This is a genomic window from Streptomyces sp. NPDC001056 (genome assembly GCF_053598955.1).
On record NZ_JBSFLI010000006.1, the window covers coordinates 167503 to 223369 of the forward strand.

56 protein-coding genes and 1 pseudogene (2 of these 57 running past the window's edge) are annotated in these 55867 nt (G+C 72.2%); 30 read left to right on the top strand and 27 right to left on the bottom strand.

Annotated features, from left to right (window positions below):
• The 7 genes from ACWDD7_RS09995 to ACWDD7_RS10025 form a co-directional block, all read right to left on the bottom strand.
• On the bottom strand, positions 1-24 hold the 5' portion of the coding sequence (locus ACWDD7_RS09995; protein WP_351866167.1) for a VOC family protein. 387 nt of this gene lie to the left of the window's left edge; the window shows 24 of its 411 coding nt (coding positions 1-24); its start codon is at positions 22-24; its stop codon lies off the left edge, out of view.
• 54 nt (positions 25-78) lie between these two features.
• On the bottom strand, positions 79-606 hold the full coding sequence (locus ACWDD7_RS10000) for a hypothetical protein (RefSeq protein ID WP_351866164.1): 528 nt from the start codon (positions 604-606) through the stop codon (positions 79-81).
• A 96-nt stretch (positions 607-702) separates the two neighbouring features.
• Positions 703-1482 carry a succinate dehydrogenase iron-sulfur subunit gene (locus ACWDD7_RS10005; RefSeq protein WP_285562563.1) on the bottom strand — a complete coding sequence of 260 codons (780 nt, stop codon included), beginning with the start codon at positions 1480-1482 and terminating at the stop codon, positions 703-705.
• Positions 1482-3236, bottom strand: coding sequence for a succinate dehydrogenase flavoprotein subunit (sdhA, locus tag ACWDD7_RS10010; RefSeq protein ID WP_392215641.1), 1755 nt, complete (start codon positions 3234-3236; stop codon positions 1482-1484). The genes ACWDD7_RS10005 and sdhA overlap by 1 nt, the downstream gene beginning before the upstream one ends.
• A 19-nt stretch (positions 3237-3255) precedes the next feature.
• Complete coding sequence (locus ACWDD7_RS10015) at positions 3256-3738, bottom strand: succinate dehydrogenase hydrophobic membrane anchor subunit (protein ID WP_180329749.1); 483 nt, start codon at positions 3736-3738, stop codon at positions 3256-3258.
• 5 nt (positions 3739-3743) lie between these two features.
• Positions 3744-4124: a succinate dehydrogenase, cytochrome b556 subunit gene (gene sdhC, locus ACWDD7_RS10020; RefSeq protein WP_078967379.1), complete on the bottom strand. Its 381-nt coding sequence runs from the start codon at positions 4122-4124 to the stop codon at positions 3744-3746.
• Between the two features lie 183 nt (positions 4125-4307).
• Positions 4308-4880 (bottom strand): 2-oxo-4-hydroxy-4-carboxy-5-ureidoimidazoline decarboxylase, encoded by a 573-nt coding sequence (locus ACWDD7_RS10025; RefSeq protein WP_392215639.1) that lies wholly within the window; start codon positions 4878-4880, stop codon positions 4308-4310.
• A 76-nt stretch (positions 4881-4956) separates the two neighbouring features.
• Between ACWDD7_RS10025 and ACWDD7_RS10030 the strand changes: the two genes are divergently transcribed.
• From ACWDD7_RS10030 to ACWDD7_RS10065, 8 genes are all read left to right on the top strand, one after another.
• Complete coding sequence (locus ACWDD7_RS10030; protein ID WP_450456988.1) at positions 4957-6654, top strand: beta-N-acetylhexosaminidase; 1698 nt, start codon at positions 4957-4959, stop codon at positions 6652-6654.
• Between the two features lie 159 nt (positions 6655-6813).
• Complete coding sequence (locus tag ACWDD7_RS10035; protein ID WP_450456989.1) at positions 6814-7530, top strand: DUF4328 domain-containing protein; 717 nt, start codon at positions 6814-6816, stop codon at positions 7528-7530.
• Between the two features lie 91 nt (positions 7531-7621).
• Positions 7622-8161 carry a hypothetical protein gene (locus ACWDD7_RS10040; RefSeq protein ID WP_351866153.1) on the top strand — a complete coding sequence of 180 codons (540 nt, stop codon included), beginning with the start codon at positions 7622-7624 and terminating at the stop codon, positions 8159-8161.
• A gap of 282 nt (positions 8162-8443) precedes the next feature.
• A complete protein-coding gene (locus tag ACWDD7_RS10045) occupies positions 8444-8785 on the top strand; it encodes a hypothetical protein (protein WP_351866220.1) in 342 nt (113 codons plus the stop codon).
• A 160-nt stretch (positions 8786-8945) separates the two neighbouring features.
• The gene (locus ACWDD7_RS10050) at positions 8946-9566 is read left to right on the top strand and encodes an RNA polymerase sigma factor (protein ID WP_351866150.1); all 621 of its coding nucleotides are present in this window, start codon (positions 8946-8948) and stop codon (positions 9564-9566) included.
• A gap of 30 nt (positions 9567-9596) precedes the next feature.
• Entirely contained in the window at positions 9597-10244 is a 648-nt protein-coding gene (locus ACWDD7_RS10055) for a hypothetical protein (protein WP_450456990.1), read from the top strand.
• 362 nt (positions 10245-10606) lie between these two features.
• Positions 10607-11353 (top strand): RNA polymerase sigma factor, encoded by a 747-nt coding sequence (locus tag ACWDD7_RS10060; RefSeq protein ID WP_450456991.1) that lies wholly within the window; start codon positions 10607-10609, stop codon positions 11351-11353.
• Positions 11353-12570, top strand: a complete 1218-nt coding sequence (locus ACWDD7_RS10065) for a hypothetical protein (RefSeq protein WP_450456992.1) — start codon at positions 11353-11355, stop codon at positions 12568-12570. The genes ACWDD7_RS10060 and ACWDD7_RS10065 overlap by 1 nt, the downstream gene beginning before the upstream one ends.
• Positions 12571-12803: 233 nt before the next feature.
• Here the strand turns inward: ACWDD7_RS10065 and ACWDD7_RS10070 are convergent, their stop codons facing one another.
• On the bottom strand, positions 12804-13568 hold the full coding sequence (locus ACWDD7_RS10070; RefSeq protein ID WP_450456993.1) for a L,D-transpeptidase family protein: 765 nt from the start codon (positions 13566-13568) through the stop codon (positions 12804-12806).
• A 79-nt stretch (positions 13569-13647) separates the two neighbouring features.
• On the opposite strand from ACWDD7_RS10070, the gene ACWDD7_RS10075 reads away from it, so the two are divergent.
• Both ACWDD7_RS10075 and leuE read left to right on the top strand, forming a co-directional pair.
• Positions 13648-15228: an acyl-CoA mutase large subunit family protein gene (locus tag ACWDD7_RS10075; protein WP_450456994.1), complete on the top strand. Its 1581-nt coding sequence runs from the start codon at positions 13648-13650 to the stop codon at positions 15226-15228.
• A 72-nt stretch (positions 15229-15300) separates the two neighbouring features.
• Complete coding sequence (gene leuE, locus ACWDD7_RS10080; protein WP_351866135.1) at positions 15301-15951, top strand: leucine efflux protein LeuE; 651 nt, start codon at positions 15301-15303, stop codon at positions 15949-15951.
• Between the two features lie 342 nt (positions 15952-16293).
• Here the strand turns inward: leuE and ACWDD7_RS10085 are convergent.
• The 4 genes and pseudogenes from ACWDD7_RS10085 to ACWDD7_RS10100 all read right to left on the bottom strand — a co-directional run bounded on the left by ACWDD7_RS10085 (position 16294) and on the right by ACWDD7_RS10100 (position 20744).
• Positions 16294-17167: pseudogene (locus tag ACWDD7_RS10085) on the bottom strand (class I SAM-dependent methyltransferase).
• A 102-nt stretch (positions 17168-17269) separates the two neighbouring features.
• Positions 17270-18430: an acyltransferase family protein gene (locus ACWDD7_RS10090; protein WP_450456995.1), complete on the bottom strand. Its 1161-nt coding sequence runs from the start codon at positions 18428-18430 to the stop codon at positions 17270-17272.
• Between the two features lie 5 nt (positions 18431-18435).
• Complete coding sequence (locus ACWDD7_RS10095; RefSeq protein ID WP_351866127.1) at positions 18436-19770, bottom strand: polysialyltransferase family glycosyltransferase; 1335 nt, start codon at positions 19768-19770, stop codon at positions 18436-18438.
• Positions 19767-20744: a glycosyltransferase family 2 protein gene (locus tag ACWDD7_RS10100; RefSeq protein ID WP_351866124.1), complete on the bottom strand. Its 978-nt coding sequence runs from the start codon at positions 20742-20744 to the stop codon at positions 19767-19769. Before ACWDD7_RS10100 ends, ACWDD7_RS10095 begins: the two co-directional genes overlap by 4 nt.
• Positions 20745-20943: 199 nt before the next feature.
• Here ACWDD7_RS10100 and ACWDD7_RS10105 point away from each other — a divergent pair, with 199 nt between their 5' ends.
• From ACWDD7_RS10105 to ACWDD7_RS10120, 4 genes are read left to right on the top strand one after another with little or no spacing between them, the layout of a single operon-like run.
• Positions 20944-22254 (top strand): DUF6716 putative glycosyltransferase, encoded by a 1311-nt coding sequence (locus tag ACWDD7_RS10105; protein ID WP_450456996.1) that lies wholly within the window; start codon positions 20944-20946, stop codon positions 22252-22254.
• Positions 22255-22277: 23 nt separating this feature from the next.
• Entirely contained in the window at positions 22278-23507 is a 1230-nt protein-coding gene (locus ACWDD7_RS10110) for an N-acylneuraminate cytidylyltransferase (RefSeq protein WP_351866120.1), read from the top strand.
• A gap of 12 nt (positions 23508-23519) precedes the next feature.
• On the top strand, positions 23520-24458 hold the full coding sequence (locus tag ACWDD7_RS10115) for an N-acetylneuraminate synthase family protein (protein ID WP_450456997.1): 939 nt from the start codon (positions 23520-23522) through the stop codon (positions 24456-24458).
• Between the two features lie 35 nt (positions 24459-24493).
• Complete coding sequence (locus ACWDD7_RS10120; protein ID WP_450456998.1) at positions 24494-25756, top strand: hypothetical protein; 1263 nt, start codon at positions 24494-24496, stop codon at positions 25754-25756.
• A gap of 36 nt (positions 25757-25792) precedes the next feature.
• Here the strand turns inward: ACWDD7_RS10120 and ACWDD7_RS10125 are convergent, their stop codons facing one another.
• Positions 25793-26794, bottom strand: a complete 1002-nt coding sequence (locus tag ACWDD7_RS10125; RefSeq protein ID WP_351866112.1) for a helix-turn-helix transcriptional regulator — start codon at positions 26792-26794, stop codon at positions 25793-25795.
• A gap of 92 nt (positions 26795-26886) precedes the next feature.
• Here ACWDD7_RS10125 and ACWDD7_RS10130 point away from each other — a divergent pair, with 92 nt between their 5' ends.
• The gene (locus tag ACWDD7_RS10130) at positions 26887-27267 is read left to right on the top strand and encodes a VOC family protein (protein ID WP_450456999.1); all 381 of its coding nucleotides are present in this window, start codon (positions 26887-26889) and stop codon (positions 27265-27267) included.
• Here ACWDD7_RS10130 and ACWDD7_RS10135 read toward each other — a convergent pair.
• On the bottom strand, positions 27242-27919 hold the full coding sequence (locus ACWDD7_RS10135) for a class I SAM-dependent methyltransferase (protein WP_450457000.1): 678 nt from the start codon (positions 27917-27919) through the stop codon (positions 27242-27244). The two genes, ACWDD7_RS10130 and ACWDD7_RS10135, sit on opposite strands and share 26 nt — an antisense overlap.
• A 233-nt stretch (positions 27920-28152) precedes the next feature.
• Here ACWDD7_RS10135 and ACWDD7_RS10140 point away from each other — a divergent pair, with 233 nt between their 5' ends.
• From ACWDD7_RS10140 to ACWDD7_RS10175, 8 genes are all read left to right on the top strand, one after another.
• On the top strand, positions 28153-29382 hold the full coding sequence (locus ACWDD7_RS10140) for an amidohydrolase (RefSeq protein WP_450457001.1): 1230 nt from the start codon (positions 28153-28155) through the stop codon (positions 29380-29382).
• A gap of 308 nt (positions 29383-29690) precedes the next feature.
• Entirely contained in the window at positions 29691-30749 is a 1059-nt protein-coding gene (locus tag ACWDD7_RS10145) for a BMP family lipoprotein (protein WP_450457002.1), read from the top strand.
• Between the two features lie 224 nt (positions 30750-30973).
• Positions 30974-32500, top strand: coding sequence for an ABC transporter ATP-binding protein (locus ACWDD7_RS10150; RefSeq protein WP_351866217.1), 1527 nt, complete (start codon positions 30974-30976; stop codon positions 32498-32500).
• Positions 32497-33624, top strand: a complete 1128-nt coding sequence (locus tag ACWDD7_RS10155) for an ABC transporter permease (RefSeq protein ID WP_450457003.1) — start codon at positions 32497-32499, stop codon at positions 33622-33624. Before ACWDD7_RS10150 ends, ACWDD7_RS10155 begins: the two co-directional genes overlap by 4 nt.
• Entirely contained in the window at positions 33624-34913 is a 1290-nt protein-coding gene (locus ACWDD7_RS10160; protein ID WP_351866096.1) for an ABC transporter permease, read from the top strand. Before ACWDD7_RS10155 ends, ACWDD7_RS10160 begins: the two co-directional genes overlap by 1 nt.
• A complete protein-coding gene (locus ACWDD7_RS10165) occupies positions 34910-35314 on the top strand; it encodes a cytidine deaminase (RefSeq protein WP_351866093.1) in 405 nt (134 codons plus the stop codon). The genes ACWDD7_RS10160 and ACWDD7_RS10165 overlap by 4 nt, the downstream gene beginning before the upstream one ends.
• 78 nt (positions 35315-35392) lie before the next feature.
• Positions 35393-36676, top strand: coding sequence for a thymidine phosphorylase (locus ACWDD7_RS10170; RefSeq protein WP_351866091.1), 1284 nt, complete (start codon positions 35393-35395; stop codon positions 36674-36676).
• A gap of 97 nt (positions 36677-36773) precedes the next feature.
• A complete protein-coding gene (locus ACWDD7_RS10175) occupies positions 36774-37358 on the top strand; it encodes a Uma2 family endonuclease (protein ID WP_351866089.1) in 585 nt (194 codons plus the stop codon).
• A gap of 3 nt (positions 37359-37361) precedes the next feature.
• Here ACWDD7_RS10175 and ACWDD7_RS10180 read toward each other — a convergent pair whose 3' ends face one another.
• The gene (locus ACWDD7_RS10180) at positions 37362-38282 is read right to left on the bottom strand and encodes an AEC family transporter (protein WP_450457004.1); all 921 of its coding nucleotides are present in this window, start codon (positions 38280-38282) and stop codon (positions 37362-37364) included.
• 139 nt (positions 38283-38421) lie between these two features.
• On the opposite strand from ACWDD7_RS10180, the gene ACWDD7_RS10185 reads away from it, so the two are divergent.
• Complete coding sequence (locus ACWDD7_RS10185) at positions 38422-38754, top strand: STAS domain-containing protein (protein WP_450457005.1); 333 nt, start codon at positions 38422-38424, stop codon at positions 38752-38754.
• On the opposite strand, the gene ACWDD7_RS10190 is transcribed toward ACWDD7_RS10185, so the two are convergent.
• The 3 genes from ACWDD7_RS10190 to ACWDD7_RS10200 form a co-directional block, all read right to left on the bottom strand.
• Entirely contained in the window at positions 38638-39651 is a 1014-nt protein-coding gene (locus tag ACWDD7_RS10190) for a sigma-70 family RNA polymerase sigma factor (protein WP_450457006.1), read from the bottom strand. The two genes, ACWDD7_RS10185 and ACWDD7_RS10190, sit on opposite strands and share 117 nt — an antisense overlap.
• A 102-nt stretch (positions 39652-39753) precedes the next feature.
• Positions 39754-40890 carry a DNA polymerase III subunit beta gene (gene dnaN / locus ACWDD7_RS10195; RefSeq protein WP_450457007.1) on the bottom strand — a complete coding sequence of 379 codons (1137 nt, stop codon included), beginning with the start codon at positions 40888-40890 and terminating at the stop codon, positions 39754-39756.
• A 104-nt stretch (positions 40891-40994) separates the two neighbouring features.
• Positions 40995-42290 (bottom strand): MFS transporter, encoded by a 1296-nt coding sequence (locus ACWDD7_RS10200; RefSeq protein ID WP_450457008.1) that lies wholly within the window; start codon positions 42288-42290, stop codon positions 40995-40997.
• A 62-nt stretch (positions 42291-42352) separates the two neighbouring features.
• On the opposite strand from ACWDD7_RS10200, the gene ACWDD7_RS10205 reads away from it, so the two are divergent.
• On the top strand, positions 42353-43303 hold the full coding sequence (locus ACWDD7_RS10205; protein ID WP_450457009.1) for a LysR family transcriptional regulator: 951 nt from the start codon (positions 42353-42355) through the stop codon (positions 43301-43303).
• A gap of 21 nt (positions 43304-43324) precedes the next feature.
• Here the strand turns inward: ACWDD7_RS10205 and ACWDD7_RS10210 are convergent, their stop codons facing one another.
• Positions 43325-44089, bottom strand: a complete 765-nt coding sequence (locus ACWDD7_RS10210; RefSeq protein ID WP_351866069.1) for an alpha/beta hydrolase — start codon at positions 44087-44089, stop codon at positions 43325-43327.
• 145 nt (positions 44090-44234) lie between these two features.
• Here ACWDD7_RS10210 and ACWDD7_RS10215 point away from each other — a divergent pair, with 145 nt between their 5' ends.
• Positions 44235-45422 carry an adenosine deaminase gene (locus tag ACWDD7_RS10215; protein ID WP_450457010.1) on the top strand — a complete coding sequence of 396 codons (1188 nt, stop codon included), beginning with the start codon at positions 44235-44237 and terminating at the stop codon, positions 45420-45422.
• A 141-nt stretch (positions 45423-45563) separates the two neighbouring features.
• On the top strand, positions 45564-45872 hold the full coding sequence (locus ACWDD7_RS10220; protein ID WP_450457011.1) for an ATP-binding protein: 309 nt from the start codon (positions 45564-45566) through the stop codon (positions 45870-45872).
• Positions 45873-45938: 66 nt separating this feature from the next.
• Here the strand turns inward: ACWDD7_RS10220 and ACWDD7_RS10225 are convergent, their stop codons facing one another.
• The 5 genes from ACWDD7_RS10225 to afsQ1 form a co-directional block, all read right to left on the bottom strand.
• Positions 45939-46142 (bottom strand): PspC domain-containing protein, encoded by a 204-nt coding sequence (locus tag ACWDD7_RS10225; RefSeq protein ID WP_351866062.1) that lies wholly within the window; start codon positions 46140-46142, stop codon positions 45939-45941.
• Positions 46143-46220: 78 nt separating this feature from the next.
• Entirely contained in the window at positions 46221-46784 is a 564-nt protein-coding gene (locus ACWDD7_RS10230; protein WP_450457012.1) for a VanZ family protein, read from the bottom strand.
• A 373-nt stretch (positions 46785-47157) separates the two neighbouring features.
• Positions 47158-47781 carry a hypothetical protein gene (locus ACWDD7_RS10235; protein ID WP_450457013.1) on the bottom strand — a complete coding sequence of 208 codons (624 nt, stop codon included), beginning with the start codon at positions 47779-47781 and terminating at the stop codon, positions 47158-47160.
• Positions 47778-49394, bottom strand: a complete 1617-nt coding sequence (locus ACWDD7_RS10240) for an ATP-binding protein (RefSeq protein WP_450457014.1) — start codon at positions 49392-49394, stop codon at positions 47778-47780. The genes ACWDD7_RS10235 and ACWDD7_RS10240 overlap by 4 nt, the downstream gene beginning before the upstream one ends.
• Positions 49391-50068: a two-component system response regulator AfsQ1 gene (gene afsQ1, locus ACWDD7_RS10245; RefSeq protein ID WP_067041772.1), complete on the bottom strand. Its 678-nt coding sequence runs from the start codon at positions 50066-50068 to the stop codon at positions 49391-49393. Before afsQ1 ends, ACWDD7_RS10240 begins: the two co-directional genes overlap by 4 nt.
• Positions 50069-50378: 310 nt before the next feature.
• Between afsQ1 and ACWDD7_RS10250 the strand changes: the two genes are divergently transcribed.
• A complete protein-coding gene (locus tag ACWDD7_RS10250) occupies positions 50379-51167 on the top strand; it encodes a SigE family RNA polymerase sigma factor (RefSeq protein WP_450457015.1) in 789 nt (262 codons plus the stop codon).
• Between the two features lie 212 nt (positions 51168-51379).
• Here ACWDD7_RS10250 and ACWDD7_RS10255 read toward each other — a convergent pair whose 3' ends face one another.
• A complete protein-coding gene (locus ACWDD7_RS10255) occupies positions 51380-52018 on the bottom strand; it encodes a uridine kinase family protein (protein WP_450457016.1) in 639 nt (212 codons plus the stop codon).
• Positions 52019-52145: 127 nt separating this feature from the next.
• On the opposite strand from ACWDD7_RS10255, the gene ACWDD7_RS10260 reads away from it, so the two are divergent.
• Both ACWDD7_RS10260 and ACWDD7_RS10265 read left to right on the top strand, forming a co-directional pair.
• Positions 52146-52559, top strand: a complete 414-nt coding sequence (locus ACWDD7_RS10260) for a hypothetical protein (RefSeq protein ID WP_351877110.1) — start codon at positions 52146-52148, stop codon at positions 52557-52559.
• Positions 52556-53533, top strand: a complete 978-nt coding sequence (locus ACWDD7_RS10265) for a WD40 repeat domain-containing protein (RefSeq protein ID WP_450457017.1) — start codon at positions 52556-52558, stop codon at positions 53531-53533. Before ACWDD7_RS10260 ends, ACWDD7_RS10265 begins: the two co-directional genes overlap by 4 nt.
• A 120-nt stretch (positions 53534-53653) precedes the next feature.
• Here ACWDD7_RS10265 and ACWDD7_RS10270 read toward each other — a convergent pair whose 3' ends face one another.
• Positions 53654-54556, bottom strand: coding sequence for an aldehyde dehydrogenase family protein (locus ACWDD7_RS10270; RefSeq protein WP_450457018.1), 903 nt, complete (start codon positions 54554-54556; stop codon positions 53654-53656).
• Positions 54549-55867, bottom strand: partial view of an aldehyde dehydrogenase family protein gene (locus ACWDD7_RS10275; protein ID WP_450457061.1) — the 3' portion only. 118 nt of this gene lie beyond the right edge of the window; only the last 1319 of its 1437 coding nucleotides appear in the window; its start codon lies beyond the right edge, outside the window; it ends in the stop codon at positions 54549-54551. Before ACWDD7_RS10275 ends, ACWDD7_RS10270 begins: the two co-directional genes overlap by 8 nt.

Here is a 55867-nt window from a genome sequence, read left to right on the forward strand (position 1 = left end):
TTCGTACGACCCTTCGTCTGACATGTCGTCAGATTAGAGCGCCGTCCCCCGGGATTCCGTGATGACCGGGCCGTCGGGTCACATGCTGCTCAGCGAGCGGGCGTAGTTGACCTGCCCCATGATCGCCGGGAACGTCTCCGGACCGTGCGCCGGGATCATCGTCTGGTGGTGCCGGCCCGCGCTGGTCACGGTGACCTGGATGTAGCCCGTGGTCTTCCTCTCCTTCATCAGCAGGAAGAGCAGTCCGAGCAGGCAGAACAGGAAGAACACGATCGCGAGCACGATCGCGTGCGTCGGTATCTTCTCCTCGGTGTGCGACATGTCCGTCGCGTTCCATATCGCCCCGCGCAGCGGCAACTGCCCGGCCGGGGTGATGATCTGATCGCCCATCACCGTGATGTCGCCGATGGCGAGCACGGGTGCGCCGCCCACCGGCACCGGCGCGCCCGCCCCGGGCGCCGCCGGCTGCTGCGGGAAGCCGTATCCCTGGGCGGGCGCGCCCGGGGCGGGGTATCCGTACCCGGGCGGCGGCGTGTCGGACGGCCCGGGCGGATGACCGGGGCCCCAGTCGCCGGCGCCGCTCTGGTACGGGTTCTGCTCGGTCACGCTGGTGCCCCCGGTGTGTGCTGAAAGGCTCGGATAGAGACGAAGGGCCGTTCCCCCGAACGGAGGAACGGCCCTCGTATTGTGCCAGGCGACGCGTCAGTAGCGGCGGGTGATCAGCGCCCGCTTGACTTCCTGGATCGCCTTCGTGACCTCGATGCCACGCGGGCATGCGTCGGTGCAGTTGAAGGTCGTACGGCAGCGCCACACGCCGTCGCGGTCGTTCAGCACCTCCAGACGCTGCTCCCCGGCCTCGTCACGCGAGTCGAAGATGAAGCGGTGGGCGTTGACGATCGCGGCCGGGCCGAAGTACTGGCCGTCGTTCCAGAACACCGGGCAGGACGACGTGCACGCGGCGCACAGGATGCACTTGGTGGTGTCGTCGAAGCGGGCCCGGTCCTCCACGGACTGGAGGCGCTCACGCGTGGGCTCGTTCGTCTCCTTGGTGATCAGGAACGGCATCACGTCCCGGTACGCCTGGAAGAACGGCTCCATGTCCACGACCAGGTCCTTGAGGACCGTCAGGCCCTTGATGGCCTCGATCGTGATCGGCTTCTCGGGGTTGATGTCCTTGATCAGCGTCTTGCAGGCAAGGCGGTTCTTGCCGTTGATCCGCATCGCGTCCGAGCCGCAGATGCCGTGCGCGCACGAGCGGCGGAAGGTGAGGGTGCCGTCGATGTCCCACTTGATCTTGTGGAGGCCGTCGAGGACACGCTCCTTCGGGTCGATCTCCAGCTGGAAGTCTTCCCAGACGGCCTCCGCCGAGACCTCCGGGTTGAACCGGCGGATCCGGAAGGTGACCGTGATGTAGGGGGAGTCGGCGAAGCCGGGCTCGGGCCGGCCCGCCGCGTCCGCCTTGTCCAGAACAGGGGTAGCCATCAGTACTTACGCTCCATCGGCTGGTAGCGGGTCTGGACGACCGGCTTGTAGTCGAGACGGATGGACTCGGTGCCGTCGTCGCCCACCTCGCGGTACGCCATGGTGTGGCGCATGAAGTTGACGTCGTCGCGGTTCGGGTAGTCCTCGCGGTAGTGACCGCCGCGGGACTCCTTGCGGGCCAGCGCCGACGTGGCCATGACCTCGGCGAGGTCGAGCAGGTTGCCCAGCTCGATGGCCTCCAGCAGGTCCGTGTTGAACCGCTTGCCCTTGTCCTGGATCGACACGTTCTTGTAGCGCTCGCGCAGCTCGGCGATCTTCTCGACCGCCGTCTTGATCGTCTGCTCGGTGCGGAACACCATGACGTTGGCGTCCATGGTCTCCTGCAGCTCGCGGCGCAGCGTGGCCACCCGCTCGTTGCCGGTGGAGTTGCGCAGCCGCTCGATCTGCTCGACGACGAAGGACTCCGGGTTCTCCGGCAGCTCGACGAAGTCGGCCTTGTGGGAGTACTCGGCGGCGGCGATGCCCGCGCGACGGCCGAAGACGTTGATGTCCAGCAGCGAGTTGGTGCCCAGGCGGTTGGCGCCGTGCACCGACACGCAGGCGACCTCGCCGGCCGCGTACAGACCCGGCACGACGGTGGTGTTGTCCGCCAGGACCTCACCCTCGACGTTGGTCGGGATGCCGCCCATCGCGTAGTGCGCGGTCGGCTGGATCGGGATCGGGTCCGTGTACGGCTCGATACCGAGGTAGGTGCGCGCGAACTCGGTGATGTCCGGGAGCTTGGCGTCCAGCTGCTCCGGCGGCAGGTGGGTGAGGTCCAGGTACACGTGGTCGCCCTCGGGACCGCAGCCGCGGCCCTCGCGGATCTCCGTGTAGATGGAGCGGGACACGACGTCACGGGACGCCAGGTCCTTCATGACGGGAGCGTACTTCTCCATGAAGCGCTCGCCGTCCTTGTTGCGCAGGATGCCGCCCTCACCGCGGGCGCCCTCGGTGAGCAGGATGCCCATGCGCCAGATGCCGGTCGGGTGGAACTGGAAGAACTCCATGTCCTCCAGCGGCAGACCGCGGCGGTAGCACGCGGCCTGGCCGTCACCGGTCAGGGTGTGCGCGTTGGAGGTCACCCGGAAGAACTTGCCGGTGCCGCCGGACGCGTAGATGACCGACTTCGCCTGGAAGATGTGGATCTCGCCGGTCGCCAGCTCGTAGGCGACGACACCGGCCGACTTCTTGACGCCGTCGACCTCGGTGATCAGCTGGTCCAGGACGTAGAACTCGTTGAAGAACTCCACGCCCTCCTTGACGCAGTTCTGGTACAGCGTCTGGAGGATCATGTGGCCGGTGCGGTCGGCCGCGTAGCAGGCACGGCGGACCGGGGCCTCGCCGTGGTTGCGGGAGTGACCGCCGAAGCGGCGCTGGTCGATCTCACCCTTGGGCGTCCGGTTGAACGGCAGGCCCATCTTCTCCAGGTCGAGGACCGCGTCGATGGCCTCCTTCGCCAGGATCTCGGCGGCGTCCTGGTCGACCAGGTAGTCGCCGCCCTTGATCGTGTCGAAGGTGTGCCACTCCCAGTTGTCCTCCTCCACGTTGGCGAGCGCGGCGGCCATACCGCCCTGCGCGGCGCCCGTGTGGGAGCGGGTGGGGTAGAGCTTGGTCAGCACCGCGGTGCGGCTGCGCTTCGTCGCCTCGATGGCGGCACGCATGCCCGCGCCCCCGGCGCCGACGATGACGGTGTCGTACTTGTGGATCTTCATGATTCTCGCAGCCCCGTGCCTAGCGGATGTTCGGGTCGAAGGTGAAGATCACCAGCGTGCCCAGCAGGATGGTCCACACCGTGGCGGTGTACAGCAGGGCCTTCAGCCACATGCGGGACGCAGGCCGCTCGGCGTAGTCGTTGATGACCGTACGCAGGCCGTTGGCGCCGTGCAGCATGGCGAGCCACAGCATGGCCAGGTCCCAGACCTGCCACCAGGGGGACGCCCAGCGGCCGGCGACGAAGGCGAAGCCGACCTTGGAGACGCCGCCGTCCAGCACCAGCTGGATGACCAGGTGGCCGATGACGAGGACGACCAGCACGATGCCGGACAGGCGCATGAACAGCCACGCCGCCAGCTCGAAGTTGCCGCGGGTGGACTTCGGGGTCTTCTTGGTCCGCTTGCGCGGCGCCTCGATCAGCGGGGCCGGGTTGTCCACGTTGTAGACGGCGGCACCCTCGACGGGGCCGACCCCGGAGGCGGTGGTCTCAGTGGTAGACATCGGCGTCAGCTCCCGAACAGAACACGAGCGGCGTGGCCGAGCACGGGGTAGATCGCGCCGAGCATGAGCACGACCCAGACACCCATCACGGTCCAGAACATCTGCTTCTGATAGCGCGGGCCCTTCGACCAGAAGTCGACAGCGATGACGCGCAGACCGTTGAGCGCGTGGAAGAGGATTGCGGCGACGAGGCCGTACTCCAGCAGCGCGACGATCGGCGTCTTGTACGTGGCCACGACCTTGTCGTAGGCCTCGGGGGACACACGCACGAGAGCGGTGTCCAGCACGTGAACGAACAGGAAGAAGAAGATGAGGACGCCGGTGACTCGGTGAGCCACCCAGGACCACATTCCTTCCCGGCCGCGGTACAGCGTTCCAGCCGGCACGGAAGAACCCTCCGGGAGCGGGGACTAGGGCCGCGCCGGCTTCACTGTCGGTCGGGCCCGGCCGGGTACGGTCCACCGGCCCCCAGCATGGTATCCGTGTGACGCCGTGAGGCTTACAGGGGGCCTACCTGTGTGATCAAACTGGCACGCGGTTGGGCTAGCCGGTACGGGTGGCCCGTCCTGTCATCTGCCGGGTGCGGACGCGTTCGCGCCGGCCGCGCCCCGCGGCGGAGCCGCAGACAGACAGGGCCCCGCGCCCCTGAGGCAGGTGCTCAGTCGCCCCTTGGCGAGGTGCCGGAGTTCCTCCGCCGCTATGAGCCGCTCTTCCTCCGGATCGTTTGTCAATCGTGACCGGATGCGCTCAAGAGTGCGGTCGAGTGCCTCCGCCGGTGGGATGTCGCCCAGATAGATGACGAACACATGCCCGAATCGCGCCTCGTACGCCGCGTGCGCGGCGTCCAGGGCCATATGGGCGGCGGAGTACGTGTCCTCGGGCAGCTCCGGCAGGGACTCGTGGGACAGGGCCTCCGAGATGTCCGCCGGGGACAGGTCGTACGCCGCCTCGTCCGCCGCGGCCAGGAGGGCGTCCAGATCGGGGTAGGGGCGGTGGGCCGCGAGGCGGTGGGACCAGCGCGGGCTGTGCAGGCAGCGCAGCAGAAGGGCCCGGACCTCGGTGGCACGGGCCACGTTGAAGGCGTCGAGGGGCCGGGGCAGATGCGGCAGGCGGTGGGCGGGCAGCGTGGGTCCTCGCGTCACAGGTGGTGTGTGGCAGGGGAATGCTGTGAAAGGTGTGTCGTCAGGTTATCGAGAGTGGTAACTCTGTGTCCGCGCGATGCCTGAAATTCACCCGGACGGGAGAGTTTGTGAATGCTCGGGTGATCGTTCGAGTGGCGAGGGGCCTTACGTTGGCCGAGTGAGCCAGCACAGGCGCCGGGCGACGGCGCAACAGGTGAAGCGGAAGCGGACGGCGGTGGCGGCCGCGGTGGTCGGGACGGTCGCGCTCGGTACGGGTGTGGGGGTGTGGGCCGCGTCCGGCGGTGGCGGACAGGGCTCCTCCGGGCAGGCGACCGTCGCGGAGACGAGCCCGTCGCCCACCCGGTGGTACCCGATGTCCCGGGCGCCGCAGACGATCCCGGCGGTGCGCTCGCACACCCCGGCGCGCGGGCCCGGCTGGCGGCCGCGGCACGGCGACCGCGTGGTGATCGCCGACCCGGCGCTCGCCGACGAGGGCCGGCTGATCGCCGGTGAGCTGGGGATGAGCTACGCCGGCCGGAAGAACGACACCAGGGCGGGCGACGTACGGCTGTCCCTGGGCGGCGGGAGCGGCAACCCGGAGTCGTACACCATGACCGTCCAGGGCGGCCGGGTCGACATCAGCGGGCCGGGCCGGGCGGGCGTCTTCTACGGCACCCGCACCCTGAAGCAGGAGGTCCACGGCGGCGGCACGGCGCCGGAGGGCGTCGTGCGCGACGAGCCGGCCAAGCCGGTGCGCGGCTTCATGCTGGACATCGCGCGCAAGCCGTACTCCGAGTCCTGGATAGAGGACCGGATACGGGAGCTGGGGGACCTGAAGTACAACGAACTGGGGCTGCACTTCTCCGACGACCAGGCCTTCCGCATCGAGTCCAGCACCCACCCGGAGATCGTCTCCCCGGATCATCTCACCAAGGCGCAGGTCAGGCGGATCGTGGAGCTGGCCGACAGCCGGCACATCACCGTCGTGCCGGAACTCGACTCGCCGGGGCACCTGGGCGCGGTCCTCGCCGCCCACCCCGATCTCCGGCTGCGCAACGCGAACGGCGTGGTGACCAGGGGCGCGATCGACATCTCCAAGCCCGCCGCCGCCCAGCTCGTCGACGACCTGCTGAACGAGTACGCGGGCCTGTTCACCGGCGGCCAGTGGCACCTGGGCGGCGACGAGTACCAGGCGCTGATGGCGAGGAACCCCGAGACCGCCTATCCGCAGCTGGCCGCGGCCGCCCGGCAGAGGTTCGGCGCGAGCGGCAACGTCGCCGACCTCGCCACCGGCTGGCTCAACGACCGCGCCGCCACCGTCCGTGCCCACGACAGGACGCTGCGGGCCTGGAACGACGGCTTCTACCGCAGCGCCTCCGCCGTGCGGCCGGCCGGCGACCTCCAGGTCGCCTACTGGACCGGCAAGGAGATCGGCGCCCGGCCGCCGGAGGACTATCTCGCCGCCGGCCGCAAGCTGGTCAACTACAACGACGAGTTCCTCTACTACGTCCTCGGCCAGCCGCAGACCTTCGTCTATCCGACGGGACGGCGGATCTACGAGCAGTGGACCCCGCGGGTGGTGCGCGGCACCACCGCCGTCCCGGCGCGGTACGACAGCCAGATCCTCGGCGGCACCTTCGCGGTGTGGGGCGACTTCCCCGACGCCCAGACACCGGACCAGATCGCGGCCGGCATCCGGATGCCGCTGCGGGCCACCGTCCAGAAACTGTGGGACCCGGGCACACCGGCGCTCTCCTGGGCGGACTTCACGTCCCTGGCGAACCGGCTGGGCTGAGGGGCCGGTGCCGCGGGGGACCCGGGGAAACCGTGGGTATTCCGTGGACACGGAGTGATCTCCGGTCGTATCTTCCTGTGTTCGCATTTCCGGCGGGCCGCCGTACGCCGTACACCACCGCCCGCCGGTCACCGTCTTCACCTCGGGGGAATCCCACTCATGGCCACGCCCATGCCCGTCCCGCCCCAGTCCGCTCCGTCCCCGCCGCTTCCGCTCGGCGCCCGGCTGCGCTCGCCCGCCGGGCTCGGCCTGGCCACGGTCGTCCTGCTCGGACTGGTCGTCGCCGCCGACCTGTTCGCCTGCTTCGCGGACCAGATGGAGGCGAACGTCGCCCAGGATCTCCTCGGCGGCGTCGACGAGCGCCTGATCCGCCGGGCCGGCCGCACCGACACGCTCTACAACGCGGCCGGCGTCACGCAGGGCGTCACCCTGGTGGCCACGATGGTCGTCTATCTGTGCTGGCTGTGGCGGGCACGGCTGAACGCCGAGGTGTTCGAGCCGTACGGGCACCGTATGAAGCGCGGCTGGGTCATCGCCGGCTGGTTCGTGCCGATCGTGAACCTGTGGTTCCCGCGCCGGGTCGTCCTGGACGTCTGGACGGCCAGCGTCCCCCCGGGCGCGCGCGTGCGGACCACCGCGGTCAACGCCTGGTGGACCCTGTGGGTCATCGGCCTCCTCGTCGGCCGGGCCGCGTCCCGGCAGTACGACGCCGCCCACACCCCCGACGAGATCGGTGACGCCGCCCGGCTGATGCTGTCCTCCGACGCGCTCGACGCCGCGGCGGCGATGCTCGCCATCGTGGTCGTCCTGCACCTGACCCGGATGCAGCGGCACCGGCTCGGCGCGTTCCCCGGCGCCGCGCCCGTCTTTGGCTGAAACTCGATGGCTGTGACACTTCCGCCCGGTTGCACGCAGTAAGGGGAAGTGCGGGCTCCGTACCGGTCGGCGCCCAGACCAGGGAGGCTTCATGAGCCTTGAGGAACGGATCGCGCGGGCCGACGAGCGGGGACTGGCCGCCAGTGGGTTGGCCTGTTTGGATCGGTGCCTGCCGCTGCTCGACGGCGACGACGAGGTGCTGCGCCCGCTGTGGGGGAGCCTCGCCGACGGGTCGGACTGGGGCGGCCGTCTGAAGGAGGCGCGGGGCGCGCTCGGGGCCGGCGACGGCGAGCACGAGGAGGCGGCGCGGCTCGTCCGCCACATGCTGGACACGGTCCCGGCCGAGCGCACCGCCGAGGCCGTACGCCCCTGGGCGGAATCCTGTTCAGCCGCCTCCCTGCGCGTCCACCGCCTGCTCGACCCCGCAGCCGAGGGCGAGCCGGAGGACGCCGGGGCGCCCTCCCCGCTCGTCGCCGCCGAGCTGCGCCGCCAGCTCACCGTCCTGGAGCTCCTCGAAGGCCACGGCAAGCAGGGCCTGCGCCGAGCCCTCGACGTGTCGGGCGAGGGACGCCGGGTGCTGCGCGCGGTGGTCTCGCGCAGGGCTCGGGGGGTGCCGGAGACCGGGGCGTGAGGGCCGCACCGGGGAGTTGTGCCCGGGTGTGCCGGTCGTGCGGTGGCGGTGGGGCGGTCCTGCGACGGTTGGCGAAACACTTCCGCGACGGGTGACGAAATGCCCGCCCCGCTCGCTCTTCCCTATGTGAACGCCCATGTGACAGCCGCCGTGCCGGCCGAAGCGACCGACCGACCGCCCCACCGCGTGACCGACCGCGCGGCAGACCCCGAGCCGTTCCGGCGGCCCGCCGACGAGCGGACGGCCCCGCAGGAGACCAGGCCCCACGCCGCCGCGAAGCCGGTGCGCTGGGCGGCGGACGCGGTCGCGACCATGCGCGAGGGCGCCCGGGTGCGGCTCGACTACTCGGCACAGAGCCTGTGGCGCGTGGACCGGGTGATCGAGGAGATACGACGCGAAGGCGCGCCGATCGAGGCGGTCGACAGCGTGCTGCGCGGCTTCGGTGCCTACGCCGGCGAGGTGGTCGTGCGCCGCACCGGCGGCGAGTGGTGGGCGACCGGCGGCGAGCACTGGGTGCGCACGCCCGACGGCCGGCTCTGGGACCCCATCGAGGAGGCCCGGCGCTGCTTCACCGGCCATGGCTCGCTGCGCCTGCTGTGCCGGGACGCGACCGCCGACGCCTGACGGACCGTCCGTCGCGATCCCGGTGCCTGTCCTTCCGCTGTGACACTTCCGTGCGGGCGGACGCTGATGACCGTGGAGGGCGAAAGACACGGCCGGAGCGTGTCGCACCGTGCGGGACGCGCCATGCGGTGGCCATGAACTCGGCACGACGAGGACGGTCTTGGGCCAGGGAGGGGAACCCCGCAGCCGGTGGCCGCGGGACGGGGAGCTGGGCGCGGCCGTCGCGCGGGCCCAGGACGGCGACGAGGCCGCCTTCGCGGTGGCCTACCGGATCGTGCAGCCCGGCCTCCTCGGCTATCTGCGCGGACTGGTCGGCGAGGACGCGGAGGACGTGGCCGCCGACGCGTGGCTGGAGATCGCCCGGGACCTCGGCCGGTTCACCGGCGACGGCGCGGGCTTTCGCGGCTGGACCGCGACCATCGCCCGCCACCGCGCCCTGGACCATCTGCGCCGCCGCCGCGCCCGGCCCCGTACGACCGCGCTCGACCAGGACGTGCTGGACCGGGCGGCCCCGAACAGCACCCACGACCAGGCGCTTGAGTCCCTGTCCACCGCGCGCGCCCTGGAGCTGGTGCGCGCGCTGCCCCGGGACCAGGCGGAGGCGGTGCTGCTGCGGGTGGTCGTCGGCCTCGACGGCCCCGCCGCCGCCCGCGTCCTCGGCAAACGCCCCGGCGCGGTCCGCACCGCCGCCCACCGCGGCCTGAAACGCCTCGGCCGCACCCTGGCCCCGGAGCCGGGTGTGACGGATGCGGGCCCCGGCACGCTGGGGGAGTCGAAGTGAACGGCGCGGGGGACGAGGACGGAATCGCACATGGCTGAACGCAACGGCGGCGACGGACCGCCCGGCCACCGGCACGGCACCCTCGACGTCGAGGCACGCCTCGGCGCGGCCCTGCGCGCGTACGACCCCGACCCCGAGGCCGAGCACCGCGCCGTCGCCGCCTTCCGCACCGCCCGCACCCCAGGCGCCCGCCCGCCGCGGACCCGCCTCCGCGACGACTGGCGCACCCCGGCGTCCCCCCGCCGCTCCCTGCGCACCGCCCTGTCCCTGGCCCTCGCCTCCCTCGCCCTGGGCGGCGTCGCCACGGCAGCGATCGGGGTCTCCGGAAACCACCGGGACGAGCAGGGGGCGCGTCGGCCCCACCCCTCCGCGACGGCGACGCCCCCGGTGTCCGTCGCCCCGCCGTCCACCGCCCCGCCGTCCACCGCGACACCACCCCCGCCCGCCGAATCCGAACCCCCCTCCGCTCACCCGGCCACCGCCCAGGACACCCGGGCCCACTGCCAGGCCTTCGAGAAGGCCGCCCGGCGGGGCCACGCCCTGGACGCCACGGCCTGGCGACAGCTCGTCGCGGCGGCGGGCGGCCAGGAGAAGGTCGCGGCCTACTGCGCGGCCCGGAACGCGGATAGATCGGGCGCGGGTGAGGCGAGTTCGACGCGGGGCAGTCGCAAGAAGTGAGGTAAGGAGCCCCCTCCGGCGAGAGGGTGCCGCTTGGCGCGGGGTGACGCTTTCCGGGGCCATGGCGCCCCGGCCGGCCGGTCCCCGGCCCGCGCTAAGGGCAACGGCCGGGGCCGCCACCCCCCACAGGAGAGGCCCCGACCGTCGCTCTGAGGGCCGCTCGGCGACCCGTACTCTCTACAGCGCCGCGGGTGCGTTTTCTGTCACACCCCGGCCGCGCTCAGTCCTCTCCGGTGCTCACCCTGCGCACACCCGCACCCGGTCACGAGTTAGTTGCATCTTCTACGGACATGGACGGGGCAAGGTTTCACGCCGTAACGTGCCATTCGCGCCGACCAGGAGACAGGCGTAAAGGGAGTGCGGTGCTGGGGGACGACGCGGAGCTGACCGCCGCGGTGCGTGCGGCACAGGGCGGAGACGAGAGCGCGTTCCGTTCGGTGTACCGCGCGGTGCATCCACGGCTGCTCGGGTACGTGCGCACGCTCGTCGGCGATCCCGACGCCGAGGACGTGGCCTCCGAGGCATGGCTGCAGATCGCCCGCGACCTCGACCGGTTCAGCGGCGACGCCGACCGTTTCCGCGGCTGGGCCGCGCGGATCGCCCGCAACCGGGCCCTGGACCACATACGCATGCGCGGCCGCCGCCCCGCGATCGGCGGCGACGAGACCGAACTGACCGGCCGCGCCGCCGAGTCCGACACCGCCGGTGAGGCCATCGAGGCGCTCACCACCGGCAGCACCCTCTCCCTCATCGCCCGGCTCCCGCAGGACCAGGCCGAGGCGGTCGTGCTGCGCGTGGTCGTCGGACTGGACGCCAGGACCGCGGCCGAGACCCTCGGCAAACGCGCCGGCGCCGTCCGCACCGCCGCGCACCGCGGCCTGAAACGGCTCGCCGAAATGCTCGGCGACGACCCCGAGACGGCGGGCGTGCTCGACGCGCTGCCGCCCCAGCGGGACCCCGAGCAGCCACCCCGGCGGGCCTCCCGGCGAGAAGCCCAGCGGCAGCGCGAGCGAGCACCCCAGCAGGACCCCGAACGAGAACCGCGCCGAGGCGCGGTGACGTCCGCCACTGTGACGCATACGCGCACGCGGACGCAGAAGGACATGTGATGGCCGACGAGCAGGACAAGTGGCTCAACCGGGAGACGGCGGAACGCCTGCTGCGCGGTGAGCCTCTGGAAGCCGTCGACCCCTCCGCCCGTGACCAGGCGGAACGCCTTTCCCGGATGCTCGGCGCACTGTCCGCCGAGGCCGCCCCGGCCCCCCACGAACTCCCTGGCGAACAGGCCGCCCTGGCCGCGTTCCGCAAGGCCCGCCAGGCCGCGGCGGACGAGCGCACGGCCGCCCTCGCCGCGGGCGGCACCGGCCGGCGCGCGGGCGCGCGGGGACACGACGCGGGTGCGATCCGCGGCGGCGCCCCGACCCGCGCCGGAGTCAGCCGCCCCCGCTGGGGCCGCCCGGTGCGGCTCGCGCTCGCCGCGGTGGTGGCCGCCGGCACGCTCGGCGGGGTCGCCGTGGCCGCCGGCACCGGGGTGCTGCCCACGCCGTTCGACCGGGAGCGGCCCGGTCCCGCGGCCACCGCCACCACGGACACCGCGGACCGCCCGCCGGCCACGGCCGCCCCGCAGGCGTCCGGCGGCCCCGGTGCCCCCGGTGCCCCCGGCGGCGCGGACTCCGGTCGCCCCGACGGCGGCGACCGGGCCGACGGCGGCGGAACGGACGGCCGTCCGGGCACGAGCGCCCACCCCCGCACCGGCACCGCCACGCCCGGCGGCCGCTGGGAGGGCGCCGTCAGCGCCTGCCGCGATCTGCGCTCCGGCGCCGGACTGAACGCCGACCGAAGACGCGCCCTGGAGCACCTCGCGGGCGGCTCCGCCCGGCTGAGCCAGTACTGCAAGCTCGTCCTGTCCACCGGCGACCACGCCATCGGCAGCCCGGCCCAGGGCACGAGGCGCGACAGCGGCGGCCGGCGCCAGGAAGCGGGTCAGGGCTCCGGTAACGGCGGCAACGGCGCGGGCGGCGACGACGAGAGCCACCCCGGCGACGGCGGCGGTACGGGAAACGGTGGCGGCACCGGCATCGGCAAGGAGCGCATCCGGCACCGCGGCCCCGCCGTACCGGCACCCGCCCCGCGCGGCCCCGCACCCGCCCCGCGCGGCCCCGCACCCGCCCCGCGCGGCCCCGCACCCGGTTCGGGCGATGGCCCCGGGGGTGGCCCGGGAGGCGGCTCCCGCGGCGGTTCCGGCCGCGGCCACGGCAGGTCCGCGTCCCCCGCCTCCCCTTCGCCGACCCCCGCGCCCCCTCCGGCTCCCGCCCCCGCTCCCTGAGCAATCTTGATCGCCACCACCCCTCTGACCTGCCCTTTTAGGAAGTCGCGAAAGTTTTTCCGCGCAGGGTGTGACACTTTTGAACCCCGGGGCGCAGTACTGAGTGAGCCGACTGGTCATCGGCCGTAGCACTGAGCCGGGGTTCCCCCCGTACCCGCGGCTCGTGCCCTGGCGCGGGCGGGACATGTTCCCCCGGTCCCGCCCGCGCCCCAAAGCCCGTCCGCTGACCGGGCTCACCGGTACACGACGACCTTGTCGCCCACCCGGACCTCCGCGAACATCTCGGCGATCGCCGTCTCGTCCCGTACGTTCACGCACCCGTGCGAACCCCCGGCATAGCCGCGCGCCGCGAAGTCGTACGAGTAGTGCACCGCCTCGCCACCGCTGAAGAACATCGCGTACGGCATCGGCGAGTCGTACAGGGTCGACACATGGTGCCGTGACTTCCAGTAGACGTGGAAGGTGCCCTCGCGGGTCGGGCTGTACCGCGTGCCGAAGCGCACGGCCACGGTGGACACGGTCCGCCCGTCGATCATCCAGCGCAGCGTCCGGCTGGTCTTGCTGATGCACAGCACCCGCCCGGTCAGACAGCGCGGATCGGGCGCGGCGGCGGGCTGGCCGCCCATCAGGTACAGCTCCCACCTGCCCGGCGCATGCGTCATCGCCACCAGCCGCCGCCAGGTCACGGCGTCCGTCTCGCCGGTCACCGGCAGCCCGCGCTTGCCCTGGAAGCCCCGTACGGCCCGCTCGGTGAGAGCGTCGTACGACCCCGTGGGCCCGTCGAACAGCCAGTCCAGCTGCCGCAGCCGCGCCTGGAGTCCCCGTACCCCCACCCCGCTGTCCCCGGGCCTCCACAGCACTCCCGAGCCCCCGGCGGACACCGGGCCCCGGCCCAGCGGCCGGCCGTCGGCATCCAGTGGTTGCACGGTGCACCCGCAGAGCGCGGCGAGCGCGGCAAGCACTCCGAGCGCGGCGGCGGTCCTGCCCCTCGTCCTCATCCCCGAATGCTTCCCCGCGTGACCCCGGCGGAACTACGAGGCATGGTGAGGAGGTACGGAACGTACCGCGGAGGCGCTCATGGCACGTGAGTCGGAGTCCGGTCTGCCGATCGAGCCGGTCTACGGGCCGCAGGACCTGGCCGGCTGGGACCCGGCCGAGAAGCTCGGGGAACCGGGGGCGTACCCGTTCACCCGCGGGGTCTACCCGAGCATGTACACCGGCCGCCCCTGGACGATGCGCCAGTACGCCGGCTTCGGTACGGCGGCGGAGTCCAACGCGCGCTACCGGCAGCTGATCGCCCACGGCACGACCGGTCTGTCCGTCGCCTTCGACCTGCCCACCCAGATGGGCCACGACTCCGACGCGCCCCTCGCGCACGGCGAGGTCGGCAAGGTCGGCGTGGCGATCGACTCGATCGAGGACATGCGGGTGCTGTTCGAGGGCATCCCGCTGGACCAGGTGTCCACGTCCATGACGATCAACGCCCCGGCCGCCCTCCTGCTGCTGCTGTACCAGCTGGTGGCGGAGGAACAGGGCATCCCGGCGGACAGGCTGACCGGCACCATCCAGAACGACGTGCTCAAGGAGTACATCGCCCGCGGCACCTACATCTTCCCGCCCAGACCCTCGCTGCGGCTGACGGCGGACATCTTCCGGTACTGCACCGCCGAGATCCCGAAGTGGAACACCATCTCGATCTCCGGCTACCACATGGCCGAGGCGGGCGCGTCCCCCGTGCAGGAGATCGCCTTCACCCTCGCCGACGGCATCGAGTACGTGCGTACCGCGGTCGCGGCCGGCATGGACGTGGACGACTTCGCGCCGCGCCTGTCCTTCTTCTTCGTGGCCCGTACGACGCTCCTGGAGGAGGTCGCCAAGTTCCGTGCCGCGCGCCGGATCTGGGCCCGGGTGATGCGGGAGGAGTTCGGGGCGCGGAACCCCAAGTCGCTGATGCTGCGCTTCCACACCCAGACCGCCGGGGTCCAGCTCACCGCGCAGCAGCCGCAGGTGAACCTGGTCCGGGTCGCCGTGCAGGCCCTCGGCGCGGTCCTCGGCGGTACCCAGTCCCTGCACACCAACTCCTTCGACGAGGCGATCGCCCTGCCCACCGCCACGTCCGCGCGGCTCGCCCTGCGCACCCAGCAGGTGCTGGCGCACGAGACGGACGTGACCGCGACCGTCGACCCCTTCGCCGGTTCCTACGCGGTGGAGCGGATGACCGACGAGGTGGAGGCGGCGGCCGTCGAGCTGATGGACAGGGTGCGGGAGCTGGGCGGCGCGGAGGCCGCGATCGAGCAGGGCTTCCAGAAGGCCGAGATCGAGCGCAACGCCTACCGCATCGCCCAGGAGACCGACTCCGGGGAGCGGGTGGTCGTCGGCGTCAACCGCTTCCGGCTGGACGAGGAGGAGCCGTACGAGCCGCTGCGCGTGGATCCGGCCATCGAGGCACGCCAGTGCGAGCGCCTCGCCGCCCTGCGCGCCACACGCGACCGGGGCGCGGTCGATTCCGCCCTGACCGCCCTGAAGAAGGCCGCCGAGGGCGAGGACAACGTCCTCCACCCCATGAAGGAGGCCCTGCGGGCGCGGGCCACGGTGGGCGAGGTGTGCGGGGCGCTGCGGGAGGTGTGGGGGAAGTATGTTCCGAATGATGCCTTTTGATCGGGTGTCCGAAAGGCGCCGGCGGACCCCGGCCGGGGTGCGGTGTCATACCCCCGTGCGAGACTCCTCCCCATGTTCGGTGTCGTCCATCTCCCCACCTATCTCGCGGGCGTGGCCCTGATCGTGCTGCTGCCCGGCCCCAACTCCCTCTACGTGCTGTCCGTCGCCGCCCGCCGCGGGGTGCGCACCGGGTACACCGCGGCCGCCGGGGTGTTCTGCGGGGACACCGTGCTCATGATCCTGTCCGCCGCCGGTGTCGCCTCGCTGCTCCAGGCCAACGCCGTGCTGTTCGGGATCGTGAAGTACGCCGGCGCCGGCTATCTGACCTGGCTGGCGATCGGCATGATGCGGTCCGCCCGGCAGATGTGGCGGACCCGGCGGGAGCAGGCGGCCGAGGAGACGGCGGCCCCGGCGGTGGCCGCCGAGGAACGCCCCTACCGCCGCGCCCTCGTCGTCAGCCTCTTCAACCCGAAGGCGATCCTGTTCTTCGTCGCCTTCTTCGTGCAGTTCGTGGACCCGGCCTACGCGTACCCGGCCCTCTCCTTCGCCGTCCTCGGCGCCTTCGCCCAGGCGGCCAGCGTGCTCTACCTCAGCGCGCTCATATTCGGCGGCACCCGCCTCGCCGCCGCCTTCCGCCGCCGCAAGCGCCTGTCCGCGACGGCCACTTCGGCGGCCGGCGCGCTCTTCCTCGGCTTCGCGGTGAAGCTGTCGCTGGCTTCGTAGCCCTCCCGGGGGCGCGGCTCGGCGGACGCCGTCGAGGCACGCCGCCGGGTCCCGCGTCACCGTCCCGCCCGCCCGGCCGACGTACCCGTCCGGACGGACCAGGAAGACGCGGGGGCCACAGGACCCGGGCGCGTGCGGCAGGGTTCGTACGCCGGGACGCGGGGGAGCGGTCGCGCCCAGGAGGGTCCGGCGCGGGCCCCGGAAGGTGTCGAAGAGGCGGGCGCCGGACACCGCGCCGTCCGGTGCGCGGTCTCCGGCGTGCACCGGTCCCGGGCCGGTGCGCGTCCCGGCGCCGAGCGAGTGCTCCGGTCGGCCGACGCCGAGTCGGACGGCCGGGGGTACTCAGCGCCGGGCGGCGCGGGCGTTGCGGATGGCGCGGGTGAGGACCGGCGGGAACAGGTCCACGGCGACCCGGCGGGCCCGCCGGCCGGGGCCGCGGCGCGGCCCCGGGGCGGGCGCGGTCGGGGCCGGTGCGGGGACGGTCGGGGCCGGTGCGGGGATGGCGGCGGGCGGTTCGGCCGCCGCGGACCCCTCGGCCTGCTCGGCCGTCCCGGGCTCCTCCTGTGCGTGCTTGGACGGCGGGAACGCGGGGGCCCGCATGTGCTTCGACTTCAGCCGGATGATCCGGTGTCCGGCGGCCTCCTGGACGCTGAGGTGGCAGTCGGAGCGGTCCCGGACCATCTCCAGCAGCGCGTCCTGCACCGGCTCGGGGTCGCCCCAGGTGCCGTAGAGCTTCTGGGTGCTCAGGCAGATCGGACGCAGGCCGCGGTTGAGCACGGCCTCCCAGGCGGCTATGGAGACCCCGGGCGTGTGCTCGGAGCGGAAGTCGTCCAGGACGACGACGCCCTCCGGGAGCAGCAGGTCACGCGCCGCGCCGATGTCGCCGTGCACATGCTCGTACAGGTGCGAGGCGTTCGATGTGCACGAACCGGCAGGAGGCCGCCTCGACCTCCTCCGGGACCACCGAGCCGGGGCCCTGGAGGACGCGCGGCAGCTCGTCGTGGAAGGAGAGGTGGTTCTCCTCGAAGCGGGCCCGGGTCAGCGCGCTGTACGACTTGGTCGCCTCGGCCCCGACCTCCAGCAGGTCGCCCCGCGTCCCGCCGGCCTCCTGCCGGGTCAGGAACCAGTCGAAGAGCATCTGGTCGAGCACGGGGAACCAGCCGGGGACGTCATCGAGCCGGCGGGGCGGACGCGTTGTTTCCTGGATCGTGGCCATGCGGAGCGGGTACTCCCTCGGTACGACGGTCTGTGGAACCCCTGCGAGGCCCTGTGGGGCGCGGGTGGCAAGGGCTCCACGGTGCCTGCCCGAGGGACCGCTTCAAAACCCGACGCGTGGTGAACGGCTCGCCGACTTCGTGTCCTTCAGCGCCCGTTTGAGCCGCGGCCCGAAGGGTTTCTCCACCAGGCGGTGGATCAGCCAGGCCAGCACCAGCATGGCCAGAATCGTCGCCCCGAGGGTGGGCAGCGGGGGCAGGCCGAGGGCGCGGTGCAGGACGCGGATCACGAACCAGCCCAGGTGTTCGTGGATCAGGTAGAAGGGGTACGTGAGGGCGCCGGCGGTGGTCAGCCACCGCCAGGAGGCCCAGCGGGTCCAGCCGAGGGCCACCGCGGCGACCGTGGCGAAGGCGAGGGCGACGATCAGGACGACCACGTAGGGGTCGCGGTGGAAGTCGGCGTGGGCGGTGGGGTGCCACAGGCCGCGGGTGGCCTCGCTCTGGCCGAGCAGCAGGGACACCGCGACGATGCCCCACAGCAGCAGGTCGCCGCCGAAGCGGTGGATCAGGTAGAGCGCGAGGCCGCCGATGAAGAAGGGCGCGTACTCGGGCATGAGGACCTGGTCGGTCAGCTCGTTGCCGGTCGTGCGGCAGACCGCGACCGCCAGCGTCCACACGGCGCAGAACAGCACCACCCGGCGGTAGGTGACGCCGCGCAGGACGACGAGCAGGGCGAACAGCGCGTAGAAGCGGACCTCGGCCCACAGCGTCCAGCACACGCCGAGCACACGGGTCGCGCCCATCGGCTGCTGGAGCATCGTCAGGTTGACCAGGAACTCGTCCAGGCGGACCGGCTCGATGACGGCCGGGAGGATCAGGGACGCGCCGGTGACCAGCACCAGCGCGACCCAGTAGGCGGGGTAGAGGCGGGAGACCCGGGAGCGGAAGAAGTCGCCCAGGGTGCGGCCCCAGCTGCTCATGCAGATCACGAACCCGCTGATGACGAAGAAGAACTGCACACCCAGGTTGCCGTAGACGGACACCCGGGACAGGGCGGGGAAGATCCCGGCCGGGCTCTGGTGCCAGGACTCGGAGACCGTGCCGCCGCGTCCGGTGTAGTGGTAGAGGCAGACCATCAGCGCGGCCACGAGCCGCAGCCCGTCCAGCGCGAGCAGCCGGCTGCGGCGTTCGACCCGCGCGGGGGTGGCCGTCACCTCGGTGGGGGGTATCGGGACGCCGTCGAGGGCGGAGGAGGAAGTGGTCATGGCGTTCAGCGCCGCACCGTCTTGCGCAGGCCGCGCGCCTTCTTGGCCACCCTGCGCACGGTCGCGTTGCGCGGGATGAACGCCAGCTGCGCGGGGATGCCGCCGGGCAGGGCGAGCGAGGTCAGCCGGCGGCGCTTGAAGTAGCGCGAGGTCCGCGGGCCGAAGTTCGCCGCGAGCCAGGTCTCCGTCTCCGCGCGCAACCCCGGCAGGATCTTCGACTGCATCGCGAAGCCCACCGCACGCACCAGCGCGCCCAGCCGGTCCACGTCCATGCCCCGGCGCCGCTCGGCGACCGCGGTCGCGTCGGCCAGGTCGGGCAGCAGGGCGTCCACGATCGTGACCGGGATCCGGTTGCTGTTCTCGTACGGCGTCAGCCGTTCCAGCAGCAGTTCGGTGCCCACCCGGGCGACCGGCAGGCCGTAGAGCGCGGAGGCGGTGAGCAGGGCCGTGGAGAAGCAGCCGACGACCAGCGCGGGACGCATCCGCTGGTACAGCACCTCGGCGAGGACCGGCGTGTCCACGACGGTCAGCTCGACGCCGAGCCGCTCCGCCTCCTGCTCCAGCGAGCGGGTGTAGCGGGCCGGGGCGGTGGGGTGCGGCTTGAACACGACCTTGGTGTGGCCCAGCGCGGTCGCGCCCTTCAGCATCCGCACATGCAGGTTCTCCTCCTGCTCGGCGGTGAGGATGTCCAGTGCCGACAGGTACTGCCCGAGCAGCAGCGCGGGCTCCTCGACGTCCGGCAGCTCCTCGGCGGCCGAGCCGAGTTCGGCGAGCACCTTGGTGAAGGCCGGGGTCGGGACCAGTTCGCCGGGCACTCCGAACTCGGTGAGCAGCAGCGGCGCGAGGCCCGGCACCAGGTCCAGGTGGAGCACCCGGTCGACGCGCGTGCCGACCAGCGGGTCGATCTTGTTGCGCGTCGGGCCGTAGGACATCAGGCCGTCCGCGTAGACCGTGACCGGCGCGCCGTTGAAGATCTGGCCGAGCGCCAGCGCCGGGTTGACCTGGATCGACTCGACCGCCAACTCGACGCTGTCGGTGCCCAGTCGCCACTCGTGCCGCAGGAAGCGTTCCCACAGCGGCATGTCGTCGACCCGGGGGGCCCAGCCGCCCGGGTGGAACGGGAAGATCGTCTCGTTGTACGAGACCACGTCGTCGAACCGGTCGCGCAGCCGCTCGAACCCCGGCATCTCGTCGGGACCCGGCGTGGTCTCGGGCGTCGCCGCGTTGTTGCAGACCAGCAGGATCCGCCGGTCGGCGGGGTCGAAGCAGCCGGAGTCCAGGGCGGCGGCGAGGGTGGCGATGCCGTACAGCGTCGACGCCTGGAAGATCTGGGTGGTCACGCGGCGGCTCCCGCGGCGGCGGGACGGCGGCGCAGCCGGCGCAGCTTGGTGGCGCGCTGGAGGTCCATGGAGTCCAGCGCGTCGTCCAGCACGTCCTGCGGCATGCGGCGCAGCGCGGCGGCACTCAGGGATTTCAGTTTCTTCGCCACCGCGGGCTCGAACCTTTCGATGGATCCCAGATGATGGGAAATGATGGCGCAATACGTACGGACCGCCTTCGGCAGCAGCGCGTCCGCGTCCCGGTCCTCGGCGGTTTCCGCGATCACCTGATCGAATGCCCGAATGAAATCGAGCTGGCGCACATCGCCGATCTGGGTGAGCGAGGAGGCGACCCCGCGCCGGTAGAACACGCCGAGCAGGCTCACCGCGGCGAAGGATTCCGCCTCCCGGTGCAGCTTCCAGATCCACGGCCGGTCCTCGGCCGTGCGCAGCCCGTCGGTGAAGTGCAGCAGGCCCCTGTCGACCAGCCGGCGGTGATAGGCGCCCGCCCAGGCGAACGCGTAGTCCACCGAGGTGGAGCGGTCCGCGGGCAGGATCGCCTCCCGCGGGTCGAGCGCCCGGCCCCGCCGGCCGACCGGCACCCGCTGCACCTGGCGGGCCCGCGCGGTGCACTGCACATGATCGGTACGGATGAAGTCGACTCCCAACTCCTCCATGGCGTCGACCAGTTGCCGGAAGTAGCCCGGGGCGAGCCAGTCGTCGCCGTCCAGGAACGTCAGGTACTCGCCGCGCGCCCGGTCGATGCCGGTGTTGCGCGCGGTCGCCAGACCTCCGTTCTGTTCGTGCCGGACGAGGACCGCCCCGGGCAGCTCGCGCTCCGCGCGCGCGAGAATCTCGGGTGTCCCGTCGCGGGAACAGTCGTCGACGAGAATGAATTCGAAGTCCTCACGCGCGTTCGCCCTCAGGCTCCTGAGCGTGTCGGGCGCGTATTGCTGCACGTTGTAGAACGGCACGATGACGGAGAGCTTGACCACGTCAGGGACGTTAGGGGGGATGCCCGTCATTCGTCTTGACGCCTTGCTTGATACTGGGTGAATGGCACATGGCGAAGCCGTGAACCAGGTCTTTTTCCGGGCCCTCCGCGAGCCGATTCGTCATTCGGCGGTGTGCTGTTAACCGTTTGTTGCATTCAGGTTGGGCGGAACGGCGGAATGGCTTCCTAGCGTCTTGGACGTGCCAGCAAGTGCAACGAAGTCCCTGCGGGTCGCCGTCCTGGCGGACTCCGACACCCGGTGGAAGTGGGGCGCGCTCACCGCGCAGCGGCTCACTCCGGCGGATGCCGAGGTCCGGCTCGACGGGTACCTCCTGCGCGGACGAGCCACCCCGACCGCCCGCCAGCTCCAGGAGGTCGGCGTCCGCGCCGACTCCCTCAGCGAGGTCACCGGCGTCGAGTTCCTCCACGCGATGGGCCAGGAGCCGTACGACATCCTGGTGCTGGCCCTGGTCGGCGGCGGAGTGCAGGCCATGCTGCACGGCCTGCGCACCGTGTGGGGCACCGGCCGGCGGCCCGTCGTCGTCACCGGCTACGTCGGCGTCGTCTACGAGAAGCTCGCCGACGGCCTGCTGCTGCGGCACGGCGCGGACCTGGTCCTCGCCAACTCCCGCCACGACGCGGACCGGTTCCGGGCCGTGTACGAGGGGGTCGGCGCGGACGCCTCCGCGGTCACCGAGGTCGCGCTGCCCTTCCTCGGCGGGGCGCCGTACGCCGGTGAACACGACCCGTACACCGTGGTGTTCGCGGCCCAGCCGTCCGTCCCGGACAACCGCCGCGACCGGGTCTACCTCCTCGACCGCCTCATCCGGCACGCCCGCAAGCACCCCGAGCGCGAGGTGCTGCTCAAGCTGCGCTCCAAGCCCGGCGAGCACACCACGCACATCGAGGAACTGCCCTACCAGAAGCTGGTCCAGGGCAAGGACGTGCCCGCCAACTTCCGCCTGGTGTACGGGCACATGGGCGAGGTGCTCGACCGTACCGACCTGCTCGTCACGGTCAGCTCCACGGCCGCCCTGGAGGCCCTGCACCGCCGGGTCCCCACGGTCGTCCTGACCGATCTCGGCGTGCGCGAGGCGCTCGGCAACCACCACTTCACCGGCTCCGGCTGCCTCGCCTCCTGGGACCAGCTCGACGCCGGACACCGGCCCGCCCCCGACGAGGAGTGGGTGGCCCGGCAGGGGGTCGCCGCCGACGGTTCGTACGACACCGCCTTCGACGCGGCCCGCGAGCGCATCGCGAAGCTGCTCGACCGGGCGGACGGGCTGCCGCCCCTGACCCCCTACTACACCCCCGAGACCGCGCCCGGCTATCTGCCCGGCATCCTCGCCCGCCACCACCTCGGCCCCGACGGCGCCCCGCTGCCCGGCGCGCCCACCGCCGACAAGGCACCCGGACCCGTGCGCCAGATCGTGCGCCGGGCCGCGCGCGGCGCCTACCGGCACGGCGTCCAGCGGGTCGCCCCGGTGATCCGGCGGATGGGGGAGCTGTGACCTCTACACAAGGAGTAGACCCCATGTCCGACCCGGAAGCGGGCCAGGGCGCCTCGGTGCGCCGGGTGCTCGCGGTGATCCCGGCCCGCGGCGGCTCCAAGGGCGTGCCCGCGAAGAACCTCGCCCCGGTCGGCGGCGTCCCGCTGGTGGCCCGCGCGGTGCGCGAGTGCCGCGCCACCCGCCTGGTGACCGATGTCGTGGTCTCCACCGACGACCAGGCCATCGCGGCCGCCGCCCGCGAGGCCGGTGCCGAGGTGGTGCTGCGCCCGGCCGCCATCGCCGGGGACACCGCGACCTCCGAGGCGGCCGTGCTGCACGCCATGGACGCCCACGAGGCGCTGCACGGCGCGGCCGTGGACGTGGTCCTGCTCGTGCAGTGCACCAGCCCCTTCATCGTCCGCGAGGACGTGGACGGGGTGGCCGGCGCGGTGCTGGAGAACGGCGCGGACACGGCGGTGACCGTGGCCCCGTTCCACGGCTTCGTCTGGCGCGAGGACGACACCGGGTCCGCGGGCGGGGTCGGCGTCAACCACGACAAGTCGTACCGCCCCCGCCGCCAGGACCGCCCCCAGGACTTCCTGGAGACCGGCACGGCGTACGCCATGGACGCGGCCGGTTTCCGCGAGCACGGGCACCGCTTCTTCGGCCGCACCGAACTCGTGCGCACCGACCCCGCGCGGGTGCTGGAGATCGACGACCCGCACGACCTGGCGAGGGCCCGCGCGCTGGCCCCCCTCTTCGACGCGGACCGCCCCGGTTCGCTTCCCGCGGCCGACGACATCGACGCGGTCGTACTCGACTTCGACGGCACCCAGACGGACGACCGGGTGCTGATCGACTCCGAAGGACGGGAACTCGTCTCCGTGCACCGCGGGGACGGACTCGGCATCGCGGCGCTGCGCAGGAGCGGCCTGAAGATGCTGATCCTGTCCACGGAGCAGAACCCTGTGGTCGCCGCCCGCGCCCGGAAGCTGAAGCTTCCCGTGCTGCACGGCATCGACCGCAAGGACCTCGCCCTCAAGCAGTGGTGCGAGGAGCAGGGCATCGCGCCGGAGCGCGTGCTCTACGTGGGCAACGACGTCAACGACCTCCCCTGCTTCGCCCTCGTCGGCTGGCCCGTGGCGGTCGCGAGCGCCCACGACGTCGTACGCGGCGCCGCACGCGCGGTCACCTCCCTGCCCGGCGGTGACGGCGCGATCCGAGAGATCGCCAGCTGGATCCTCGGCCCCTCTCTCGATTCCCTCCCCAAGTAAGGACACCCCCTGATGAGCACCAACTCCCGTCTGCGTACGTTCGGTTCGCGCGAGGTCGGCCCGGGTCAGCCCGTCTACATCTGCGGCGAGATCGGCATCAACCACAACGGTGAGCTGGAGAACGCGTTCAAGCTGATCGACGTCGCCGCCGAGGCCGGCTGCGACGCGGTCAAGTTCCAGAAGCGCACCCCCGAGATCTGCACTCCGCGCGACCAGTGGGACATCGAGCGCGACACCCCCTGGGGCCGGATGACCTACATCGACTACCGCCACCGCGTGGAGTTCGGTGAGGACGAGTACCGCCGGATCGACGAGTACTGCAAGGAAAAGGGCATCGACTGGTTCGCCTCCCCGTGGGACACCGAGGCCGTCGCCTTCCTGGAGAAGTTCGACCTGCCCGCCCACAAGGTCGCCTCCGCGTCGCTGACCGACGACGAGCTGCTGCGCGCCCTGCGCGCCACCGGCCGTACGGTCATCCTCTCCACCGGCATGTCCACCCCGAAGCAGATCCGCCACGCGGTCGAGGTCCTCGGCTCGGACAACATCCTGATGTGCCACGCCACGTCGACCTACCCGGCGAAGGCCGAGGAGCTGAACCTCCGTGTGATCAACACGCTGGAGAAGGAGTTCCCGAACGTGCCGATCGGCTACTCCGGCCACGAGACCGGCCTGCAGACCACGCTGGCCGCCGTCGCCCTCGGCGCCACGTTCGTCGAGCGCCACATCACCCTCGACCGCGCCATGTGGGGCTCCGACCAGGCCGCCTCCGTCGAGCCGCAGGGCCTCACGCGCCTCGTGCGCGACATCCGCACCATCGAGGCCTCCCTCGGTGACGGCGTCAAGAAGGTCTACGACTCCGAGCTCGGCCCGATGAAGAAGCTGCGCCGCGTCAGCGGTGTCGTCGCCGAGGCGGAGATCGCGGCCGCGGCCGGCGAGCCGGTCACGGTGTGAATCCAGGTCACTGACGACGGGACGGTCGTACCCCGATGAGCCCCCGCGCAGGCCGCACCGGCCACCCCTGCCGCACGCTCGCCTTCGTGGAGAGCCCGGTGCAGCTGCTGAACGTCCTGGAGTGGGCACACCTGCACGGGCTACGAGACCCGGACCCGGGCCCGGTGGGGGGCGCGGGGGCGGACCCGGTGCCGGGCGCGGACCCGCTGCCGCCGGTCGACCTCCTCCCGCCCGCCGGTCCCCTGCCCTCCGTGCCCGCGCAGATGCGGCGGACACCGGCCGGTGGAACGGCACGGGCCGACGGGGAGTCGCCGGACGGTGGGGCCTCTCCGGGCGGCGGCGGCCTCACGGTCGTCGTCCTGTCCCCGACCGACCCCATGACCCGGGGCCAGCTGCGCCGGATGGCCGACCTGGCGCGGGACGAGGGCTACCGGGTGCGCTGGGAGGAGGCCCGCGGCGGCCCGACCGCGCCCTTCGCCACCATCGGCGGCCTCGCGGGCCTGCTCCGCCGCGCCGAGCGCGTGGTCATGGGCGACCCCTTCTCCCGCTATGTCCAGCTGCTGCTGACCATCACCCGGGCGCGCGACCTGGTGGTGGTGGACGACGGCACCGCGACGATGGAGTTCGTCGCCCAGCTCGCCCGCGGCGAACGCCTGGTGCGCTGGCACCGCAAGGGCGGCCGCCCCGGCCCCCGCGACCTGCTCTTCGCGCCGGTCTCCTCCTCGGCCCGCCGCCGTCTGACCCCCGGCGCGCGCCGCCGGGTGGAGGTCTTCTCCTCGATGCCGGTGCACGAGACCCCCGAGGGCGTCACGGTCACGGCCAACGACTTCTCCTGGACCCGGGCCCGCTTCGGGCCGCCGCGCATCACCAAGGGCGCGGACATGGTGGGCACGTCCCTGGTGGAGACGGGCGTGGTCGACGGCGACTCCTACCTGGCGGCCGTCCGCACCCTGGCCAGGACCCACGGCACCACCCGCTACTTCGCCCACCGCCGCGAGAGCACGGAGAAACTCCACCGCCTGGCCACCGAGACCGGCCTGGAGATCGTCCGGCCCGACCTCCCTCTGGAGCTGATCGCCCGCCGCGGCCCCATCGGCCGTACGATCCTCAGCTTCCCCTCCACGGTCGTCCACACCCTCCCGCTGGCCCTGGCCGGCACCGGCGTCCGCGTCGCGGTGTGCGACATCGACCCGACCTGGCTCACGGAGAACGCCTCGCCACGGGCCCAGGGCTTCCTGTCGGGAGTGACGGGGACGGCGCGGGACGTGCACCGACTGACGTCGGTGAGCCTGGCGTAGGCCGAGTACGTCCAGCCGTCGCCGCGTCGGCTCCGGTCACGCGCCGGCGCGGGAGCCGAGGCGCTGGGCCAACGCGAGGACCAGGGCGCGGAGTTCGGTGGGGCGTTCGATGGTGAACGGGCGGTCGAGGGCGGCGAGGGCCGAGGGGAGCCAGTCGAGGCGTTCCACGCGGAGTTCGACGCGGAGCCAGCGCTCGTCCGTCCGGTCCTCGGTCGTCGCGGGTCCGTCGTCCGCCAGGGTCGCGACGGCGGCCGGGAGGTGGGCGCGGATCTGCTCCGGTGTGCCGTGGACGCGCAGGGTCACGGCGTGCCGGTACTCGGCCGTGGCGAAGCCGGACAGGACGCGCTGGGCGGGATCGGGCACCGGGGGCGCCTCGAAGGAGCCGGGCAGGGTCCTCGCGTCCACGACGCGGTCGAGCCGGAAGGTCCGGTCCTCGTCGAGCCGCGGATCGAGGCCCGTGACGTACCAGCGGCCCGCATGCGCGACGATCCCGTAGGCGTGCAGCGTGCGCTCGCTGCGGCGGCCGTCGCGGTCGGTGTACCGGATCGAGACCGGCCGGTGGTGGCGTACCGCGTCGGCGAGGGTGAGCAGGATCCCGGCGTCCGGGGTGGCGGGCTCGCCGGGCCGGTCCGTGAAGGCGAGGGTGTCCAGGAGCGCGTCGAGGCGCCGGGCGAGGTGCCCCGGCAGCACCCGGCGGATCTTGGCCGACGCCGTCTCGCTCGCCGTCCGCTCCGTCAGCCCCGCCCGGCGGCCGGCGGCCAGGCCGAGGAGTACGGCCAGTGCCTCGTCGTCACCGAGCATGAGCGGGGGCAGCCGGTACCCGGGGCCGAGCCGGTACCCGCCGTAACGGCCGCGGACCGACTCCACGGGCACGTCGAGGTCGATCAGCTGGTCCACGTACCGGCGCACGGTCCGGCCCTCGACGCCGAGCCGGTCGGCGAGCTCGGCCACCGTCCGGGTGCCGCCGGACTGCAGCAGCTCCAGAAGGGTCAGCACACGGCCGGTGGGGCGGGGCGCGCGGCCGGTGCGAGGAGGCATGGCCGCAGCGTAACGCCGATAGAGGACCGATTCTGTCCCCTATTCCTCCTAGCCTGCGGGGCGCAGCGGTTCCCCCAGCCAAGGAGATCACCATGGACTTCGTCTCGATCCGCGTCATCACCGGCGACGTCGCGCGCCTCGTCGGGTTCTACGAGCGGGCCACCGGGGTACGGGCCGTCCGGGCCACCGAGGACTTCGCGGAGCTCAGGACCCCCAACGCCACCCTCGCGATCGCCGGCACCCGCACCGTCCCGCTCTTCGCCCCCGGCGCCGCCCGTCCGGCGGACAACCACAGCGTGATCATCGAGTTCCGCGTCGACGACGTGGACCGCGTGCACCGGAACCTGACCGGCTTCGTCACCGATTTCGTCAACGAGCCCACCACGATGCCCTGGGGCAACCGCTCGCTGCTCTTCCGCGACCCCGACGGCAACCTCGTCAACTTCTTCACGCCGGCCGCGGTCCGGGGCTAGGCCTGCGCGCCAGGACGAACGTCCGCGCCCGGGTCTCCTCGCCCGACGGTTCGCGGCGCGTCGTCGCCGTCGGGGCCAGGCCCGCCTCGGTGAGGAGGGAGGTGACCCGGTCGGCGGTGCGCCAGTAGTAGTCGAGGGTGATCTCGTGGGTGAAGCGTTCCGAGAGGCGGAGGTGCGGGACGGTCTCGCCGGATTTCCGGGTCTGGAAGGCGATGAGGACCGGGGCGCCGGGGCGCAGGGCGCGGTGGAACTCGGCGAACGCCCTCGGCAGGTGGGCGTCGGGCACGTGGATCGTGGAGTAGAGGGCGAGGATGCCGCCGAGCGAGGCGTCGGGGACGTCCAGGGAGGTCATCGAGCCCGTGCGGAAGTGGAGTCCGGGGTGGGCCTCGCGGGCCAGCGCCACCATCTCGGGGGAGAGGTCGATACCGAACGCCGGGACCCCCAGTTCATGGAGCAACGCGGTGACGCCGCCGGGCCCGCTGCCCAGGTCGGCCACCGGGGCCGTACCCCGTGCCGACTCCGCGAAGGCCCTGAGCAGGCTCCGGTCCAGGGGGTGCAGGAGGCTGGAGGGGTAGTGCGCCGCGTAGTCCCTGGCGATCGCGTCGTAGGAGGCACGGGTCGTCTGGAGGAAGTCCTCGGTCGTGTCGGTCACGGGGCGCGACCCTAGTGGGTGCGGGCCGAGTGGAGGTCCGGTTCGTGGACATGGCGAGCGTGACTCGGCCAAGGCGTGGTATGCGTGGAAGGAGAAAAAAGTGGTTTTACCCATCACAGTCCACAGTCATGCGTCCAGCGGTCAGATTTTCTTCCCCTAACGGGCTGAACTTTTGTTGATCCAGGGGCAGTTGACCACCCGGGCGTCCTACCCTTCAGAGGGTGAAGCAATTGATGTCCCTAGAGTCCGAGGCCGGCCTCGCGGGGGATGTGCTCCCCGGCGTGCTGAGCGAGTCCCTGCACGCCGAACTCGTCGCGTTCCGCCGCGACTTGCACATGCACCCCGAGCTGGGCAACCAGGAGTTCCGTACGACCGCCGCGATCAAGGAGCGGCTGGAGAAGGCCGGGCTGCGCCCCCGCGTCCTCGCCTCCGGAACCGGACTCGTGTGCGACATCGGGCTGACAGAGGGGGAGCGGCCCGCCGTACCGGTGCTCGCGCTGCGGGCCGACATCGACGCGCTGCCGATCCCGGACACCAAGAGTGACTGCCCGTACCGCTCCACCGTGCCCGACCGGGCGCACGCGTGCGGTCACGACATGCACACGACCGTGGTCCTCGGCACCGGCCTCGTCCTCGCCGACCTGCACGAGAAGGGCCTGCTCACCCGCCCCGTACGGCTGATCTTCCAGCCCGCCGAGGAGGTGCTGCCCGGCGGCGCCCTCGGCGCCATCGAGGACGGCGCGCTCGACAGGGTCGGGCGGATCCTCGCCGTGCACTGCGACCCCCGGGTCGAGGTCGGCCGCGTCGGGCTGCGCCACGGCCCCATCACCAGCGCCTGCGACCGCCTGGAGATCGCCCTGGACGGGCCCGGCGGGCACACCGCCCGGCCGCACCTGACCACCGACCTCGTCACCGCCGCCGCCCGGGTCGCCGTCGACGTCCCCGCGCTGATCGCCCGCCGCGTCGACACCCGCGTCGGGCTCGCCCTCACCTGGGGCCGCATCGAGTCGGGCCACGCCCCGAACGTCGTACCGCAGCACGCGGAGCTGGCCGGCACGGTGCGCTGCCTGGACCTGGAGGCGTGGCGGCAGGCCCCCGACATCGTGCACGCGGCCATCGACGAGGTCGCCACCATGCACCGGGCCAAGTCCGAGATCAACTACGTGCGCGGGGTGCCGCCGGTCGTCAACGACAAGGACTCCGCCGACCTGCTGCGCCGCGCGATGGCCGCGCGCCGGGGCCGGGAATCCGTGGAGAGCACCGAGCAGAGCCTGGGCGGCGAGGACTTCTCCTGGTACCTGGAGCACGTGCCCGGCGCCATGGCCCGGCTCGGCGTGCGCCGCCCCGGCGAGCGCACCGTGCGCGATCTGCACCAGGGCGACTTCGACGCCGACGAGCACGCCATCACGGTCGGCGTGGAGATGTTCACCGCGGCGGCGTTCCTGGACGACAGCGTCGACTGACAGGGCTGCGCGGCGACCGCTCCGGGGGACGGCTCTTCCTGAACCGCCCCGGGAGCGGCCGTCCCGCTCCTGGAGCGCACGCCCGCCCCGGCGCAACACGTTCGCAAGCCAATCGTGCGCTGTGCGCAACAGAGGTGTGAGAGGACTCGGAGCACGAGTTCAGATGCTGTTTGCCTCGAATCGATAACGGCTTCGAGAGAGGGTTTTTTGCGACATCTACGCGCGTTACGATGCCGCGAAGCCGTCGCCGCCGGGGTGTTCGGCTCAAGCGCCGACATGGCGCTCAGGTCAGGTGAAGGAGCCTTCCCGTGCGCCGGGTAGCCAAGCTTTCCGCTGCGTGTCTCGCCACCGCAGCCCTCGCCCTTTCCGCCACCGCGTGTGGCAAGACGTCCTCCGAAGAGAACAGCTCGTCCTCGCCCTCGGGCAGCGCCAAGGGTGGCATCAAGATCGGTCTCGCCTACGACGTCGGCGGCCGTGGCGACCGGTCCTTCAACGACTCCGCCGCGCGCGGTGCCGACAAGGCCGAGAAGCAGTTCGGCGGTTCCATCAAGGAGCTGACCGCGAAGACCTCGGACACCCCCGCGGACCGGGTGCAGCGCCTCACGGACCTGGCCCAGGCCGGCTACAGCCCGATCATCGCCGTCGGCTACACCTATGCGCCCGCCGTACAGCAGGTGGCGAAGCAGTTCCCGAAGACCTCCTTCGGCCTGGTCGACTCCGTCGTGGACGGCAAGAACGTCGACAGCATCACGTTCACCGAGGAGCAGAGCTCCTACCTGGCCGGTGTCGCCGCCGCGCTGAAGACCAAGAAGGCCCACGTCGGCTTCATCGGCGGTGTCGACAACCCGCTGATCAAGAAGTTCGAGGCCGGTTACGTCCAGGGCGTGCACGACACCAACCCCAAGGTGAAGGTCGACGTCCAGTACCTGAGCCACGGCCAGGACACCTCCGGCTTCTCCAGCCCGGACAAGGGTCAGCAGGCCGCGCAGGGCATGCTCGACAACGGCGCCGACGTCGTCTACAGCGCGGCCGGCTCCTCCGGCACCGGCGCCATCGAGGCCGTCAACGGCGTCAAGGGCGCCTGGGCGATCGGCGTGGACTCGGACCAGTACAACATCCCGGGCATGGAGAAGTACAAGAGCTCCATCCTGACCTCCGCGGTCAAGAACGTCGACGTCGGCGTCTTCGACTTCATCCAGTCCGTCAAGGACGGCAAGCCGCTGGCGGGCAACAACGTCTACTCCCTCGCCAAGGGCGGTGTCTCCCTGGCCACCAGCGGTGGCTACCTGAAGGACATCCAGCCCAAGCTGGACGCCGCCAAGCAGAAGATCGTCGACGGCAAGATCAAGGTCAAGACCACCCCTTGATCTGACCCGAGCGACAGGTAAGGGTCCGGCCCGCCCGGACCCCGGCTCGGCGCGGGGAGCCGTTCGCGGCCCCTTCGCCGAGCCATAACAATGTGTCAACTCTACGCGTGTAGCGCGGAGTTGCCGCGCTAGCGTCGCCGACGCCTGCCCTCCCTCCCCTACGCAGCCCCTTTCCCCGAGGAGAGTGCGCCATCAACGCGTCCAGCCCTCCCGCTGCCGTCGAACTGCGCGGCATCACCAAGCGCTTCCCCGGCGTCGTCGCCAACCGCGACATCGACATCACCGTGGCCAAGGGCACCGTCCATGCCCTGTGCGGTGAGAACGGCGCCGGCAAGTCCACCCTGATGAAGATCCTCTACGGCATGCAGCAGCCGGACGAGGGCACCATCACGATCGACGGCGAGCAGGTCGTCCTGCACAACCCCGCCGACGCCATCGCCCGCGGCATCGGCATGGTGCACCAGCACTTCATGCTCGCCGACAACCTCACCGTGCTGGAGAACGTCGCCCTCGGCGCGGAGAAGCTGTACGGCATCGGTGGCAAGGCCCGCGCGAAGATCAAGGAGATCTCCGACGCGTACGGCCTGAACGTGCGGCCCGACGCCCTCGTCGAGGAGCTGGGCGTCGCCGACCGCCAGCGCGTGGAGATCCTCAAGGTCCTCTACCGCGGCGCCAAGACGCTCATCCTGGACGAGCCGACCGCCGTGCTCGTGCCCCAGGAGGTCGACGCCCTCTTCGACAACCTGCGCGACCTCAAGGCCGAGGGCCTCACCGTCATCTTCATCTCGCACAAGCTGGGCGAGGTGCTGTCGGTCGCCGACGAGATCACCGTCATCCGGCGCGGTACGACGGTCGGCACCGCCGAGCCCTCCTCCACCACCCCCCGCCAGCTCGCCGAGATGATGGTCGGCAGCGAGCTGCCCACCCCGGAGACCGAGGAGTCCACGGTCACCGACATCCCGATGCTCACGGTCGAGGGCCTGCACCTGAGCCAGACCGACCTCGACGGCATCGAGCGCGTCATCCTCGACCAGATCTCCCTGACCATCCACAAGGGCGAGATCCTCGGCATCGCCGGCGTGGAGGGCAACGGCCAGTCCGAGCTGGTCGAGGCCATCATGGGCATGCGCCACCCGGAGGCCGGGACCATCAGCCTCGACGGCACCGACATCTCGCAGCGCGCCACCCGCGACCGCCGCGAGGCCGGCATCGGCTACATCCCCGAGGACCGCCACCGCCACGGCCTCCTCCTGGAAGCCCCGCTGTGGGAGAACCGCATCCTCGGCCACGTCACCGAGCGGCCCAACTCCCGGGGCCCGCTGCTCGACATCAAGGGCGCCCGCGCCGACACCGAGCGGATCGTGGCGTCGTACGACGTCCGCACCCCCGGCATCGACGTCACCGCGGCCTCCCTGTCCGGCGGCAACCAGCAGAAGCTGATCGTCGGCCGCGAGATGAGCCACGCCCCCAAGCTGCTCATCGCCGCCCACCCCACCCGCGGTGTGGACGTCGGCGCGCAGGCGGCCATCTGGGACCACATCCGCGAGGCCCGCCGCGAGGGCCTGGCCGTGCTGCTGATCTCCGCCGACCTGGACGAGCTGATCGGCCTGTCCGACACCCTGCGGGTGATGTACCGCGGCCGCCTGGTCGCCGACGCCGACCCCGCCACCATCACCCCCGAGGAGCTGGGCTCCGCCATGACGGGTGCGGCCACCGGCCACCTGGAGCACGCAGAGGACGACGCCCGATGAACAAGCTGACCTCACGGATCGACAGGGAGCGGCTGCTCCTCGGGATCGCGGCGCCGCTGCTCGCGATCGTCGCCGCGCTCGTCATCACCGCCCTGGTGATCCTCGCGACCGGCAAGAACCCCGGCCCCGCCTTCAACGACATGCTGACCTACGGCTTCGCCAGCGACAGCCAGGTCTACATACTCAACAAGGCGACCACGTACTACCTCGCGGGCATCTCGGTGGCCATCGGCTTCCGGATGAACCTGTTCAACATCGGTGTCGACGGCCAGTACCGGCTCGCCGCGTTCTTCGCCGCCGTCCTCGGCGGGGCGCTGACCCTGCCGGGCTGGCTCTCCATGCTGCTCATCCTGATCTGCGCCATGGCGACCGGCGCGGTCTGGGCGGCCGTCGCGGGCGTCCTCAAGGTGACCCGCGGCGTCAGCGAGGTCATCTCGACCATCATGCTGAACTCGATCGCCACCGCGGTCATCGGCTACCTGCTCCAGCCCGGGAAGCTGGCCCAGCTCTACCAGGGCGGCACCGTCGTCGCCACCAAGCCGCTCCCCTCGGCCTCGCACTTCTTCCTCATGGACACCGGCGCCTCCGGCGAGCTGGACGGCTTCATCGTCATCGCCGCGATCGTCGGCGTCGCCTACTGGTTCGTCCTCGGCCGCACCCGGTTCGGTTACGACCTGCGCACCGTCGGCCAGTCCGAGAGCGCGGCCACCGCGAGCGGTGTCTCGGTGAAGAAGATGGTCGTCACCAGCATGATCATCTCGGGTGCGGCGGCCGGTCTGATCGGCATGCCGACCCTGCTCAACGAGAGCTACCAGTACAGCAGCGACTTCCCGACCGGCATCGCCTTCACCGGCATCGCCATCGCGCTGCTCGGCCGCAACAACCCGATCGGTATCGCGCTCGGCGCCCTGCTGTGGGGCTTCCTGGAGCGCACCACGAACCACCTGGAGTTCCAGGGCTACGACAAGGAGATCCTCGGCGTCATCCAGGGCGTCATCGTCCTGTGCGTCGTGATCGCCTACGAGGTCGTACGCCGCTACGGCCTCAAGCGCCAGCAGCACAAGGTCGGCGCCGAACTCGCCGCCCAGGCCGCCGCCCCGATGAAGAAGCAGGAGGTGGCGTGATGACTGCCACGATGACCGACGCGCCGCCGCCCGCGGCGCCCAAGGCCGCGGGTGCCGCGCCCAAGAGCCCGGGCCGCTCGCTCGGCCAGATCCTGGTGCTCGCCGCGGGCGCGCTGCTGCTCCTGGCCGCCGTCCGGGTGATCACCGGGTCGCAGGACCTCGACTCCGCGGGGCAGGTCAGCGCCGCCCTCGGGCTCGCCGTGCCGATCGGCCTCGCCGGCCTCGCCGGTCTGTGGTCCGAGCGGGCCGGCGTGGTCAACATCGGCCTTGAGGGCATGATGATCCTCGGCACCTTCGGCGCCGGCTGGATCGGCTGGCAGTCCAGCCCCTGGCTCGGCCTGCTGTGCGGCATCGGCTTCGGCGTCATCGGCGGCCTGGTGCACGCCGTCGCCACCATCACCTTCGGCGTCGACCACATCGTCTCCGGTGTCGCGCTCAACCTGCTCGCGCTCGGCGCCACCCAGTACCTCGCCAAGCTGTTCTTCACCGACGCCGCCGCGGCCGACGCGGGCGGCAACCCGAAGCAGTCCCCGCCCGTGGACGCGCTGCCGGACGTCACGATCCCCGGCCTGTCCGACGGCCTCCAGTCGATCGAGAAGCACCACTGGTTCCTCGTCTCCGACCTCGCCGGCATCCTCGGCGGCGTGGTCACCCACCTGTCCGTGGTGACCATCCTGGCCGCGGTGCTGTTCGTGGGCAGCTGGTGGCTGCTGTGGCGCACCCCCTTCGGGCTGCGGCTGCGCTCCTGCGGCGAGAACCCGGTCGCCGCGGAGTCGCTCGGCGTCAACGTCTACACCTACAAGTACGCGGCCGTGGCCGTCTCCGGCGGCCTCGCCGGCCTCGGTGGCGCCTTCCTCTCGCTGGTCACCTCGCACACGTACCTGGAGGGCCAGACCGGCGGTCGCGGCTACATCGGTCTCGCCGCGATGATCTTCGGCAACTGGCGGCCGGGCGGACTCGCCATGGGCGCGGGCCTGTTCGGCTACTCCGACGCCCTCCAGCTGCGCAACGGCGGGACGACCGTGCACGCGCTGCTGCTCCTGCTGGTCGTCCTGCTCGTCGCCCTGGCGGCCTGGAAGCTGTACCGCAAGGCCGCGTGGCACGGCGCGATCAGCCTGGTCGTGGCGGCGGCCGTCCTGGTCTGGTACCTGTTCACCGACGAGGTGCCGAGCGACTTCGTGGGCGCCACGCCGTACGTCGTCACGCTGCTGGTGCTGTCGCTGTCCGCGCAGCGCCTGCGGATGCCGAAGGCGGACGGCATGCGGTACCGGAAGGGTCAGGGCAAGTGACCGAGAACGCGGCCGGGTTCGACTGGGAGGCGCTGCGCGCCGAGGCCCGGGAGGCGATGGCGCACGCCTACGCCCCCTACTCCGGCTACCCGGTCGGCGCGGCGGCCCGGGTCGACGACGGCCGCACCGTCACCGGCTGCAACGTCGAGAACGCCTCGTACGGCCTCGGGCTGTGCGCCGAGTGCGGCCTGGTCTCGCGGCTCCAGCGCACCGGCGGCGGCCGCCTGACGCACTTCACCTGTGTGGACGGCGAGGGCGCGCTGCTCGTGCCGTGCGGGCGCTGCCGTCAGCTGCTGTACGAGTTCGGCGGCCCGGACCTGCTCCTGGACACCCCCGCGGGCGTCCTCCCGCTGTCCGAGATGCTGCCCCAGGCCTTCGGCCCGGACCATCTCACCAAGTAACTCCCGTACGGCCCTCCTGACGCGGATCAGCGCAGGGGGGCCGTACTCCTTGCACCTCCCGGAAGGAAGCCACCAGCCATGGCCATGGACGCCATCTCCGTCATCCGCACCAAGCGGGACCGCGGCGAGCTGACCGACGAGCAGATCGACTGGGTCATCGACGCGTACACCCGCGGCGAGGTCGCCGACGAGCAGATGTCCGCGCTCGCCATGGCGATCCTGCTCAACGGCATGAACCGGCGCGAGATCGCCCGCTGGACGGCGGCGATGATCGCTTCCGGCGAGCGCATGGACTTCTCCACGCTGTCCCGCCCGACCGCCGACAAGCACTCGACCGGCGGCGTCGGCGACAAGATCACCCTGCCGCTGGCCCCGCTGGTGGCGGCGTGCGGCGCGGCCGTGCCGCAGCTGTCCGGGCGGGGCCTCGGCCACACCGGCGGCACCCTGGACAAGCTGGAGTCGATCCCCGGCTGGCGCGCGCTGCTCTCCAACGAGGAGATGCTGAACGTGCTCGACGGCGTCGGCGCGGTGATCTGCGCGGCGGGCGACGGCCTCGCCCCCGCGGACAAGAAGCTCTACGCGCTGCGCGACGTGACGGGCACGGTCGAGGCGATCCCGCTGATCGCGTCGTCCATCATGTCCAAGAAGATCGCCGAGGGCACGGGCTCGCTGGTGCTGGACGTGAAGGTCGGCACGGGCGCCTTCATGAAGACCCTGGCGGACGCCCGCGAACTGGCCTCCACGATGGTGGGCCTGGGCACCGACCACGGCGTCCGTACGGTCGCGCTCCTCACCGACATGTCCACCCCGCTCGGCCTCACGGCGGGCAACGCGCTGGAGGTCCGCGAGTCGGTGGAGGTCCTCGCGGGCGGCGGCCCCGCGGACGTGGTCGAGCTGACGCTCGCCCTGGCGCGGGAGATGCTGGACGCGGCGGGCCTGAAGGACGCCGACCCCGCGAAGGCGCTGGCCGACGGCTCGGCGATGGACGTCTGGCGCCGGATGATCGCGGCCCAGGGCGGCGACCCGGACGCCCCGCTGCCCACCTCCCGCGAACAGCACGTGATCACCGCCCCCTCCTCGGGCGTCCTGACCCGCCTCGACGCCTACGACATCGGCATCGGCGCCTGGCGCCTCGGCGCCGGCCGAGCCCGCAAGGAGGACCCGGTCCAGGCCGCCGCCGGCATCGAGCTCCACGCCAAGCCGGGCGACACGGTCACCGCCGGCCAGCCCCTGCTGACCCTCCACACGGACACCCCCGAGCGCTTCGACTACGCCCTGGAGGCGGTCTCGGGCTCCTACGACATCGCCGCGCCGGGCACGGACTTCCCGGCGACGCCGGTGGTGCTGGAACGTATCGCCTGACCTGCGGTTTCCTCGTACGGGTGAACGGGATCGGTGGACCTGCACCGATCCCGTTCGGCATGCTGGGATCGGTGACGCACGGATAAGGAGACCCGCCATGAGCGCACTCACCGTGAGCCAGGACCCCGACCAGAGCTGGGACGACCTCGTCCGGTTCTGGGAGGAGATGAAATGGCCGGAGGGCAGCAAGGTGGAGATCATCGAGGGGATCATCACCGTGTCACCTTCTCCCGCGTTCCGCCACAACGTGATCACGGAACGTGTCCAGCGTCGCCTCTACTCGGTGATTCCCGACGACTGGGGGGTATTCCAGACTCTCGCCATCGCCGTACCGTCACGACTGGGCATGTTCATCCCCGACCTCCTGGTAGCCCCGGTAGGGGACTGCGCGGAGACGGACACACACATCCCCGCTGCTCTGGCCGAACTCGTCGTCGAGGTGACCTCCAGGTCCAACGCCCGCCACGACCGCGTCAGCAAGCCCGCCGCCTATGCCACCGCTGGGATCCCGCTGTACCTCCTCATCGACCGCTGGGCTCCCGGAGGCCCCACCGCGACCCTCTACGGGGAGCCGAGGGGTGAGGTCTACCGGGTCCTGAGCGCTGTCAAGTTCGGCGACCCCCTCAAGCTCCCGGCACCGTTCGACGTCACGATCGACACCGGCGAGTTCCCTGTCGACTGACTCTCACCCCAGCACCGCCGCCACCCCCACCAGCACCGGTACCGAGACCACCGTCGACAGGAGGATCGACTCGCGGGCCAGGGACTGGGCCACGTCGTAGCGGCGGGCGTAGGTGAAGAGGTTCTGGGCGGCGGGGAGGGCGGAGGTGACGACGACGTCGAGCAGGGGGGCGCCGTGGAGGTGGAAGAGGGAGGTGGCGAGGGCCCAGGCGGCGAGGGGCTGGCCCAGGGACTTCAAGGCGACGGACAGCAGGACGAGCCGGCGGTCCCGGCCGCGCCAGGGCGCCGCGCTGCCGTGCAGGGACATGCCGAAGACCAGCAGGGCCGCCGGGACGGACATGTTGCCGATGAGGGTGAGCGGGTCCATCACGGGGCCGGGGAGTCTCCAGCCCGCGGCCGAGACCACCACGCCGGACAGCGAGCCCACCGCGATCGGATTGCGCAGCGGGGTCAGCAGCCGCTGCCCGGGCGTGCCCTTCTCACCCATGCCGGACAGGTCGAGCACCGTGAGCGCGACCGGCGTGACGAGGACGACCTGGAAGAGCAGCACCGGTGCCACGAGGGACGCGTCGCCCAGGACGTACGCCGCGATGGGGATGCCCAGGTTGCCCGAGTTGACGTAACCGGAGCACAGCGCGCCGATCGTCGTACGGCCCACACCCCACCCCCGTACCACCCCCGCCGCCACGAAGACGGCCGAGACCGCCGCCGTGCTCAGCGCCGTCACCAGCAGGCGGGCGGAGAAGAGCACCGAGAGGTCGGCCTTGGCCAGGGTGGTGAACAGCAGTGCGGGACCGGCCACCATGAACGCCAGCCGTGTCAGCACGTCCATGCCGTGTGCCCCGAGCGTCCCGCGCCGCCCGAGCACATAGCCCGCCCCGATGACGATCGCGATCACCGCGAACCCGCTGAGAACCCCCGCCACGGCCACAACCCTCCAGCCCGGGACGGGAGCCGGTCAATGTGATTCCCGTGATGCCGGGTCGCGCCGGGTGGCCGCGGTCGCGCGATGAGTTACGCGCGCCCCGGCCGTCTACCCCTGCGTGGACGCCGAGGAACCTCCCGTGCTGGTGCTGCACGGAACCGTCGGACGGGGCGAGGTGCCGGTGCTCTGTGACGTCGTACGCTCGGCGCTGGAGCGCACCGGCTCCCGGGTCGTCGTCTGCGACGCGGGCGCGCTCGGGCCACCGGGCCTCGCCGAGGTGGACCTGCTGGCCCGGCTGGAGCTGTCCGCCCGCCGGGCCGGCGGCCGGATCCGGCTGCGCGCCCCCGGCCCCGCGCTACTCGCCCTTCTCGCCCTCGCCGGACTCCGCTTCCAGATGGAGGGGCAGCCCGAAGAGGGGGAACCAGCGCCGGGTGTCGAGGAAGCAGTGGAAACCGGTGATCCGGCCCTCTGACAGCTCCAGCACCTGCACGGCCCACGGGGCGAACCCGCCGCCTTCCGGGTCCGGCTTGTAGTGCGCGAACCCGGGCAGCCCGTTCGCCCGCACCGGCAGCAGCCGGGAGCCGGCGCAGGAGGCACCGAGCGTGCTCATGAAGCCGGTGATGTCGGCCGGACCGCGCAGCCACAGGTCGAACGGCGGCATCGTCATGACCGCGTCCTCGTGCAGCAGCGCCGTCAGCGCCGTCATGTCGTACCCCTCGAACGCCTTCACATAGCGCTCCAGAAGCTTCTGCTGCTCCTCGTCCAGCGGATCGGACACCGTCCCCTCGGCGCCCGCGTCCGCCCGCTCGGCGAGCGTGGCCCGCGCCCGCTGCAACGCGCTGTTGACCGAGGCGACCGAGGTCTCCAGCAGCTCGGCGACCTCGCTCGCCCGCCACGCCAGCACCTCGCGCAGGATCAGCACCGCCCGCTGCTTGGGCGGCAGTTGCTGCAACGCCGCCATGAACGCCAGCCGGACCGACTCCTTGGCTATCGCAGCCTCCGCAGGATCGTCCACCGTGGGCAGCACCCGCGCGTCCGGCACCGGCTCCAGCCAGGTGTGATCCGGGCGCGGCGACAGCGCCGCCTGCGCGAGCGGGGTCGCGGCGGTCAGATCCATCGGCCGCGCCCGCCTGTTGCCCGCCGCCAGCATGTCCAGGCACACGTTGGTCGCGATCCGGTACAGCCACGAGCGCAACGAGGACCGGCCCTCGAACCTCTCGTGACTCCGCCAGGCCCGCACCAGGGTGTCCTGCACCGCGTCCTCCGCCTCGAAGGACGAGCCGAGCATCCGGTAGCAGTACCCGGTCAGCTCGGTCCGGTGCTTCTCCAGCGCGACACCGATCTCCGCCGTCGCCATCCCGTCACCCATCGTCCACCCGCCCCTGTGACCGCCCCGCGCCTTCGCGCCCCAGCACTCCGGAAGCTACCGCAGCCCACTGACAACGACCGTCGGAGTCCGCAAAAGACCAGATCAGACCAGTTGCTTCACGGACATGAGCAGATGCTGGTGGCCGCCCGCCGCCCCGGTGCCGACGAGCAGCGCCCGCTGCCCCGCCCCGAGCAGTTCGAACCGCAGCCCGGGGCACTCGAAGGAGTTCAGCGCGTCCAGCAGATACACCGGGTTGAAGGCCACCGTCGCCTCCTCGGCGCCCCGCAGCACGGCCGGCAGCCGCTGCGCCGCCACGTCGTCCCCGTACCCGGCCCGCACCAGCAGCGACCCGTCGGCCGCGGCGAAGTCCAGCCGCACCGGGCTGTTCGCCTCGGCGACCACCGCGACCCGCCGCACCGCCTCCGTCAGCGCCGCGGCATCCACCTCGGCGACCGAGGCACCCGTCAGCTCGAACAGCGCGCCGTAGCCCGGAAGCCGGCCCTCCAGCCGCCGCAGCAGCGTCCGCGCGCCCCCGCCCTCGAACCCGACCGCCCCGGTCCCCGGCCCCGGCCCCGCCCCCGGATCCAGCAGGAGCCGCGCGGACCCGCACCGCGCGAGCCCCCGCGCCGTCTCCAGCAGCCGCCGCGCGGGCACCAGCACCTCCACCGGCTCCCCGGCCGACCCGGCCCGCGGCTGCCACTCCAGCCGCCGGACGGCATAGCGGTACCGGTCGGACGCCGACAGGGTCATCTCCTCGCCGTCCAGCCGGAGCCGGACCCCCGTGAGTGCCGGCAACGTGTCGTCGCGCCCCGCCGCGACCGCCACCTGCCCGACGGCCGTCGCGAACGCCTCCGCGTCCACCGCGCCGTACTCCGGGGGCGCCTCGGGCAGCGCCGGATACTCCTCGTACGGCAGCGTCGACAGCCCGAACCGGGTGCCGCCCGCCTCCACCGTGAACCGCGTCCCCTCCAGCGCACAGCGCACCGGGCCCTCCGGCACCACCCGGCAGATGTCGAGGAGCCGGCGCCCGAGCACCAGCACCCGGCCCGCCGCGCCCACCTCCGCCCCGGTCCGCACCCGGGCCGTGGTCTCGAAGTCGGAGCCGGACACCGTCAGCCGCCCCTCCTCCGCGGTCAGCAGCAGGCCGCCCAGCACCGGCACCGGCGTCCGCGCCGGCAGCGCCCTCGCCGCCCTGCCCACCGCCTCCGCCAGCTCCCCGCGCGCGATCCGGAACTCCATACGGCAAACCCCCCGCTCGACGACCGTGTTGTCGTGGCGACGCTATCCGCGCCCACTGACAACCGGCCCCGAACAGGGGGGACCCCGTGATCACTCACGAGGCGTCACGCCGTGACGGGCTCCCGCCGCTTCGCCACCCGCGCCGCCCGCGAGCCGAGCACCGTGAGGGCGACGACGCCCAGGACCGCGAGGAGGCCGACGCTCACCGTGCCCGGCCAGCCGTTCGCGTGGAAGGCGAGGGCGCCGACCGTGCTGCCGACGCTGGAACCGATGTAGTAGGCGGACTGGTAGAGCGCGGAGGCCTGGGCGCGGCCGCGGGTGGCGGTCTTGCTGACCGCCGAGGAGGCGACCGCGTGGCCGGCGAAGAAGCCCGCGGTGATCAGCACCAGGCCGAGGAGCACGAGGGGGAGGGACGCGGCCAGGGAGAGGAGCAGGCCCGCCGCGGTCGTGCCGCCCGCCAGGTACAGCGCGCCCCGGCGGCCGAGCCGGCCCACCAGGCGGCCCGCCGTGGACGCCGAGACCGTGCCCACCAGGTAGACCAGGAAGATCGAGCCCACGATGCCCTGCGGCAGGCCGAACGGTGCGCCCGTCAGCCGGTAGCCGATCACCGTGTACACGCCACCGAACACCGTCATGAACAGCGCGCCGATCGCGTACAGCCGGCGCAGCAGCGGGTCGGAGAGGTGGGCGCGGACCGTGCCGAGCAGCACGCGCGGACGCAGCGAACCCGCCCTGAAGTGCCGCGGGGCCGGCAGCAGCAGCCGGAACGCCACCGCGCACCCGACCGCGATCACCCCGATCACACCGACCGACACCCGCCAGCCCCACAACTGCGCCACCCAGCCGGTGATCACCCGGCCGCTCATCCCGCCGACGCTGTTGCCCGCCACGAACAGGCCGATCGCCGTCACCAGCGCCCGCGGCCGCACCTCCTCGGCCAGGTACGCCTGGGCGGAGGCGGGCACTCCCGCGAGCGCCGCGCCCTGCACCGCGCGCAGCGCCACCAGCGCCCCGATCGAGGGCGCGAAGGGCACCAGCAGGCCGACGGCCACCGCGACCGCCAGCGAAGCCGTCATCACCGTACGACGCCCGAAGCGCTCCGACAGGGCGCTCATCGGCAGCACGAACAGCGCGAGCCCGCCGGTCGCGGCCGCCACGGTCCAGCTGGCCTCGCTCGCCGCGACCCCGAAGTCGTCGGAGATCAGCGGCAGCAGGGCCTGGGTGGAGTACAGCAGGGCGAAGGTCGCGACCCCGGCGAGGAAGAGGGCGAGGCTCATCCGGCGGTAGCCGGGGCCGCCCGGGGTCATGCGGGAGTCGGAGACACCGGTGTCTGAGGAGGTGGTGGCGACGGGGGACGCGGCGTCCAGGGTGGCGGACGCCCCGGTACTGGCGGGAGACATGCTTCGACCGTAGGGACGGTCCTCTGATCCGTCCAATGCATGGAATCGCCATAATCGTTCCCATGGAGCATCAGCAGAGGTCAGAGCATCGCCTGTCACCATTCGGTGACACAGAAGACATGGCGCTGTTGCTCGCGCCCCGCCTCGCCTACTTCGCCGGCGTCGCCCGCAACGAGCACGTCACCCGCGCCGCCCAGGAGATGAACGTCCCCCAGTCCACCCTCTCCCGCGCGATGGCCCGCCTGGAGCAGGACCTGGGTGTCGAACTCTTCGCCCGCCGCGGCCGCACCCTCGTCCTCACCACCGCCGGCCGCACCTTCCTCGCCTCCGTCGAACGCGCCCTCGGCGAGGTGGAACGGGCCGCCGAGGAGGTCCGCGCGGACGCCGACCCGGCCACCGGCAAGGTCGCCTTCGGCTTCCTGCACACCATGGGCGCCGAGACCGTACCAGGACTGCTGCACGCCTTCCGCGCCGAGCACCCCCGCATCCGCTTCAGCCTGGTCCAGAACTACGGCGAGGCCATGCTGGAGGGCATGCGCGCCGGCCGCCTCGACCTGTGCCTGACCTCCCCCGTCCCGGACGCCCCCGACCTCGTCGCCCGCCGCCTCGACGAGCAGAAGCTGCGCCTGGTCGTGCCCGCGGACCATCCGCTGGCGGGCCGCCGCCGGATCCGGCTGGCCGAGGCGGCCGAGGAGAACTTCGTCACCCTGGAGCCCGGCTACGGCCTGCGGCGCATCACCGACGCCCTGTGCCGCGAGGCCGGTTTCACCCCCCGGATCGCCTTCGAGGGGGAGGAGGCCGAGACCCTGCGAGGCCTGGTCGCGGCCGGCCTCGGGGTCGCGCTGCTGCCGCCGCCGACGGTGCCGAGGCCGGGGGTGGTGGAACTGACCGTCACCGCGCCCCGGGCCGTCCGCGAGATCGGCGTCGCGTGGCCGGCCGACCGCCCGGACACCCCACCGGTCGCCGCCTTCAAGAAGTTCCTGCTGTCGAGGAGGGGGAACCTGCTCGCCTGACGGGTCCCGCCCGCAGGGGGCTCACCGCCGCAGCGAGCTGCCGAACCCGGCCGCCAACGGCATCCGCAGCCCGATCGGCGGGGGCGCCGCCAGCGCGTCCTCGACCGGCCGGGCCACCGGGTGCCCGAACAGCGCGCCCCGCACGAAGTCGTCCGCGAGGCACACCACTTCGTCCCGATAGCCGTGCAACCGGTGTCCGTCGGAGTGCACCTCGAACCGGCACACCTCCCGGTTCACCTTCTTCGCCCGCGCCGCGAGCCGGAACGACAACTCCGGGTCGGATCTGGCGTCGTTCGTGCCGTGCACGATCAGCACCCGCCGCCCCACCAGCTGCTTCACCGGCTCGGGCGGCGCGGCCACGTCCTCCTCGGGCAGCCAGGGAGCCAGCGCCACCACCGAGTTGACGGCCTGGTGCCCGCCCGCCCGCAGCGCCGCCCGGCCGCCCATGCCGACACCGACCAGGCACACGGGGACGTCTCCGTACCGCCGCACGACCTCGTCGGCGGCCCACTCCGCGTCGACGGCGAGACGGGCCTCGCTGCCGTTCCACCCCCGGTAGCGGTAGCGGACGGTGTGCACGGCCAGCCCCTCCGCCCGTCCCGTACGGGCGAACCGGCGCCCCAGCGAGCGGACGAACGCCGTCGCCCCCACCAGGGGCGGCCTGCGCGCGGAGACCTCGTCCCCCTCGGGCAGCAGCAGCACCACCCCGCACACCGAATCCGGCACCGGCCCGACCGCCCTGCCCAGCCCGGCCGTTCGGACCGGTGGCGACGCTTGCTGTCCCATGGCAGAACAGTGTCAGAAGCCGCGGTGTACGAAACCCGTACTGGCGGTCACCGTTGGGTATCGACGTAAAGGAGACGGAAAACGTCCGGCCGTGTCCGGGTGCGGAGCCGGAGATTTCTACGCGCGTAGGCGTTACAGTGCGGAAATGACGAGCCAGACTGCACCGAAGGGGACCGTCCCGGCGAACGTCCCGGGGCACGTACCGACGCCGGACCAGATCCGCCGGGCGCCCAAGGTTCTGCTGCACGATCATCTCGACGGCGGCCTCCGGCCCGGCACCGTCGTCGAACTCGCCCGGGAAAGCGGGTACACGGAGCTTCCCGAGACCGATCCCGGCAAGCTGGGTCTCTGGTTCCACGAGGCCGCCGACTCCGGTTCGCTGGAGCGCTATCTGGAGACCTTCCGGCACACCGTCGGCGTGATGCAGACCCGGGAGGCCCTGGTCCGGGTGGCCCGGGAGTGCGCGGAGGACCTCGCCGAGGACGGCGTGGTCTACGCCGAGGTGCGGTACGCGCCCGAGCAGCACCTGGAGCAGGGGCTGGCCCTGGAAGAGGTCGTCGAGGCCGTCGACGAGGGGTTCCGGCAGGGGGAACGGCTCGCCCGGGAGAACGGGCACCGGATCCGCGTCGGCGCCCTGCTCACCGCCATGCGGCACGCGGCCCGCTCCCTGGAGATCGCCGAACTCGCCAACCGCTACCGGGACTCCGGTGTCGTCGGCTTCGACATCGCCGGTGCCGAGGCCGGGTATCCGCCCACCCGGCACCTGGACGCCTTCGAGTACCTCAAGCGCGAGAACAACCACTTCACCATCCACGCCGGAGAGGCCTTCGGGCTGCCGTCGATCTGGCAGGCGCTCCAGTGGTGCGGCGCCGACCGGCTCGGGCACGGGGTGCGGATCATCGACGACATCGAGGTGCGCCCCGACGGATCGGTGCGGCTCGGCCGGCTCGCGTCGTACGTCCGGGACAAGCGGATCCCGCTGGAGCTGTGCCCCAGCTCCAATCTCCAGACGGGGGCCGCGCCCTCGTACGCCGAGCATCCGATCGGGCTGCTGCGCAGGCTTCTGTTCCGGGCCACGGTGAATACCGACAATCGTCTTATGTCGCACACCAGCATGAGCCAGGAGTTCGAGCATCTTGTCGATGCGTTCGGTTACACGCTCGACGACCTCCAGTGGTTCTCCGTCAATGGGATGAAATCAGCGTTCATTCCTTTCGATGAACGCCTTGCGATGATCAATGACGTCATCAAGCCCGGATACGCCGAACTGAAATCCGAATGGCTTTTCCAGCAGACGTCTCCCACCAGCGGTTCTGCGGGAGTCGAGGGGTAGTACACCGCCTCTCCTCCGTACGGAATGCGGTCGCGTTCTCGCGAGTCGTCCGCATTTCGGCGTTTGCGGGTCCGGGCGCGGCGCGTTTACGGTCGTGGACCTCTCCTGCATTTTTCCGTCGCATTCAAGGACGCATTCACCATGAAGCAGTCTGCTGCCAAGACCCTCGGTGTCGCCGCCCTCGGTGCCGCCTTCGCCGCCGTCGGCGCGGGCGCCGCCCACGCGGCCCCCGCCACTCCCGACGCCACGCAGGTCGCCAAGGCGCTGCCGGGGGCCGTCCAGGGGCTCACCCAGGAGCACGGCGCCGTGGCCTCCGGAGTGGCCGCCGCGCAGCCTGCCGTGCAGCGGGTGCTCGCGCAGGGGCCGACCGGACTGCTCGGCGGGCTGCCGCTGGGGAGCACGGGTCTGCCCACGAACGGGATGGGCGTGAACGGACTGCCGCTCGGCTGACGCCGCCACCCGTCCGGCGCCGCCGGGGTGTTCCGGATCCGACCGGAGCGCCCCGGCGGCGTGCTGTCACCAGCTGGTGGTGCGGGCCTCGTCCTCGGACGGCAGCAGGATCCACAGGGCTATGTAGAGCAGGAACTGGGGGCCCGGCAGCAGGCAGGACAGCAGGAAGATCACCCGCATCGTGGTCGCGGAGGTGCCGAAGCGGCGGGCCAGGCCCGCGCACACTCCGCCGATCATGCGGCCGTGGGTGGGTCGGGCAAGGGCGGTCATGGCGCATCCTCCGTGGTCGTCGGTGGGCTCGATCAGCTGTCTACGACGATACGGACACGAAGGGGACGAAGCGTCACTCTAAGGAGCGATTCCGACCCTGGGAATCGTCGGGGTACGCCCCTGAGAAAGCCCCTCCTGGAAGGTGGCCGGCTCCGCCTCCAGGCGCTCGTGCACCCGCTCCCACCTGCGCAGACGCGCGCGGGCGGCAGGTACGACGAGCAGGTGGGCCAGGATCACCCCCGCCGTGTTCAGCAGCAGCGAGTCGACGTCCACGACCCGGCCCGGGACGCCGGTCTGGAGCAGCGCGATGCCGAGCGAGATCAGGGAGGCCGCGGCGGCGGTGCGCAGCAGCGAGGCGAGCGGGGACACGTCGAGGCGGCCGTGCGCCATCGGCAGCAGCACGCCGAGCGGCGCGAGCAGCGCGAGCCCCTCGCCGAGCGGCTTCACCGCGGCGGGCCACCCCAGCGCCAGGTCGGCGCGGATGCCGGCCAGGGGGTGCAGATTGGGCGGCGTCACCCAGGGGACGTCCAGTGGCCGCAGCGTCAGCCAGGCGACGAAGACGATGTGGGCGAGGAGGAGGATGCCTCCTGCCGCCCGGACGCGGATGACGGCGCCGCCGCCGAAGTCCCCTTGACGCTGCACGCCCCCCAAGACGCGTGGGTCCGTACGATCGGTTCCGCATCGGGGGACGACCTGTGTGGCGCCCGTGTCCCGACCCGGAGTCGGCCCGACCGGAACAGGTCCGGAACCGGACCGACCCGACCCGGAACAGGTCCGGAACCGGCCCGACCCGACCGGAACAGGTCCGGAACCGGACCGACCCGACCCGTAACAGGTCCGGAACCGGACCGACCCGGAACGGTCCGACCCGGCGGCGCCGACGGGCTCCGCCCGCGCCCCGATCACCGGCACGGGGCCGTCGGCCGCCCCGCTGTCGCGACGCGTACGACGCCGGGAACCCCGTCGGCGCCCTCGACGCGGTCGAGCGGGAAGCGCGGGACCGGCACCTCGGCGGCTACGCCGTCCCCTCCGGCACCTCGCTCGCCGGCGGCGCCGTCGTACCCGGGCGGTTGCGCACGTCGTCCGTGCACTCGTAGCGGCTGAGGGGGGAGGGGGCGGGGCCGCCCAGGATGACCGAGCCGTCGCCCTCCGTCGCCGCGGAGTCGGAGAGGGTGCAGACCAGCTGGGCGAGGGCGGGGGCGGAGAGGCGGGCGGGGGTGGTGCCGAGGCGGAGGGTGTCCTCGGGGTCGTGGGGGGCGGGGCCGGAGACGGTCAGGCCGCCCGGGACCCGGGTCGAGTAGCCCGCGGAGCGCTCCGCCGCGGAGGGGGTCGCGGCCAGCTGGTCCAGCAGGCCCTGGGCCACCATCACCCGGCGGCGGGCGTCGGGGGTGCCCTCGGGGACCCGTACCGTACGGTCCACCGTCACCAGGGACGAGCCGCACAGCAGGAAGACCTGCACGGGCACGCCCTGCTGCGCCGCCGTGTCCGGGCCCGCCAGCGAGCACGGGACCCGCGAGGGCGCCGGGCCGAAGTCGGTCGGTACCTGGGTGGCGCGGATGCCGCAGCCGGTGAGCAGGGCGGCCAGCAGGGGGAGTGCCGGCCATCGGAGCCCTCGTCGTGGTCGTCGTACCGTCGTCATCGCCCCTCCTTCCCCTGCGTCGCGTTCCCGTCCTTCTTCTTCTCTTCCTTCTCGCCCGCCTTGCCGTTCTCCCCGTTCTCCCCCGGGTCCTCCGTCAGCTCCGACGCGTCCCGCGGCAGTCGCAGGGTGAACACCGCGCCGCCCTCGGGTGAGTTGGCCGCGGTGATCTCGCCGCCGTGGATGTGCGCGTTCTCCATCGCGATGGAGAGGCCGAGGCCGCTGCCCTCCGAGCGGGGGCGCGAGGCGCTGGCCTTGTAGAAGCGGTCGAAGACGTGCGGGAGGACGTCCTCGGGGATGCCGGGGCCGTGGTCGCGGACCTGGATGACCACCGAGTCGGCCGCCTCGCGCACCGAGACCCGCACCGGCGAGCCGCCGTGCTTGAGGGCGTTGCCGATCAGGTTGGCGAGGATCACGTCGAGGCGGCGCGGGTCGAGGCGGGCGTGGATGCCGCGCTCGGCGTCCAGCTCCACCGCGTCCAGCCAGGCGCGGGCGTCGATGCACGCGGTGATCTGGTCGGCCACGTCGACGTCGTCCAGGACCAGCCGGGCGGTGCCCGCGTCGAAGCGGGTGACCTCCATCAGGTTCTCGACCAGGTTGTTCAGGCGGCGCGTCTCGCTGACGACCAGGCGGACCGCGGGCTCGATCATCGGGTCCATGCTGCCCGCGTCCGAGTCCAGTTCCTCCTCCAGCACCTCGGTGACCGCGGTGATGGCGGTGAGCGGCGTCCGCAGCTCATGGCTCATGTCGGCGACGAAGCGCCGCGAGGCGTCGTCCCGCGCGGCCATGTCCGCGACCCGCTTCTCCAGCGCCTCGGCCGCGTTGTTGAACGTCCGGGACAGATCGGCGAGTTCGTCCGTTCCCGACACGCGCAACCGGGTGTCCAGCTTGCCCTCGCCGAGCCGCCGGGCGGCGACGCCGAGGCGGTGCACCGGCTTGAGCACGGTCGTGGCGGCGGCCTGCGCGAGCAGCGCGGCGCCGATCAGCGCGAGGCCGGTGGCGATGCCCAACGACCAGGCGAGCGAGTCGAGATCCTTCGCCTCCGGCTCCAGGGACTTCGCCATGTAACCGGTCGGACCGCCGCCGATCACCCGCGTACCGGCGACCAGGTACGGCGTGCCGTGGTCGACGACCCGCTGCCAGTACAGGTGGTACGGCTGCTTGTTGGTGTCGCTGACCTCCTGCTGCCGGTTCACCGCCGTGCGCAGCGACGTGGGCACGTCCTCCAGCGAGAACCCGTTGATCCCGCCCGAGTTGCCGTACACCGTCTTGCCGTGCGCGTCCTGGCCGACCAGGAGCACGCTGAAGCTCTGGCTGCTCGCCGCCATCTGCCCGGCGGTGCGCTGGAGTTCGTCCTGGGTGGGGTGGGCCGGCAGGGCGCCCGCGCGGTTCTGCATCTCCTGGCGGAAGTCGCGCAGCACCGCGTCCTGGGCGCGGGTGAGCACCGCCTCGCGGTTGAGCCAGTAGGCGATCCCCGACGCCGACACCGCGGCGGTGAGGGCGACCAGGCCGAAGACGACGACCAGCCGCAGCCGGAGGCTCGTGAACCTGAGCCGGGACAGACCTCCCTTGCGGCCCGCGGCCCAGCCGCGGAGCCCGCCTCGCGTGTCGCTCACTGAGGAGTGTCCAGGCGGTAGCCGACACCACGGACGGTGCGGATCAGGGTCGGGGACGAGGGCACGTCCTCCACCTTGGCGCGCAGCCGCTGCACGCACGCGTCCACCAGGCGGGAGTCGCCCAGGTAGTCGTGCTCCCACACCAGGCGCAGCAGTTGCTGGCGGGACAGCGCCTGGCCGGGCCGCCGGCTCAGCTCCAGGAGCAGCCGCAGCTCGGTCGGGGTGAGCTGGAGGTCCTCGCCGTTCTTCGTCACGGTCATCGCCGAACGGTCGATGACCAGGTTGCCGAAGGTCGCCGAGTCGCTCGACTCGCGTTCCCCGCGCCGCAGCACGGCCCGGATACGGGCGTCCAGCACCCGGCCCTGGACCGGCTTGACCACATAGTCGTCGGCGCCGGACTCCAGACCGACCACCACGTCGATGTCATCGCTGCGCGCGGTCAGCAGGATGATCGGCAGCTGGTCCGTGCGCCGGATGCGCCGGCACACCTCGAACCCGTCGATGCCGGGCAGCATCACGTCCAGCACGATGAGGTCCGGCCGCTGCTCGCGCAGCAGCTTCAGACCGTCCTCGCCGCTGGCAGCGGTGGCCACACGGTGTCCCTGGCGCGTCAGTGAGAGCTCCAGGGCCGTACGGATGGCGTCGTCGTCCTCGATCAGCAACAGGGAAGGCACCCGCCCATTCTGGCCCATGGACGGGGTGTCGTACGACCTGTCCGCGTCGGCATCGCGCTGTCCGCGACCCGCGCCACCCGCGCTATCGCCACCGTCTGTGCACTTCCTGTGACAGCGCCGACGGCAGGGGGTCCTGTGACAGGTCTGTGACAGTCGGCGGACACGGCGATGAAGTGATCCCGGCAGGCTTTTGGTCACGGGCACGGCGAGGAGCCGGACCCGGCCGGAATGGCCGGAACGGCCCGGAGTACGACCGGGCCGGGCCCGGAGCAGGACAGAAGCACCGGAAGTCCACGACGGGGAGCGCGAGATGAACACGCTGCACAGCATCAGCACCAGCGCAGTGGTCACGCGTCTGCACGACGTGCACCGGGGTTCCGAGAAGTCCGGTGTTGATGGGGGTACCTCCCGCGCGAGTGCGTTCGAGCGTGGGGGAGGGCGGGGGTGCGCTCGCGGCACCGGGCGTCAGCACACCGTGTACGGGCAGCAGCCGTACATGTCGGTGATTGACGCGCGTGCGGGGGAGACGCACGGGGGGAGCGCGTACGGGGAGGACCCGGGGGAGCGCCGCTCGCTGACGGAGGCGGAGTTCACCGCCTACGTCCAGGAGCGCCGCGCCTCCCTGTACGCCACCGCCTACCACCTGACCGGCGACCGCTTCGAGGCCGAGGACCTGCTGCAGAGCGCGCTGTTCTCGACCTACCGGGCGTGGGACCGGATCAGCGACAAGGCGGCCGTCGGCGGATACCTCCGTCGCACGATGACGAACCTGCACATCAGCGCCTGGCGGCGCCGCAAGCTCAACGAGTACCCGACCGAGGAACTGCCCGAGACGCCCGGCGAGACGGACGCGATGCGCGGTACCGAACTGCGCGCGGTCCTGTGGCAGGCGCTGGCCCGGCTGCCCGAACTCCAGCGCACCATGCTGGTCCTGCGCTACTACGAGGGCCGCACGGACCCGGAGATCGCGGACATACTCAACATCAGTGTCGGCACGGTCAAGTCCAGCATCTGGCGCTCGCTGCGCCGGCTGCGCGAGGACGAGGTCCTCAGCTTCGGCCGTGACGAGGAGAACGCCTTCGGCGAACTGGTCGCCTGAGGTAGGGGGAACGGGGGCCGGGCCGCTGGGGGGTGGCTCGGAAGAACACGGGGGAGCAAGGGGGAGCAAGGGGGAACACGGGGAACCGCTGTGGGGGTGGTGGCCCGTGGGGGAGAGATACGGGGGAACGCGGGGGAAACACGGGGGAGGAAACGGAGAGGGGTCGGCCGGACCGGGGGTCCGGCCGACCCCTCTCCGCTGTTTGCCCGGCGCTACCGCTCCGCTTCCGTGGTGGTGTACTCGCCGGCCCAGGCGGCCACCGCGAGGCGGCGCAGGGCCTCGTCCCGGTCGCACGGGTGGGCGCCCAGGGACACCTGGCGGGCGACGATGGCGCGTTCCGCGCGCATCAGCCGCCAGCCGCGGCGCAGCAGGAAGGGCACCGACTTGCGGCCCTCCTTCAGGTCGCGCGCGAAGCGCCGCCGGAAGGTGGTGACCGCCCCGCGGTTCAGGCACAGCGCGTCGGCGAGCAGGCCGAGTTCCCGGCAGTGTTCGACGATCTCCGCGGCGAAGATGCCCTCCGCGATGAACAGCGGGGTGCGGTCGAGCCGCAGCGTCTCCTCGCCGGTACGGGCGCTGAGCGCGATGTCGTACACCGGCACCGGCGTCGAACCCGTGGCGCACAGCCGGGCGATGGCGTCGAGTGCGACCTGCGCGTCCCACGAGCCCGGGTGGTCCCAGTCGATGTCCGAACTCCCCTCCACCAGGGGCAGAGTCGGGTCGTCGGCCTCCTTGTAGAAGTCGTCCAGGCGCAGGACGGGCAGCCCGGAACGGGCGGCGACCAGGGACTTGCCCGAACCCGAGGGGCCGCACAGCAGCACGACACGGGCGGGGGACGGGGGATGAATGCTCACGGAACACCAGTTTGACGCATGGAGTGCGGCCTGCCGACCCCGCGGTTCGCTTTTGAAGCGCGGGCCACCTCTCAACTACCCTGTGTCGCGACATCATTACCCTGCGCACCTGAAGGTGACACCAGTGATGGCCCGACACAGCAAGAACCAGTACCCCACCGCGCGCCGTGCCCTGTTCGCCCTCCTGACCGCCGGCGCGGCGCTGGGCGCGGGCGCGGCGACGGCCCACGCGGACACGGACGCCCCGCTCGCGCGCGTGCCGTTGCGCGCGACCCCCCTGGGCGACATCGACCCCAAGGCGGGGCTCACGACCCTCACCGGCACGCTCGGCTACGCCACGGGACCGATCGCCGGCATCAAGCCCAACCCCCTGGCGGGCACCGGCGTCGATCCCCTCGCCAACGGAGTGGGCACCCGGATCGCCGACTTCAAGCCGGTGGGCACCCAGACGCTGACGGCCCCGATCGCGGAGGCGGAGTCGGTGGGGGCGGTGCCGGTGGTGGGGCAGGTGCTGGGGTTGTTGGGGGGTGGGCGTGGGTGAGGGGACTGTGGGACACCACGGACGCCGGCGACCCCGTCCCGGTGGGCAGGGCCCTCGACCCGCCCGGCGTCAGCGGCCCCCGGCGGCCCGACCCCGTCGGCCCGGAAGCCTGGTCGGCCGCCTTCAGCCCCGACGACCGCACCCTGGCCGTCGGCGGCGACAACGGGACAGAGCTGTGGGACATCACGCACCCCGCCGAGCCGCGACTCATCGACGGGGCGATCGACCACGGCGGGATCACCGACTCGGTCGCCTTCGGCCCGGACGGCAGGACACTGGCCACTGCGGGCTCCGACGGAGTGACGCTATGGGACATATCGGACCTCCGGCGTGCCGCTCCCCGGGGGAAACCGCTGTCGTGGGATGCCGACGAAGCCGTCTTCAGTCCGGACGGAACCGTTCTCGGCACGATCAGCCGGAAACCCGGCGGTGATCTGACGGTCGGCCTGTGGGACGTCACCGACCCGGACCGCCCCACCCTCCTCGGCACGCCCTCCCGGCCCGAACAGGAAATACAGTCCATCGCGTTCCACCCCGGCGGGAAGCTGCTGGCCGGTGCAGGCTTCGACGGCACCGTGCGGCTGTGGGACATCGGGAACCCGAGGAAGCCCGTCCCGGCGGGCGCCCCGCTGACGCAGCACGTCCAGAGCGTCGACTCGGTCGCCTTCAGTCCGGACGGCAGGATTCTCGCCAGTGCGGGGGAGGACGGCACCATACGCCTGTGGGACGTCACGGACGGCAGGGCGGCGAAGCCCTTCGGCAGCCCCTTGACGAGCCTGGGATGGACCACGGCACTCGGATTCAGCCCCGACGGAGACGCCCTGGCGACCAATGCCGACCGCATCGCCCACCTGGTGCCCATGAGTCCCGATCAGGCCGTCCGGCAGATCTGCCGCGCCACGGCCGGACGTCTCACCGGCGACGAGTGGCGCATGTACGTACCCGATCTCGCCTTCACCCGGCCCTGCGCGTGACCGCCGGACGGAGAGGCGGCGGCCGGGGCCCCGGCGGCTTCTCCGGGCGAGCCGCCACGACGCCGGGAGCCGCGCCCCCGAGGGAGGGGACGCGGCTCCCGGCCTGCCGGGGGACCGGGCTCAGTACGAGGAACCGGCGGCGCCCAGCGCGCCCGTCGTGTGCCAGACCGTCTTCGTCTCCAGGAAGGCCGTCAGGCGTTCGGTTCCCGGAGTCCCGGAGTAATCCACAGCCTGGGGACGCAGGACGCGCTTCAGGTTGTCGGCCGCCGCGATCTCCAGCTCCTTCGCCAGGGCCTCGTCGGCGCCCGCGAGGTCGATCGCGTTGACGTCCTGGTGGGCGGCGAGCGGGGCGGCGATCTCCGCCGTGCGGCCGGAGAGGATGTTCACCACGCCGCCGGGGACGTCGGAGGTGGCCAGGACCTCGGCCAGGGAGAGGGCGGGGAGCGGGGACTTCTCGCTCGCCACCACGACCGCCGTGTTACCGGTGGCGATCACCGGGGCGAGGACCGAGACCAGGCCGAGGAACGACGACTCCTGGGGGGCCAGTACGGCCACCACGCCCGTCGGCTCCGGCGAGGACAGGTTGAAGAATGGACCCGCGACCGGGTTCGCGCCGCCGACCACCTGGGCGATCTTGTCGGTCCAGCCCGCGTACCAGACCCAGCGGTCGACGGCCGCGTCCACGACGGCCGCGGCCCTGGACTTCGACAGGCCCTCCGCCTCGGCCACCTCGCGCACGAACTGCTCGCGGCGGCCCTCCAGCATCTCCGCGACGCGGTACAGGACCTGACCGCGGTTGTACGCCGTCGCGCCCGACCAGCCGCCGAACGCCTTGCGTGCCGCGACCACCGCGTCCCGGGCGTCCTTGCGGGAGGACAGGGGAGCGTTGGCCAGCCAGTTGCCCTTCGCGTCGGTCACCTCGTACACCCGGCCGCTCTCGGAACGCGGGAACTTCCCGCCGACGTACAGCTTGTAGGTCTTGAAGACGGAGAGTCGCTCGGTCTTCTCGGTCTTCTCAGACATCGAGGTACGCCTCCAGGCCGTGGCGGCCGCCCTCGCGGCCGAAGCCCGACTCCTTGTAACCGCCGAACGGCGAGGTGGGGTCGAACTTGTTGAACGTGTTGGACCAGATGACACCGGCGCGCAGCTTGCTCGCGACGGCCAGGATGCGGGAGCCCTTCTCGGACCAGATGCCCGCCGACAGGCCGTACTGCGTGTTGTTCGCCTTGGCGACCGCCTCGTCCGGGGTGCGGAAGGTGAGGACCGACAGCACCGGGCCGAAGATCTCCTCGCGGGCGATGGTGTGGGCCTGGGTGACGTTCGTGAAGAGCGTCGGCGCGAACCAGTAGCCGGCACCCGGCAGTTCGCAGGACGGAGACCAGCGCTCGGCGCCCTCCGCCTCGCCCGCCTCGGCCAGCGCGGTGATCCGGGCCAGCTGCTCGGCGGAGTTGATCGCGCCGATGTCGGTGTTCTTGTCCAGCGGGTCGCCCAGGCGCAGCGTGGAAAGGCGGCGCTTCAGGGAGTCCAGCAGCTCGTCCTGGACCGACTCCTGGACGAGGAGGCGGGAGCCCGCGCAGCAGACCTGGCCCTGGTTGAAGAAGATGCCGTTCACGACGCCCTCGACGGCCTGGTCGATCGGGGCGTCGTCGAAGACGATGTTCGCGCCCTTGCCGCCGAGTTCGAGGGTGAGCTTCTTGCGCGTGCCGGCCACGGCCCGCGCGATCGCCTTGCCGACCGCCGTCGAGCCCGTGAACGCGACCTTGTTCACGTCCGGGTGCGCGACCAGGGAGGCGCCGGTACGGCCGTCACCGGTCACGATGTTGACGACGCCCCTGGGCAGGCCCGCCTGGCGGCAGATGTCCGCGAAGAACAGGGCGGACAGCGGGGTGGTCTCGGCGGGCTTCAGGACGACCGTGTTGCCGGTCGCGAGCGCCGGGGCGATCTTCCAGGCCAGCATCAGCAGCGGGAAGTTCCAGGGGATGACCTGGCCGGCCACGCCGAGCGGCCGCGGGTTCGCCCCGAAGCCGGCGTGGTCGAGCTTGTCGGCCCAGCCCGCGTAGTAGAAGAAGTGGGCGGCGACCAGGGGAAGGTCCGCGTCGCGGGTCTCCTTGATCGGCTTGCCGTTGTCCAGCGTCTCCAGGACGGCCAGTTCGCGGCTGCGCTCCTGGATGATCCGGGCGATGCGGAACAGGTACTTGGCGCGCTCGGAACCGGGCAGCGCGGACCACTTCTCGAAGGCCTTGCGGGCGGCCCTGACGGCGCGGTCGACGTCCTCCTCGGAGGCGTCGGCGACCTCCGACAGCACCTCTTCGGTGGACGGCGAGACGGTCTTGA

Excerpts from the sequence above, each read along its gene's own strand:
- ACWDD7_RS10005 (WP_285562563.1), bottom strand. The coding sequence starts at position 1,482 with ATGGCTACCCCTGTTCTGGACAAGGCGGACGCGGCGGGCCGGCCCGAG.
- sdhA (WP_392215641.1), bottom strand. The coding sequence starts at position 3,236 with ATGAAGATCCACAAGTACGACACCGTCATCGTCGGCGCCGGGGGCGCG.
- ACWDD7_RS10015 (WP_180329749.1), bottom strand. The coding sequence starts at position 3,738 with ATGTCTACCACTGAGACCACCGCCTCCGGGGTCGGCCCCGTCGAGGGT.
- ACWDD7_RS10030 (WP_450456988.1), top strand. The coding sequence starts at position 4,957 with ATGCCTGAAATTCACCCGGACGGGAGAGTTTGTGAATGCTCGGGTGAT.
- ACWDD7_RS10035 (WP_450456989.1), top strand. The coding sequence starts at position 6,814 with ATGGCCACGCCCATGCCCGTCCCGCCCCAGTCCGCTCCGTCCCCGCCG.
- ACWDD7_RS10040 (WP_351866153.1), top strand. The coding sequence starts at position 7,622 with ATGAGCCTTGAGGAACGGATCGCGCGGGCCGACGAGCGGGGACTGGCC.
- ACWDD7_RS10055 (WP_450456990.1), top strand. The coding sequence starts at position 9,597 with ATGGCTGAACGCAACGGCGGCGACGGACCGCCCGGCCACCGGCACGGC.
- ACWDD7_RS10065 (WP_450456992.1), top strand. The coding sequence starts at position 11,353 with ATGGCCGACGAGCAGGACAAGTGGCTCAACCGGGAGACGGCGGAACGC.
- ACWDD7_RS10070 (WP_450456993.1), bottom strand. The coding sequence starts at position 13,568 with ATGAGGACGAGGGGCAGGACCGCCGCCGCGCTCGGAGTGCTTGCCGCG.
- ACWDD7_RS10075 (WP_450456994.1), top strand. The coding sequence starts at position 13,648 with ATGGCACGTGAGTCGGAGTCCGGTCTGCCGATCGAGCCGGTCTACGGG.
- leuE (WP_351866135.1), top strand. The coding sequence starts at position 15,301 with ATGTTCGGTGTCGTCCATCTCCCCACCTATCTCGCGGGCGTGGCCCTG.
- ACWDD7_RS10090 (WP_450456995.1), bottom strand. The coding sequence starts at position 18,430 with ATGACCACTTCCTCCTCCGCCCTCGACGGCGTCCCGATACCCCCCACC.
- ACWDD7_RS10110 (WP_351866120.1), top strand. The coding sequence starts at position 22,278 with ATGTCCGACCCGGAAGCGGGCCAGGGCGCCTCGGTGCGCCGGGTGCTC.
- ACWDD7_RS10115 (WP_450456997.1), top strand. The coding sequence starts at position 23,520 with ATGAGCACCAACTCCCGTCTGCGTACGTTCGGTTCGCGCGAGGTCGGC.
- ACWDD7_RS10120 (WP_450456998.1), top strand. The coding sequence starts at position 24,494 with ATGAGCCCCCGCGCAGGCCGCACCGGCCACCCCTGCCGCACGCTCGCC.
- ACWDD7_RS10125 (WP_351866112.1), bottom strand. The coding sequence starts at position 26,794 with ATGCCTCCTCGCACCGGCCGCGCGCCCCGCCCCACCGGCCGTGTGCTG.
- ACWDD7_RS10130 (WP_450456999.1), top strand. The coding sequence starts at position 26,887 with ATGGACTTCGTCTCGATCCGCGTCATCACCGGCGACGTCGCGCGCCTC.
- ACWDD7_RS10140 (WP_450457001.1), top strand. The coding sequence starts at position 28,153 with ATGTCCCTAGAGTCCGAGGCCGGCCTCGCGGGGGATGTGCTCCCCGGC.
- ACWDD7_RS10155 (WP_450457003.1), top strand. The coding sequence starts at position 32,497 with ATGAACAAGCTGACCTCACGGATCGACAGGGAGCGGCTGCTCCTCGGG.
- ACWDD7_RS10160 (WP_351866096.1), top strand. The coding sequence starts at position 33,624 with ATGACTGCCACGATGACCGACGCGCCGCCGCCCGCGGCGCCCAAGGCC.
- ACWDD7_RS10170 (WP_351866091.1), top strand. The coding sequence starts at position 35,393 with ATGGCCATGGACGCCATCTCCGTCATCCGCACCAAGCGGGACCGCGGC.
- ACWDD7_RS10175 (WP_351866089.1), top strand. The coding sequence starts at position 36,774 with ATGAGCGCACTCACCGTGAGCCAGGACCCCGACCAGAGCTGGGACGAC.
- ACWDD7_RS10190 (WP_450457006.1), bottom strand. The coding sequence starts at position 39,651 with ATGGGTGACGGGATGGCGACGGCGGAGATCGGTGTCGCGCTGGAGAAG.
- dnaN (WP_450457007.1), bottom strand. The coding sequence starts at position 40,890 with ATGGAGTTCCGGATCGCGCGCGGGGAGCTGGCGGAGGCGGTGGGCAGG.
- ACWDD7_RS10200 (WP_450457008.1), bottom strand. The coding sequence starts at position 42,290 with ATGTCTCCCGCCAGTACCGGGGCGTCCGCCACCCTGGACGCCGCGTCC.
- ACWDD7_RS10205 (WP_450457009.1), top strand. The coding sequence starts at position 42,353 with ATGGAGCATCAGCAGAGGTCAGAGCATCGCCTGTCACCATTCGGTGAC.
- ACWDD7_RS10210 (WP_351866069.1), bottom strand. The coding sequence starts at position 44,089 with ATGGGACAGCAAGCGTCGCCACCGGTCCGAACGGCCGGGCTGGGCAGG.
- ACWDD7_RS10215 (WP_450457010.1), top strand. The coding sequence starts at position 44,235 with ATGACGAGCCAGACTGCACCGAAGGGGACCGTCCCGGCGAACGTCCCG.
- ACWDD7_RS10220 (WP_450457011.1), top strand. The coding sequence starts at position 45,564 with ATGAAGCAGTCTGCTGCCAAGACCCTCGGTGTCGCCGCCCTCGGTGCC.
- ACWDD7_RS10225 (WP_351866062.1), bottom strand. The coding sequence starts at position 46,142 with ATGACCGCCCTTGCCCGACCCACCCACGGCCGCATGATCGGCGGAGTG.
- ACWDD7_RS10235 (WP_450457013.1), bottom strand. The coding sequence starts at position 47,781 with ATGACGACGGTACGACGACCACGACGAGGGCTCCGATGGCCGGCACTC.
- ACWDD7_RS10250 (WP_450457015.1), top strand. The coding sequence starts at position 50,379 with ATGAACACGCTGCACAGCATCAGCACCAGCGCAGTGGTCACGCGTCTG.
- ACWDD7_RS10260 (WP_351877110.1), top strand. The coding sequence starts at position 52,146 with ATGGCCCGACACAGCAAGAACCAGTACCCCACCGCGCGCCGTGCCCTG.
- ACWDD7_RS10270 (WP_450457018.1), bottom strand. The coding sequence starts at position 54,556 with ATGTCTGAGAAGACCGAGAAGACCGAGCGACTCTCCGTCTTCAAGACC.